The sequence below is a fragment of the Bacteroides propionicigenes genome, assembly GCF_018390535.1.
GTDB classification, from domain to species: Bacteria; Bacteroidota; Bacteroidia; order Bacteroidales; family Bacteroidaceae; genus Bacteroides; species Bacteroides propionicigenes.
This window is the reverse complement of record NZ_JAHBBW010000014.1, coordinates 1-57,671: the sequence shown is the minus strand read 5'-3', so window position 1 is coordinate 57,671 and position 57,671 is coordinate 1. Positions and strand designations below refer to the sequence as shown.

40 protein-coding genes and 1 tRNA gene (1 of these 41 running past the window's edge) are annotated in these 57,671 nt (G+C 45.3%); 15 read left to right on the top strand and 26 right to left on the bottom strand.

Annotation, left to right across the window (positions count from 1 at the left end; all coding sequences use genetic code 11):
- The 9 genes from KG118_RS14885 to KG118_RS14845 all read right to left on the bottom strand — a co-directional run.
- A protein-coding gene (locus tag KG118_RS14885; protein ID WP_117711674.1) for an FtsW/RodA/SpoVE family cell cycle protein crosses the window boundary here: on the bottom strand, positions 1 to 391 show its beginning. The gene continues 893 nt to the left of window position 1, outside the view; 391 of the gene's 1,284 nt are visible here — the first part of the coding sequence; it begins with the start codon at positions 389 to 391; its stop codon lies beyond the left edge, outside the window.
- Entirely contained in the window at positions 392 to 1,726 is a 1,335-nt protein-coding gene (gene murD / locus KG118_RS14880) for a UDP-N-acetylmuramoyl-L-alanine--D-glutamate ligase (protein WP_117711673.1), read from the bottom strand. It abuts the gene before it with no gap.
- A gap of 55 nt (positions 1,727 to 1,781) precedes the next feature.
- Positions 1,782 to 3,050: a phospho-N-acetylmuramoyl-pentapeptide-transferase gene (mraY, locus tag KG118_RS14875; RefSeq protein ID WP_117711672.1), complete on the bottom strand. Its 1,269-nt coding sequence runs from the start codon at positions 3,048 to 3,050 to the stop codon at positions 1,782 to 1,784.
- A 66-nt stretch (positions 3,051 to 3,116) separates the two neighbouring features.
- Positions 3,117 to 4,565, bottom strand: coding sequence for a UDP-N-acetylmuramoyl-L-alanyl-D-glutamate--2,6-diaminopimelate ligase (locus tag KG118_RS14870; protein WP_117711671.1), 1,449 nt, complete (start codon positions 4,563 to 4,565; stop codon positions 3,117 to 3,119).
- Between the two features lie 30 nt (positions 4,566 to 4,595).
- Positions 4,596 to 6,695 (bottom strand): penicillin-binding protein, encoded by a 2,100-nt coding sequence (locus tag KG118_RS14865; protein WP_117711710.1) that lies wholly within the window; start codon positions 6,693 to 6,695, stop codon positions 4,596 to 4,598.
- 159 nt (positions 6,696 to 6,854) lie between these two features.
- On the bottom strand, positions 6,855 to 7,214 hold the full coding sequence (locus tag KG118_RS14860) for an FtsL-like putative cell division protein (protein ID WP_117711670.1): 360 nt from the start codon (positions 7,212 to 7,214) through the stop codon (positions 6,855 to 6,857).
- Between the two features lie 31 nt (positions 7,215 to 7,245).
- Positions 7,246 to 8,172 carry a 16S rRNA (cytosine(1402)-N(4))-methyltransferase RsmH gene (gene rsmH / locus KG118_RS14855; protein ID WP_117711669.1) on the bottom strand — a complete coding sequence of 309 codons (927 nt, stop codon included), beginning with the start codon at positions 8,170 to 8,172 and terminating at the stop codon, positions 7,246 to 7,248.
- A 20-nt stretch (positions 8,173 to 8,192) separates the two neighbouring features.
- A complete protein-coding gene (gene mraZ, locus KG118_RS14850; RefSeq protein WP_117711709.1) occupies positions 8,193 to 8,684 on the bottom strand; it encodes a division/cell wall cluster transcriptional repressor MraZ in 492 nt (163 codons plus the stop codon).
- A gap of 240 nt (positions 8,685 to 8,924) precedes the next feature.
- Positions 8,925 to 9,428, bottom strand: a complete 504-nt coding sequence (locus KG118_RS14845) for an RNA polymerase sigma factor (protein ID WP_117711668.1) — start codon at positions 9,426 to 9,428, stop codon at positions 8,925 to 8,927.
- A 228-nt stretch (positions 9,429 to 9,656) separates the two neighbouring features.
- On the opposite strand from KG118_RS14845, the gene KG118_RS14840 reads away from it, so the two are divergent.
- Positions 9,657 to 10,475, top strand: coding sequence for a 1-acyl-sn-glycerol-3-phosphate acyltransferase (locus tag KG118_RS14840; RefSeq protein ID WP_117711667.1), 819 nt, complete (start codon positions 9,657 to 9,659; stop codon positions 10,473 to 10,475).
- A 37-nt stretch (positions 10,476 to 10,512) separates the two neighbouring features.
- The gene (locus KG118_RS14835) at positions 10,513 to 11,499 is read left to right on the top strand and encodes a GNAT family N-acetyltransferase (RefSeq protein ID WP_117711666.1); all 987 of its coding nucleotides are present in this window, start codon (positions 10,513 to 10,515) and stop codon (positions 11,497 to 11,499) included.
- Here the strand turns inward: KG118_RS14835 and KG118_RS14830 are convergent, their stop codons facing one another.
- On the bottom strand, positions 11,500 to 12,846 hold the full coding sequence (locus tag KG118_RS14830; RefSeq protein WP_117711665.1) for a deoxyguanosinetriphosphate triphosphohydrolase: 1,347 nt from the start codon (positions 12,844 to 12,846) through the stop codon (positions 11,500 to 11,502).
- A gap of 117 nt (positions 12,847 to 12,963) precedes the next feature.
- Here KG118_RS14830 and dut point away from each other — a divergent pair, with 117 nt between their 5' ends.
- The 4 genes from dut to KG118_RS14810 are packed head-to-tail and all read left to right on the top strand — an operon-like array spanning position 12,964 to position 17,080.
- Positions 12,964 to 13,395 (top strand): dUTP diphosphatase, encoded by a 432-nt coding sequence (gene dut / locus KG118_RS14825; RefSeq protein WP_117711664.1) that lies wholly within the window; start codon positions 12,964 to 12,966, stop codon positions 13,393 to 13,395.
- A gap of 12 nt (positions 13,396 to 13,407) precedes the next feature.
- Positions 13,408 to 15,162: a tetratricopeptide repeat protein gene (locus tag KG118_RS14820; RefSeq protein WP_117711663.1), complete on the top strand. Its 1,755-nt coding sequence runs from the start codon at positions 13,408 to 13,410 to the stop codon at positions 15,160 to 15,162.
- Between the two features lie 44 nt (positions 15,163 to 15,206).
- On the top strand, positions 15,207 to 15,785 hold the full coding sequence (locus KG118_RS14815) for a DUF4292 domain-containing protein (protein WP_117711708.1): 579 nt from the start codon (positions 15,207 to 15,209) through the stop codon (positions 15,783 to 15,785).
- A complete protein-coding gene (locus KG118_RS14810) occupies positions 15,782 to 17,080 on the top strand; it encodes a murein hydrolase activator EnvC family protein (protein ID WP_117711662.1) in 1,299 nt (432 codons plus the stop codon). Before KG118_RS14815 ends, KG118_RS14810 begins: the two co-directional genes overlap by 4 nt.
- A gap of 3 nt (positions 17,081 to 17,083) precedes the next feature.
- On the opposite strand, the gene KG118_RS14805 is transcribed toward KG118_RS14810, so the two are convergent.
- Positions 17,084 to 18,151, bottom strand: coding sequence for a M20 family metallo-hydrolase (locus KG118_RS14805; RefSeq protein ID WP_117711661.1), 1,068 nt, complete (start codon positions 18,149 to 18,151; stop codon positions 17,084 to 17,086).
- A gap of 121 nt (positions 18,152 to 18,272) precedes the next feature.
- Between KG118_RS14805 and KG118_RS14800 the strand changes: the two genes are divergently transcribed.
- The 6 genes from KG118_RS14800 (at position 18,273) to KG118_RS14780 (ending at position 26,070) form a co-directional block, all read left to right on the top strand.
- Positions 18,273 to 20,078 carry an AMP-dependent synthetase/ligase gene (locus KG118_RS14800; protein ID WP_117711659.1) on the top strand — a complete coding sequence of 602 codons (1,806 nt, stop codon included), beginning with the start codon at positions 18,273 to 18,275 and terminating at the stop codon, positions 20,076 to 20,078.
- A gap of 51 nt (positions 20,079 to 20,129) precedes the next feature.
- Entirely contained in the window at positions 20,130 to 21,248 is a 1,119-nt protein-coding gene (prfB, locus tag KG118_RS14795) for a peptide chain release factor 2 (protein ID WP_117711658.1), read from the top strand.
- A 198-nt stretch (positions 21,249 to 21,446) separates the two neighbouring features.
- Positions 21,447 to 21,578 carry a hypothetical protein gene (locus tag KG118_RS17580; RefSeq protein ID WP_255419894.1) on the top strand — a complete coding sequence of 44 codons (132 nt, stop codon included), beginning with the start codon at positions 21,447 to 21,449 and terminating at the stop codon, positions 21,576 to 21,578.
- A 14-nt stretch (positions 21,579 to 21,592) separates the two neighbouring features.
- Positions 21,593 to 22,063 carry a CYTH domain-containing protein gene (locus KG118_RS14790; protein WP_117711657.1) on the top strand — a complete coding sequence of 157 codons (471 nt, stop codon included), beginning with the start codon at positions 21,593 to 21,595 and terminating at the stop codon, positions 22,061 to 22,063.
- 32 nt (positions 22,064 to 22,095) lie between these two features.
- Positions 22,096 to 23,391, top strand: a complete 1,296-nt coding sequence (locus KG118_RS14785) for an MgtC/SapB family protein (RefSeq protein ID WP_117711656.1) — start codon at positions 22,096 to 22,098, stop codon at positions 23,389 to 23,391.
- Positions 23,392 to 23,541: 150 nt separating this feature from the next.
- Positions 23,542 to 26,070, top strand: coding sequence for a TonB-dependent receptor domain-containing protein (locus KG118_RS14780; protein WP_117711655.1), 2,529 nt, complete (start codon positions 23,542 to 23,544; stop codon positions 26,068 to 26,070).
- Between the two features lie 9 nt (positions 26,071 to 26,079).
- Here KG118_RS14780 and KG118_RS14775 read toward each other — a convergent pair whose 3' ends face one another.
- The 12 genes from KG118_RS14775 to KG118_RS14720 all read right to left on the bottom strand — a co-directional run bounded on the left by KG118_RS14775 (position 26,080) and on the right by KG118_RS14720 (position 44,572).
- A complete protein-coding gene (locus KG118_RS14775) occupies positions 26,080 to 27,435 on the bottom strand; it encodes a glucoamylase family protein (RefSeq protein WP_117711654.1) in 1,356 nt (451 codons plus the stop codon).
- 199 nt (positions 27,436 to 27,634) lie between these two features.
- Positions 27,635 to 29,968, bottom strand: coding sequence for a beta-glucosidase BglX (bglX, locus tag KG118_RS14770; RefSeq protein ID WP_117711653.1), 2,334 nt, complete (start codon positions 29,966 to 29,968; stop codon positions 27,635 to 27,637).
- 319 nt (positions 29,969 to 30,287) lie between these two features.
- Positions 30,288 to 31,811, bottom strand: coding sequence for a RagB/SusD family nutrient uptake outer membrane protein (locus tag KG118_RS14765; RefSeq protein WP_117711652.1), 1,524 nt, complete (start codon positions 31,809 to 31,811; stop codon positions 30,288 to 30,290).
- A 69-nt stretch (positions 31,812 to 31,880) separates the two neighbouring features.
- Positions 31,881 to 34,919, bottom strand: a complete 3,039-nt coding sequence (locus tag KG118_RS14760) for a SusC/RagA family TonB-linked outer membrane protein (RefSeq protein ID WP_117711651.1) — start codon at positions 34,917 to 34,919, stop codon at positions 31,881 to 31,883.
- A 179-nt stretch (positions 34,920 to 35,098) separates the two neighbouring features.
- A tRNA-Leu gene (locus KG118_RS14755) sits at positions 35,099 to 35,180 on the bottom strand.
- 81 nt (positions 35,181 to 35,261) lie between these two features.
- The gene (locus tag KG118_RS14750; RefSeq protein ID WP_117711707.1) at positions 35,262 to 36,293 is read right to left on the bottom strand and encodes a S41 family peptidase; all 1,032 of its coding nucleotides are present in this window, start codon (positions 36,291 to 36,293) and stop codon (positions 35,262 to 35,264) included.
- A gap of 26 nt (positions 36,294 to 36,319) precedes the next feature.
- A complete protein-coding gene (locus tag KG118_RS14745) occupies positions 36,320 to 37,165 on the bottom strand; it encodes a DUF3316 domain-containing protein (protein ID WP_117711650.1) in 846 nt (281 codons plus the stop codon).
- Positions 37,152 to 39,866, bottom strand: a complete 2,715-nt coding sequence (locus tag KG118_RS14740; RefSeq protein ID WP_117711649.1) for a DNA gyrase/topoisomerase IV subunit A — start codon at positions 39,864 to 39,866, stop codon at positions 37,152 to 37,154. Before KG118_RS14740 ends, KG118_RS14745 begins: the two co-directional genes overlap by 14 nt.
- 260 nt (positions 39,867 to 40,126) lie before the next feature.
- The gene (locus KG118_RS14735; RefSeq protein ID WP_117711648.1) at positions 40,127 to 41,578 is read right to left on the bottom strand and encodes a family 43 glycosylhydrolase; all 1,452 of its coding nucleotides are present in this window, start codon (positions 41,576 to 41,578) and stop codon (positions 40,127 to 40,129) included.
- 2 nt (positions 41,579 to 41,580) lie between these two features.
- Complete coding sequence (locus KG118_RS14730; protein WP_117711647.1) at positions 41,581 to 42,279, bottom strand: acetylxylan esterase; 699 nt, start codon at positions 42,277 to 42,279, stop codon at positions 41,581 to 41,583.
- A gap of 27 nt (positions 42,280 to 42,306) precedes the next feature.
- Positions 42,307 to 43,467, bottom strand: coding sequence for an alpha/beta hydrolase-fold protein (locus KG118_RS14725; protein ID WP_117711646.1), 1,161 nt, complete (start codon positions 43,465 to 43,467; stop codon positions 42,307 to 42,309).
- Positions 43,468 to 43,516: 49 nt separating this feature from the next.
- Positions 43,517 to 44,572: an alpha/beta hydrolase-fold protein gene (locus KG118_RS14720; protein WP_233514890.1), complete on the bottom strand. Its 1,056-nt coding sequence runs from the start codon at positions 44,570 to 44,572 to the stop codon at positions 43,517 to 43,519.
- A 301-nt stretch (positions 44,573 to 44,873) separates the two neighbouring features.
- Between KG118_RS14720 and KG118_RS14715 the strand changes: the two genes are divergently transcribed.
- From KG118_RS14715 to KG118_RS14705, 3 genes are all read left to right on the top strand, one after another.
- Positions 44,874 to 46,007, top strand: coding sequence for an esterase (locus tag KG118_RS14715; protein WP_117711644.1), 1,134 nt, complete (start codon positions 44,874 to 44,876; stop codon positions 46,005 to 46,007).
- Between the two features lie 20 nt (positions 46,008 to 46,027).
- A complete protein-coding gene (locus KG118_RS14710) occupies positions 46,028 to 47,182 on the top strand; it encodes an esterase (RefSeq protein ID WP_117711643.1) in 1,155 nt (384 codons plus the stop codon).
- Positions 47,183 to 47,372: 190 nt separating this feature from the next.
- The gene (locus tag KG118_RS14705; protein WP_233514889.1) at positions 47,373 to 51,197 is read left to right on the top strand and encodes a hybrid sensor histidine kinase/response regulator transcription factor; all 3,825 of its coding nucleotides are present in this window, start codon (positions 47,373 to 47,375) and stop codon (positions 51,195 to 51,197) included.
- Between the two features lie 114 nt (positions 51,198 to 51,311).
- On the opposite strand, the gene KG118_RS14700 is transcribed toward KG118_RS14705, so the two are convergent.
- The 3 genes from KG118_RS14700 to KG118_RS14690 form a co-directional block, all read right to left on the bottom strand.
- Positions 51,312 to 52,820, bottom strand: coding sequence for a RagB/SusD family nutrient uptake outer membrane protein (locus KG118_RS14700; RefSeq protein ID WP_249671498.1), 1,509 nt, complete (start codon positions 52,818 to 52,820; stop codon positions 51,312 to 51,314).
- A gap of 208 nt (positions 52,821 to 53,028) precedes the next feature.
- Positions 53,029 to 56,163 (bottom strand): SusC/RagA family TonB-linked outer membrane protein, encoded by a 3,135-nt coding sequence (locus tag KG118_RS14695; RefSeq protein ID WP_233514888.1) that lies wholly within the window; start codon positions 56,161 to 56,163, stop codon positions 53,029 to 53,031.
- A gap of 223 nt (positions 56,164 to 56,386) precedes the next feature.
- Complete coding sequence (locus tag KG118_RS14690) at positions 56,387 to 57,391, bottom strand: glycoside hydrolase family 43 protein (protein WP_117711641.1); 1,005 nt, start codon at positions 57,389 to 57,391, stop codon at positions 56,387 to 56,389.
- Positions 57,392 to 57,671: the final 280 nt, after the last annotated feature.

Here is a 57,671-nt window from a genome sequence, read left to right as displayed (position 1 = left end):
CTTTGGATAGTATAAAAGCCGTGACGATGATAACCGCCATTTTTGCAATCTCCGAGGGCTGGAACTGTATACCCATGAATGTCATCCAGCGTGCCGCGCCATTGATGCGCTCCATCATCATAACCAGCACCAGCAATATTGCGGAAGCCGGCAACAGGAAGACGGGAAACACTTGGAACCATTTATAGGGGATGTTGTGCATAAGAACCACAATCACAGCACCCACCATTAGAATAATGCTGTGCTGGGTGATAGGGCCCCAATGGTCGCCACTCTTGTAAGTAAGCGTACTGGCAGCACTGAACACCTCTGTGATGGAGATGAGACAGAGGAAGAGGAAGATAATCCAGATTACCTTATCTCCTTTGAATATGCTTTTTAATAAATCCATTTATAGCTCTCTTACGTATTTCTTAAATTGGTCACCTCTGTCTTCGTAGCTCTTGAAGAGGTCGAATGAGGCGCAACAGGGGCTCAATAATACCGTTTCACCTTTCTGTGCCAGCTTGAAAGCTGCATCTACCGCATCTTTCATACCGGTTTGCACATCGGCTACAGGCAGACCGAAACGGTCAAAAAACTCATGCAGCTTTTCATTGTGCAGCCCCAAGTAAACTAAGGCTGAGCATTTGGTGCGTACCAAGTCCTCTATTTCGGTATAATCATTCCCTTTGTCTTTGCCGCCAAGAATAAGTACGGTCTTGGTTGTCATGCTTTGTAAGGCATACCAGCAAGAATTGACGTTGGTTGCTTTGGAGTCATTGATGAACCGGATGCCGCGTACGGTCGCCACTTTTTCCAATCGGTGCTCCACACCCTTGAAGTCGGACAGGGCTTTGCGTATATCTTCTTTCCTGATACCTGCAAGGTTGGCAGAGATACCGGCAGCCAGTGAATTATAGAGATTGTGGGTTCCGTGCAGGGCAAGCTCCTCTTGTTCCATATTGAAAGCGATAGGCTCGTTGATTTCCACTTCGCCGTCTTCCACATAAGCGATGGCTCCATCCTCTTTCACGGCGGCAAAAGGATAGGGATGCGCTTTCAGACCATGCTTCTCCAACTCCTTGCGGATAATAGGGTCGTCGTTCCAGTAGATGAAGGCATCTTCCGGCGTCTGGTTTTGCGTGATGCGGAATTTGGCATCTACGTATTTCTGCATACAATGATCGTATCGGTCCAGATGGTCGGGAGTGATATTCATCAGGACAGCGATATTGGCACGGAACTTATACATATTATCCAGTTGGAAGGAACTGAGCTCGATAATATAATAATCGTGCTTTTCCATTGCTACTTGCAAGGCAAGGCTGTTGCCGATGTTTCCGGCCAGCCCCACGTTCAGTCCCGCACTCTTAAAGATGTGGTAAATGAGCGAAGTAGTGGTAGTCTTACCGTTAGAACCTGTAATACAAATCATCTTGGCGTTTGTATAACGTCCGGCAAATTCTATCTCGGAGATGATAGAAATACCTTTTTCTTTTAACTTCAGAATCAGCGGAGCATCATTAGGGATACCGGGGCTTTTTACCACTTCATCGGCATTGAGTATCAGTTCTTCCGTATGCTGTCCCTCCTCCCAAGCAATGTCATACTTGTTCAACAGTTCCTTGTACTTGTCTTTAATGGCGGACATATCGGATACGAACGTGTCGAAACCCTTGACTTTGGCAAGTACGGCAGCTCCCGCGCCGCTTTCGCCTGCTCCTAAAACTACAATTCTACTCATACTTTATTATAATTAAGAATGAAGAATGATGAATGAAGAATTCCTCATTTAATTGTTATCTTATCTTTAACGTTATAATTGTTATTGCCGCCAGTACAATGGTTACAATCCAGAAACGGACGGTAATCTTTGATTCATGGAACAATTGCGTCGGTTGGGTAAATACCACTTTGCAACCGGGTTCTATCAGGTTCATGCCGGTGCGGAAGTGGTCGTGTATCGGCGTTCGCTTAAAGAGACGCTGCTTGACTCCTTTTCGTTTACCGGCCTTGTAATATACCCGTTGCAGAATCACCGACAGGTTCTCTACGAGGAATATGCCGCAGAGAATCGGTATCAATAGTTCTTTGTGAATAATGATGGCGTATACGGCAATGATGCCGCCGATGGTCAGACTACCCGTATCACCCATGAATACTTGTGCCGGATAAGCATTGTACCAGAGGAAGCCTATCATTGCACCGATAAAGGCGCAGATGAAGATTACCAGTTCTTCCGACCCAGGGATATACATGATGTTCAGATAACCGGCATATTCGATGTGGCTGGATACGTATGCCAGTATACCCAAAGTCAGACCGATGATGGCGGAGTTGCCCGCTGCCATGCCGTCCATGCCGTCATTCAGGTTAGCGCCGTTGGAAACGGCTGTCACAACGAAGATTGTGACGAATACGAACAGTATCCAGCCGGCTGTTTGGGCATGCTCTCCCAGAAAGGATACGAGGTCGGCATAGTCAAGGTTATTGCTTTTGAAAAAAGGAATGGTAGTCTGTGTAGCCTTGATTTCTTTGGCGGCATGTACTACTTCAATGCCTTGTCCGGGCTTTTCCACTTCGATGTTTTCACGAATAACGACCTGCGGGCTGAGATACAGCGTAAGTCCTACGATGAGCCCGAGACCTACCTGACCGATAATCTTGAACTTACCGTGCAGGCCTTCCTTGTCTTTCTTGAATATCTTGATATAGTCGTCGGCAAATCCCAATGAGCCCAACCAAACGGTTGTGACAAGCATTAGAATCATATAGATATTACCTAACTTGCCCAGCAACAGGCAGGGAATCAAAATGGCAAAGATTATGATTACCCCGCCCATACTTGGTACGCCCACCTTGTTTACGCCAAACGGGTCGATACTGGCATCCCGCTGTGTTTCGGTGATTTGCTTGCGTTTTAATAAATTAATGAACTTGTCACCCCATATACTCGAAATGAGCAATGCCAGGATGATAGCCATTAACGCCCTGAAAGATGTATAACCGAACATACCCGCACCGGGGAAGTCGTATTTATCTAACCATTGGAATAAGTAGTATAACATAGTCTCTCTCTTTTATAATAATAAGTGATAAGGGGTAGTGTGATGTCACATTACCGCCTTATGACTCTAAAACATAATCGCCTTTAACTCTTCTTTGTCATCAAAATGGTGTTTCACTCCTTTTATCTCCTGATAATTTTCGTGTCCTTTGCCGGCAACGAGGATTACGTCTCCCGGTTGTGCCAGCATACAGGCGGTTTTTATGGCTTCTTTTCTATCGGTGATGCTGATCGTTTTCTGCAAATCGTCTTTGTCCAAGCCTGCCAGCATATCGTTGATGATGTCTTGCGGCTCTTCAAAGCGGGGGTTGTCGGAAGTGATGATAACCCGGTCGCTCAAACGGGCTGACTCTTTCGCCATGATAGGGCGTTTCCCTTTGTCGCGGTTGCCGCCTGCGCCAACTACGGTAATAACCTTTCCCTTACCTTCCAATACGCCGTGGATGGCATTCAGCACATTCACCAAAGCATCCGGAGTATGGGCGTAGTCTACAATGGCGGTAATCCCCTTCGGGGAACGGATTGAGTCGAATCTGCCGGCTACCGGATGCAGAGTGCTGAGGGCAACGAGGACATCTTCTTCTTTTTTGCCTAATAACACGGCTGCGCCGAACACGGCAAGAAGGTTGGACGCGTTGAACCTGCCGATGAAGCGTACGGCCAGCTCGCGGTTATTGAAATCGAGCAACATCCCTTCAAAATGAGATTCCAATACTTTCCCTTTAAAGTCGCTGAGGCTTCTTAATGAATAGGTATATACGTGCGAACGTGTATTCTGAGTCATAACCAGTCCGTTCTTATCATCCAGATTGGTCAGGCTGAACGCATTCTTCGGCATATCGTCGAAGAACTTCTTTTTCGCCTTGAGGTAGTTCTCCACTGTCTTATGATAGTCCAAGTGGTCACGCGTAAGGTTGGTGAAGATACCTCCGGTAAACTTCAGGCCGCTAATGCGTTGCTGTGCGATGGAGTGGGAACTGACTTCCATAAATGCGTATTTGCATCCGGAGTCTGCCATCTCGCCCAACAGGCGGTTGAGGGTAATCGGGTCCGGAGTGGTATGCTCGGTCGGAACGGGCTGGTCGTCGATGTAGTTGCATACGGTAGAAATCAGTCCTACTTTATACCCGAAATAGCGGAATGTATTATATAATAAGGTGGCGATGGTTGTTTTGCCATTGGTGCCGGTTACGCCTACCAACTCCATTTTGGAGGTAGGGTCGCCGTAGAAGGTGGTGGCAATCTTGCCTACCGCATTTTCGCTGTCCTTTACTTGGATATATGTAATGTCGGGGTTAAGCTCTTCCGGCATATCTTCGCACAGCACAGCTATAGCGCCTTTGTCAATGGCTGTCGGGATATATGTGTGCCCGTCGGTCTGCGTGCCGCGCATTGCCATAAACAAATGTCCGGCCGCCACTAAACGGGAGTCTATATTTACTCCGGTTATATCAATCTCCGTACTGCCGATAATCTGTATCGGTTGTATCGCTTTTAATAGTTCGCTTAATTTCATACCTTATTATATATAATGTATATTCTATTGTTAACGTAAAGTCAAGGCTATTGTCTGACCTCTTACCAGCCGGCTTCCACCCGCAATGGACTGGCTTCTTACTTTGCCGATTCCGTTGAGGCGTACTTTGAGCCCTTTGCTTTCCAGCAAATAAACGGCATCTTTGGCCCCCATGCCCACTACGCTGGGTACTATGCCGGCGGAAACCTTCTGATTTTGCAGGATAACGGCAGACGGGGCAGCCTGGCTGTGTCCCCATAATTCTCTCCCTTTTTGTGTTTCAAACTGTTTCTGTACCGGAACATCCAATGTGTTGAGCACACGCAACGCTTCGTTCATCTCTCCGGCCTTTACTGCAGGAATCACATTTGTGGTGCTGTCTATCGCACTGCGTATGTCAAATCGCAGATTCTTGGCATATACCCTCTCTGCAATCTTGCTGAATACGCTACCCGCCATTAAACCGCCCGATGCCGGAAGTCCCGGCTTCTGTATGGAGACGATGCAACTGTATTTGGGAGCCTCTGCCGGGAAGTATCCGCAGAAGCTGACGAGATAATTCACCCGTCCTGCCTTATACCCGGCGGCGCCTTGTGAAATCTGTGCCGTACCCGTTTTGCCGGCTACGGCAAATTGCTTGCTTCCCGCAGGCTTTGCCAAACCTTCGGAGACTACTTTGTACAGAATCTCCCGTATCTGCGTCAGCGTATTGTCCGAGCAAATCTTGGGATTGATAACCTCCGTAGGGAATTCATGCACAACCTCACCGTCTTTCACCGCCGCTTTCACGAATTTCGGGCGTACCATCGTACCGTTGTTGGCAATGGCGTTATAGAAAGTCAGGATGTTCAGTGGCGGTACTTGCGTTTCGTAGCCTATACTCATCCAAGGCAAAGTAGTCTTGGCAAAGTAACGTTCTTTCGGACCGCGGATGTTAGGCTTACCTTCTCCGGCTATTTGCAGATGAAGCGGGCGGTCTATGCCGATACGCTTCAATCCGTCTACAAACTTTTGCGGATTGTCGCTATAGTGCTTGTCGATAAGGTAAGAAACGCCGATGTTGGATGATACTTCCAGAATACGTGTCACATTGATTTTGCCATATCCGCCCCGGTGCCAGTTATGGTCTTTCATCGGGCGGCCGTGCATCATCATGATGCCGTTGCCCGTATCAACCTCGGTGTCGGGGGTGATTTTTCCGTCTTCGAGGGCTACCATGATGGAGGCTGTCTTGAATGTGGAGCCCGGCTCCAGCATATCACTGATGGCATTGTTGCGCATTTCGTAATAGTTGCCGTCACCCGCTTTCATCATGTTGACAATGGCTTTTACTTCTCCCGTTTGTACTTCCATCAATACGGCGACACCTACATTGGCATTGATTTCTTTCAGCTTGTCTATCAATGCTTTCTCGCAAATATCCTGCATACCTACGTCGATGGTGGAGATAATGTCGCAGCCGTCTACGGGAGCAATGTCCACTATGTTCAGGTATTTGTTCATCACCTTTTGGCGATGGGTGATGCCGTTGCGTCCTTTCAACAGCGTATCAAATGCCAGCTCGATACCGTTCTTTGCCCCTTGTGCCGTGTCGGCGTAGAGGTCGCCCAACGTACGGGCTGCCAAAGAGCCGAAAGGCTTTTTGCGCTGATTGTAAATCTGTTCGTGGAAGCCGCCTTTGTATTTGTTCAGGTTGAACACCGGTAACCTCTTGGCTTCTTTGTACTGGATGTAAGAGATGCGTTTGGGGTAAATCAGGTAATTACGGCTTCCCTTTTTGCGCCCTTTTAACAAGTGTCTTTTAAATTCGGCGGCGCTTTTATCGGGGAATATTTGGTGCAGTCCTTCGCATATTTCACCCAGATGATTCATAAGCATGGTGTCTTTCTTCTCACCACCGGCTTTGAAGTCCATATAGATGCGGTACTCCGGCAGGGAACTCGCCATTAGCTTACCGTCGGATGAAAGGATGTTTCCGCGGTTGGGTTTCACCGTAACATTCTCCTTCACAAAGCGGTCGGCGACATCTTGCCAGTACTGCCGTTCGGCAAACATGATGACAGTGCCTTTTACGATAATAGCTACTCCTATCAGTCCCATGACGAGGACTACGAAGAAGTAACGGGTCATTATATTTTTCTTGTTTACTGCCAAGGCTTTTTTTAGTTTACTATTTCACTATTTACAATTTACTAATTCATGGTCTACGATTTACTAAATCGTTGCTTGCAATTTACTAAATCGTCGTGTACGATTTACTAAATCTTATTTGCTCCTCGTACCTTGCGCCTATTTGATTAAATATGGCGGATTGGTTGAAGTCTGCAAATCGCTTTCTTTCGTTGCAATATATTCTTCGATGCGCGATTGGCGGCTTCGTTCCATCAATTCGGAGCTGCGCGTCAGAGCATCGTATTTTATATCTATCAACTCTTTTTTGAGTTTGTCTATCTCTATCATCTGTTGCTGGCAAGCGTAACGGTTGTGGATGTAGAACAGAATAAGAACCATGATAAGGACAAGTAGTTTTGTCTGACGACGGAAAAAGTCCGTAGCCAGAATATCGCCGCCTATAATATTCTTTAGCGAAGTGTGTCTTTTTACTTTTTCGCTTTTTTGTTCTTCTTGTTTGGTACCTGTCTCGTTCATCACCTTGTTATTTTACCACATTACCGTCTTGTCACTTCTTTCCTTCCGCCACTTTTTCCGCAATCCTCAGCTTGGCGCTTCGTGAACGCGGATTACGCTCAATCTCGGCTTCGTCCGGAACAATCACTTTGTTGTTTACCAAACGGAAAGGCGTTTGCACGTTTCCGAAGAAGTCTTTTTCCGCCTTGCCTTCTATGTTGCCGGTCTTCATTATGTTTTTCACCATGCGGTCTTCCAGCGAATGGTAGGTGATTACTACCAACCGGCCGCCGGGCTTTAATGCTTCCGTAGCCGCATAGAGCATTTCTTTCAGCGCTTCCATCTCTTGATTGACTTCGATGCGCAACGCTTGAAATACTTTTGCAAGTTCTTTCTTTTCTCTTTCGCGTCCGAATAGGGGCTTGATAATGTCCAGGAATTCTCCGATGGTGCTAATCTTTTGGGTAGCGCGTGCCTTGGCTATGACAGACGCTAATTTGCGGCTGTTCTTTAATTCTCCGTACAAATAGAATATATCGGCAAGACGCTCTTCGTCGTATGTATTCACAATATCGGCAGCGGTGAGCCCGGCACGCTTGTTCATACGCATATCGAGCGCTCCGTCGAAACGGAAAGAAAATCCCCGCTCGCTGTCATCGAAGTGGTGTGATGACACACCGAGGTCGGCAAGTACGGCATCCACTTGCTCGATACCGTGATAGCGCAGGAAATTATGCAGATAGCGGAAGTTGCTGCGTACAAATGTAAAGTGCGGGTCGTTTACGATGTTTTGTTCCGCATCCTCATCTTGGTCAAATCCCAGTAATCTTCCTCCTTTGCCTAAGCGGGACAGTATTTCCCGGGAATGACCGCCTCCGCCGAATGTTACGTCCACGTACGTTCCGTCCGGACGGATGTCCATTCCGTCAACACTTGGCATTAGTAATACCGGAATATGATATGTCGTTTCTTCCTTCATTTTTCTTTCGTTAGAATCGTTTATTGCTCTATTGTCTCACCACTTCTCTCTGTCGCTTCCCAATTATCATCTCCCAGAATATCTTGTAACGCTTCGCTGAACTCTTCCGGGTTCATGAAAGGTTGTTCAGCCTTCTCTTTCGCCCAGATTTCAATGGTGTTGTCCACGCCGATAAAGCGTACATCGCTTTGTATGCCTGCCATTTGCAAGTAACGCTTAGGCAGCAGGATACGTCCGTTCCCGTCGGGAATCATGATTTCCGCATCACTGACGAATTGCCGGAAGATTTGTTGGTGTTTGGCATTCCACTTGTTCAGCCTCTGCCGAAGTTGGGTTTGCGTTTTGAACCAGACGCTTTCGGGATAGAGTATCAAGCAGTCTTGGAATACGTCTTTGCGCAATACAAGTCTTTCTTCGGAAACGGCTTGTAGCTGTTTCCGGAAGCTGGCGGGGATAAATACGCGTCCCTTTGTATCTGTCTTTGCTTCAATATTGCCTAAAAAGCGTATCATTTTCACCTTATTATAATAAGCGACGGTAAAAATACACATTTCCCCACAATTCCCCACAATGTTTTAACTAAAATCTTGCTTAGAAGTTTTCAACAAGTTGTTGATTACTTATACTGTTGAAAATGAATATGGTGCTGTATCACTTTATTGGTGGGGGATTGATGCGGGTATTGGATAAAAAAAATCATCCCATGAGATGAATGTGCTTATCTCATGGGATGACTTTATATCGGGTGTTAGTTAAACAAAATCTTTCAAATCTTGTTGTAGTTTTTGGCGGGTAAAGAAGATGCGGCTTTTTACGGTTCCTAATGGAAGACCCAGCTTCTCAGCTATTTCGCGGTATTTAAAACCGGAAACATGCATGGAGAATGGAACTTTATATTCACGCGGCAGTGCGTTGACAATGCGGTGCATTTCTTTCAGGTCGTATGTGCTTTCCGTACTCTCAAAGGCGGAGTCACGCGGCAGGTTCAGATGATAAAGATTGTCTGTCTGGTCTACAAATGTCTGGTCGCGCACAACTTTACGGTAGTTGTTGATAAAGATGTTGCGCATGATAGTATATATCCACCCCTTGAAATTAGTATCGGGCATGTATTTATCTTCATTATCCAAAGCCTTGAGAGAGGTTTCCTGAAGAAGGTCGTTTGCTTCTTCGCGGTCGGAGGTGAGCTTATATGCGAAGCGTAATAAGTCGTTTTGTACTCCAACCAGATCTTTTTTAAATGTAATACTGTTCATAATGTGCTTTGTTAAATGATTACTTGTTCGTTTAGCTTTTCAGCAATGCAAGTTTACGGAAATTTTAGCTTTGTGACGGGTGGTTTTTAGGCAATCTTTGGGGTAAAATCTATCAATTGATAGATTTTAGGTGCTGTTTGATAGATTTTGGGTGCAGTTTTCTATCAAATATTTGCATTTAATTAAAAAGATGCGTTAATTTTGCGCAATCATTTCATCATAAAAAGAATGGCTGACGACTCTTTATTTTTGATTGACATTGATAAGATTCTTCGGGAGAAAGCTCCGAAGCATGTAAAATATATCCCTAAGTTTGTCGTGTCTTATTTGAAGCGCATCGTTCATCAAGATGAATTGAATGTCTTTCTGAAAGAGTCGAAAGATAAAGTTGGGGTGGAGTTTCTGCAGGCTTGTTTGGACTTCCTTGATGCCAAATTGATTGTAAAAGGCGAGGAGAATCTGTCTAAGGACGGTCTTTATACGTTTGTTTCCAATCATCCTTTGGGCGGACAGGATGGAGTGGCGCTGGGTTACGTGCTTGGAACTTATTACGATGGAAAGGTGAAATATATGGTAAACGACTTGCTCATGAACCTGCACGGATTGGCTCCCCTTTGCATTCCTATCAATAAGACCGGCAAGCAGGCTAAGGACTTTCCGAAAATGGTGGAAGCCGGATTTGCGTCGGATGACCAACTTATTATGTTTCCTGCCGGACTTTGCTCGCGTCGTCAGAATGGGGTTATCCGTGATTTGGACTGGAAGAAGACATTTATAGTAAAGAGTGTTGAAGCACATCGTGATGTAGTTCCCATTCATTTTGAGGGACGTAATTCCGACTTCTTTTATAATCTGGCCAATCTTTGTAAAACGTTGGGCATCAAGTTCAATATTGCCATGCTTTACTTGGCGGACGAAATGCTGAAAAACCGTCATAAAACATTTACTATTACAATAGGCAAGCCTATTCCCTGGCAAACATTCGATAAAACGAAAACACCTGCACAATGGGCGCAGTATGTGAAGGATATCGTGTATAAATTATAAGTTGAAAATTGAATATTAAAAAATAGAAAATCGGAAGATGGAAGATATTATTGCACCGATAAGCAAAGAATTGCTGAAAGCGGAGTTGACTGAAGACAAACGCTTGCGCATGACGAACAAGAGTAATAATCAGATATACATTATTACCGCTCAGGACTCACCTAATACGATGAAAGAAATCGGGCGTCTGCGTGAGATTGCATTTCGTGCTGCCGGTGGCGGAACAGGGTTGTCCATGGACCTTGACGAATACGATTTGATGGATAATCCCTATAAGCAGTTGATTGTCTGGAATCCGGAAGCGGAGGAGATATTGGGCGGTTATCGCTATATTCTCGGTACGGATGTACGCTTTGACGAGCATGGGGCGCCGATTTTGGCTACTGCGCATATGTTTAATTTTTCCGAGAAGTTCCTGAATGAGTATCTTCCTACCACCATCGAACTCGGACGTTCATTCGTGACGCTCGAATATCAGTCTACCCGTCGTGATAGCAAGGGATTGTTTGCGCTGGATAATTTATGGGACGGTTTGGGCGCATTAACGGTGGTTATGCCTAATGTGAAATATTTCTTCGGAAAGGTTACCATGTATCCCAGTTATATCCGTAAGGGACGCGACATGATTCTTTATTTCTTGAAGAAGCATTTTGCGGATAAGGATAGCTTGATTACTCCGATGAAACCGTTACAACTGGAAGCTGACGAAAATGAATTGGCAGCTTTATTCTGTAAAGATACATTTAAGGAGGATTATAAGATTCTGAATGGTGAAATCCGTAAATTGGGATACAATATTCCGCCGTTGGTGAATGCGTACATGAGTCTTAGCCCGACAATGCGTATGTTCGGTACAGCTATTAATTACGGTTTCGGTGATGTGGAAGAAACGGGAATCTTAATCGCTGTCGATGAAATTCTGGCAGAGAAACGTATCCGGCATATCCAGTCATTCATCGAGAGCGAACCGGAATCATGCAATCTGACTTCCGGAGCGAATAAGATATTTTTTCCAAGCAGGTAATTACACGGCCGGCAGACTGTTTCCGTTGATTTTCCGGTATAGGTCGAGGGCAAATACGTCCGTCATTCCGGATATGTAGTCTAATACGGCTTGCACTCTTTCATATAACGCAGTTGCTTTCATGTTGTATTGATCGGACACCCGGTTGATGAGCAACTGCGAATATGTTTTTTCCGGTGAACATACCGCATCAATCATCAGTTCGAGCAGAGTGCTGATGATGCGAAATCCGGCAAGTTCTATATCCAATACGTCACGCGAACGGTATATCTTTTTGAAAGATACCTTCTCGCAATTTTTATAGGCTGTGGCAGGCCGTTCTGCAATATGCTTGATGAGACTTCCCTCAAATTCTCCTTCCAAAATTTGCGTTTCATTGTCAAGGAATGCTTGGGTGCATTCGCCGATAAGCAACCCGATGACAGAAGAACGCAGGTAAGCAATCTGTTCATTGGTGTCGCTCACAATCTTGAACGTATCGAGTATGTGCGCTTTGCGCTCATCAGGGAAATAAGACAGTAATAAGTCCTGTGTTTCCTGAGTTGTCAGAATCTTCAGTTTGTGGGCATCTTCAATATCCATCATCTGATAGCAAATATCGTCTGCGGCTTCTACCAGATAAACGAGCGGGTGGCGTGCGTATTTTAGGGGCGAGTCATTAAGCTTCTTCATGCCTAATTCTTCAGCTATCCGCCGAAAGCTTTCTTCTTCGGTCGTGAAGAATCCGAATTTGGATTTTTGTCCCGCTAAACTCGATGAAAAGGGATATTTTACGATGCTGGCAAGTGTGGAGTAGGTTAGAACGAAGCCGCCTTTGCGGCGTCCTTCAAATTGGTGGGTAAGCAGGCGGAAGGCATTTGCGTTTCCTTCAAAGTGTGTCAGGTCTTCCCATTGCGCCGGGGTGAGTTGTTCTCCGTTAGGTTGCTGTTCTTTTAAAGCCAATCCTTTCCCTTCCGAAAAGAAAGTGGAAATGGCACGCTCGCCGGAATGGCCGAATGGCGGATTGCCCAAATCGTGTGCCAAGCATGCGGCGGAAACAATAGAACCGATTTCCGGCAGATAAGAACTTTGCAATTCGGGACGTCGGGCAAGGATGGCTTTGGCTACATCATTACCCAATGAACGGCCTACACAAGAGACTTCCAAACTATGTGTCAACCGGTTGTGTACGAATATGCTTCCGGGCAGGGGGAATACTTGCGTCTTGTTCTGTAGTCTCCGGAAAGGTGCGGAGAAGACGAGGCGGTCGTAATCCCGCTGAAATTCGGAACGGTTCTCGCGGCGTTCTTTATGAAACTCTTCCAAGCCGAATCGCTTGGCAGATATGAGGGTATTCCAGTCCATCATGTTGTTACTTTCTTATTATTTAACTGCAAATGTATGACTATTTGCTTCAAAATCCGTAATTTTGCCCGTTAAATAGTGAATTTAAAGTAATCTCAATCGTAAATAGCAAATTGTAGTATGACTGTCCAAATTATAAATAAGTCGAAACATCCGTTACCCGCATATGCCACTGAATTATCTGCCGGAATGGATATCCGCGCCAACCTTTCCGAACCGATAGCTTTGGAACCCTTGCAGCGTTGTTTGGTTCCTACAGGTTTGTACATTGCTTTGCCGGCAGGTTTTGAAGCGCAAATCCGTCCGCGTAGCGGTTTGGCTATCAAGAAAGGCATTTCGGTATTGAATTCTCCGGGAACCATCGATGCCGACTATCGCGGTGAAATCTGTATTATCCTCGTAAACCTTTCTTCGGAAACATTTGTAATTGAGGATGGCGAACGAATAGCCCAAATGGTAATAGCCCGCCATGAGCAGGCTGTATGGCAGGAGGTGGACGTGTTGGACGAAACAGAACGCGGCGCCGGTGGCTTTGGACATACGGGCGTATAACAAGAAGCTTGCATGAGAAATAAGAATATTTACATAATCGGATGCTTATTGGCCTGTGTGCTGTTTGTTTCCTGCGGCACTTCCCGCCAGAAGATGAAAGTGCAATCGGTGGAGACTGCCGTGCTCGCTCCGGAACAGCAGCGTAAGTATGATTACTTTTTTCTGGAAGCAGCCCGCTTGAAGATTCAGAAAGATTATGATGCAGCTTTTGATTTGTTGCAGCACTGTCTGACTATCAATCCGAATGCTTCGTCGGCTCTATATGAACTGGCTCAATATTATCTGTTCTTGAAACAAGTGCCTCAGGGACAAGCTGCATTGGAGAAAGCTGTGGAGAATGATCCCGGCAATTATTGGTACAGTCAGGGACTGGCAAATCTCTATCAGCAGCAGGATGAGACGGAAAAAGCGACGAAGCTGTTGGAAAGTATGTCCGTACGTTTCACTGATAAGCTTGATCCGCTTTATGCCTTGTTGGATATCTACAATCGGCAGGAACAGTACGATAAGGTAATTGCCACCTTGAACCGTATTGAGGGAAAGATGGGCAAAAGCGAGCAGCTGAGTATGGAGAAGTTCCGTATCTACCTGCAAATGAAGGATAATAAGAATGCTTTCCATGAGATAGAGAGTTTGGTTGCGGAGTACCCGATGGATTCCCGTTATCAAGTTGTGCTGGGTGATGTGTATATGCAGAACGGGAAGAAGGAAGAAGCATATAATATGTATCGTAAGGTGTTGGATGCAGAGCCGGACAACGCTATGGCGATGTATTCGCTGGCATCTTATTATGAGGCGACCGGTCAGAAGGAACTCTATCAGCAGCAGATGGACACATTATTGCTCAACAAGAAAGTGCCGTCGGAAACAAAGCTGAATGTAATGCGGCAGTTCGTGGTGCAGAATGAGCAGGACGGTAAGGATAGTACGCGGGTCATCAACCTTTTCAACCGTATTCTGGAACAGGAACCGGATGATGCGGGCATACCGATGCTTTATTCCCAATACCTTTTGTCTAAAGGCATGAACAAAGAAGCATTTCCCGTGCTGCGCCAAGTATTGGCAATAGACCCTACCAATACGGCTGCACGTATGATGTTGCTGGGTGAGGCGGTACGCAAGGAAGATTACAATGATGTTATCAATTTGTGTGAAGCGGGTGTTGAAACCAACCCTGAAATGTTGGAGTTCTATTTCTATCTGGCCATTGCTTATAATCAGGCGGAACGGACTGATGATGTGATTTCCGTCTGCCGGAAAGCATTGACGCAAATCACGGCCGACAGTAAGAAAGAGGTTGTTTCGGATTTCTATTCCATCTTGGGAGATGCTTACCATACGAAAGACCTGAATACGGAAGCTTATGCCGCTTATGATTCGGCATTGGTGTATAATCCTTCCAATATCGGAGCATTGAACAATTATGCTTATTACTTGTCCGTTGAGCGCCGCAATCTGGACAAAGCAGAGGAGATGAGTTATAAGACGGTAAAGGCAGAACCCAATAATGCTACTTATCTGGATACTTATGCTTGGATTCTGTTTGAGAAAGGCAATTATGCCGAAGCCCGTTTGTATATAGACGATGCCATGAAAAATGATGGCGGCAAGAGTGATGTTATCGTGGAACATTGCGGTGACATCTATTATATGACAGGTGATGCGGATAAGGCTTTGGAATACTGGAAGCAGGCATTGGAGATAGGAAGTAAGTCCAAAACGCTGAAACAGAAGATTCAGAAGAAGAAATATATTGATGAAAAGTAAGGCGATAGGGGGATAAAGTGATAAATGATAAAAGTGATAAGGTGATGGTACAGACAAAATTCAATAGTAAGACACTGGTCTTTATGCTTTTTCTTCTCTGTTGTTTGGCAGGTTGTAAGACTTCCCGTAAGGCGGAGACATCCAAATTGCCTGAAAGCGCCCGTTACTTATCTTCTAAGGTACGATTGACAGTTCCTACCAAAGATGCCGTTTTCACCGTCAACGGAACGATGAAATTGATAAGCGGTGAACGGATGCAGCTCTCTTTCCTTATGCCTATTATACGTACAGAGGTGGCGCGCATGGAAGTGACGCCCGAAGAAATATTACTGGTAGACCGCATGGGTAAGCGTTATGTGCGGGCTACTCGCAAAGAATTGAAGGATGTATTGCCGAAGAAAGCCGATTTTGTCCATTTGGAAAAGATACTGTTCGATGCTTCCAAGCCCAATGGGAAGAAGGAATTGTCCGGAAAGGAACTGGGTATCCCTTCATTGGAGAAGGGTAGAATTGAGTTGTCCGGCTTCTCCAGTACTTCGTTTTCCCTGACGCCTACCGAACTGTCTTCAAAGTATACACAAGTCGAGTTACATGAAATATTAGAAATGCTGATGAGCTTATGAAACGTTTGCTTTGTATTTTTATAAGTTGTTTCTGTCTGGCCCTTCCGCTTCTTGCACAGTCTAACAAGCTGATAAAAGAATTGGAAAGTAAGCGCGGCGCTTTGCAAAAGCAGATTACGGAATCGGAAACACTTCTGAAAACTACAAAGAAAACCGTAAGCAGCCAGCTGAACGGACTTGCCGCCCTGACCGGGCAGATAGAGGAGCGCAAGCGCTATATTCTTACCATAAATAATGATGTGGAGTCGATAGACCGTGAGTTGGCGTCACTGGAACGTCAGTTGGGGAAATTACAGCGAGACTTGAAGGACAAGAAGAAGAAATACGACTCGTCCGTGCAATATCTTTATAAGAATCGCTCCATTGAAGAGAAGCTGATGTTTATTTTCTCCGCCCAAAGTTTGGCGCAGACCTATCGCCGCTTGCGTTATGTACGAGAGTATGCCACTTACCAACGTCTGCAGGGCGAGGAAGTGCTGAAGAAGCAAGAGCAGGTCAATAAGAAGAAAGCGGAACTACGGCAGGTACGGACTGCCAAAGCCAATTTGCTGAAAGAGCGTGAAGCCGAAAAGGTAAAGCTTGAAGCGCAGGAGAAGGAAAAGCGTACTCTTGTAACCAGTCTGCAGAAGAAGCAGCGCGGATTGCAGAATGAGATTGCCAAGAAGCGTCGTGAAGCCAATCAGCTTAATGCACGCATCGACCGCTTGATTGCTGAAGAAATAGAGAAAGCCCGCAAACGCGCCGCAGAAGAAGCGCGTCGTGAAGCGGCTGCCCGCAAGAAAGAAGGGGCAAAGACGGATAAGCCGGCAACATCCGCCTCCAAAACAAAAGCGGCTCCTCTGGAGACCTATACTATGAGCAAAGCCGATCGCGAGTTGTCCGGTGACTTTGCCAATAATCGTGGTAAGTTGCCTATGCCTATCAGCGGGGCTTACATCATAACCAGCCATTACGGGCAATATGCGGTGGAAGGATTGCGCAATGTCAAACTTGATAATAAGGGTATCGACATTCAAGGAAAACCGGGAGCGCAAGCTCGTGCCATCTTCAACGGCAAGGTAGCGGCAGTATTCAAGTTGAACGGGTTGTTTAATATCCTTATCCGTCATGGAGCTTATATTTCCGTATATTGTAACCTGTCTTCTGCCTCGGTGAAACAAGGTGATATGGTTACTACCAAGCAGGCTATCGGCCAGGTATTCTCGGACGGGGCTGATGGCGGGCGCACGGTACTTCATTTCCAGCTACGCCGCGAGAAGGAGAAACTGAATCCCGAACCTTGGCTGAACAGGTAGGTCTTATATCTTTGCTCCGTCCAATAATTCCAGATAGAGCGTAATCGCCTCTTCAATCTCCCTGATGAAAATAAATTCATCGGCTGTATGGGAACGGCTGCTCTTGCCCGGTCCTATTTTCATGGATGGGAATGACATCAACGCTTGGTCTGAAAGTGTAGGAGAGCCGAACGGCACTCTGCCCAGCTCGACAGCTTTTCTTACCAGCGGATGGTCGGGTGAGGCGTGCGAAGAACTCAAACGGAAAGAGCGGGCTTTGGCTTCACAACCGATATGTTTCTGTATTTCGTCGAAAAGCTCCTGATTGCTATAACATTCATTACTGCGGATGTCGACAACGAATGTGCAACGATCCGGTATCACATTGTGCTGTGTCCCTGCATTTACCATGGTTACACTCATCTTCACCGGCCCCAGTAAGGGCGATTCTTTCGTGAAACGGTAGTCGCGGAACCAGGCAATATCGTTTAGTACCTTATATATGGCGTTGTCGCCTTCATTTCGGGCGGCATGGCCCGATTTACCGTAAGCGATAACATCCAGTACCATTAGTCCTTTTTCGGCAATGGCGGGTTGCATCTCCGTGGGCTCACCCACAACGGCGAATTGTATGGGCGGCAGTTCCGGCAGTACGGATTCTATTCCGTTCTTGCCCGACACTTCTTCTTCGCAGGAAGCCAAATAAATGAGATTGTATGCCTGTGTAGTCCGGCAGAGTTGCAGGAACACTTGCAACAGACTAACGACACTTGCTCCGGCATCGTTACTCCCTAAGCCATAAATCTTGCCGTTCTCTTCCGATGGGGTGAACGGAACTTTCCGCCACCCGTTTACAGGTTTCACCGTATCAATATGTGAGTTTAACAGCAACGTCGGCTTGCTCAAGTCGAACATCGGGCTGAGACACCATACGTTGTTGCCTTTTCTTCCGGTTGACATTCCCTGCATTTCGATGTAATTCTGTAGAAAGTCCGCAGCTTGTTCTTCTTCGCGGCTTAATGAGGGAATGGCTATCAATGATTTAAGCAATCCGGTAGCTTCGGAAACCAAAGTCTGTATGTCGGTTATCATCGTCAAGATTAGTTATATATTTGTTATTACTTTGCAAACTTACGGATAAATCCCGAAAAAGGGAGATAGTTTCAAATAAAACTAATACCTTTGTGCCCATATTTACCAATTTATTAAAGATATGACTTATCATCATTTGTCTGTCATGGTACACCGTCAGGCAGAGAAGTATGGAGACAAAGTAGCCCTTAAATACAGGGACTATGAAACATCACAATGGATACCTATCACTTGGAATAAATTCTCCCAAACAGTACGTCAGGCAGCCAATGCGCTGGTGGCTTTGGGAGTGGAGGAACAGAGGAATATCGGTATCTTCTCACAAAATAAACCAGAATGTTTGTTTACTGATTTTGCAGCTTTTGCCAATCGCTTGGTGACCATACCGCTGTATGCCACCAGTTCCTCGGCTCAGGCGCAGTATATTATTAATGACGCTCAGATACGCTTCCTTTTTGTAGGCGAACAGTTTCAATACGATGCGGCCTTCAGCGCATTCGGTTTTTGCCATTCTTTGCAGAAGTTGATTGTTTTTGACCGTAGTGTCGTGCTCGACCCTCGCGATAAAACATCTATTTACTACGATGATTTCCTTGCGTTGGGCGAGGGACTTCCTCATAACGATGTTGTAGAAGAGCGTACCGCCCGTGCGTCGGACGACGATCTTGCCAATATTCTTTATACATCCGGTACTACCGGTGAGCCGAAGGGAGTTATGCTGCATCACTTCAACTACAGAGAAGCTATACGCATTCATGACATTCGCCTGACCGCCATGACGGATAAGGACGTGTCCATGAACTTCCTTCCGCTGACACATGTATTTGAGAAAGCCTGGACTTATCTCTGCATTCACAGAGGAGTACAAGTCTGCATTAATCTTCGCCCGGCAGATATTCAGACCACTATCAGGGAAATACGTCCTACGTTGATGTGCAGTGTTCCCCGCTTCTGGGAAAAGGTATATGCAGGTGTGCAAGAGAAGATTGCGCAGGAAACCGGTTTGCGGAAGGCGATGATGCTGGATGCCATCAAAGTAGGCAAGATACATAACATAGATTACCTGCGTGCAGGCAAAACACCGCCGTTGATGCTTCATTTGAAGTATAAGTTTTATGAAAAGACTATTTATGCTTTGCTGAAAAAGACAATCGGTATTGAGAATGGTAACTTCTTCCCTACGGCAGGTGCGGCTGTGTCCGATGAAATATGTGAATTTGTACACTCCGTAGGCATCAATATGGTAGTGGGCTATGGACTGACGGAGTCTACGGCTACCGTTTCCTGTTTCCTCGACAAGGGATATGAAATAGGTTCGGTAGGAACTGTGATGCCCGATGTTGAAGTGAAAATAGGAGAGAACAATGAGATTCTGCTCCGAGGCAAGACTATTACTGTCGGCTATTACAAGAAGCCGGAAGCTACTGCTGCGGCTATCGACAAAGACGGTTGGTTTCATACAGGTGATGCCGGTTATATGAAGGGTGACCACTTGTATCTGACTGAGCGCATTAAAGACTTGTTCAAGACTTCCAATGGCAAGTATATTTCCCCGCAGGCTTTGGAAACCAAGCTGGCAATAGACCGTTATATCGACCAGATTGCTGTTATTGCCGATCAGCGTAAGTTTGTGTCCGCCCTGATAGTTCCCGTGTACGGCTTGGTGAAGAATTATGCCAAAGAGAAGGGACTTGAATATAAGGATATGGAGGACTTGTTGCAACATCCTAAGGTACAGGGCTTGTTCCGTGCCCGCATTGATACGTTGCAGCAACAGTTTGCTCACTATGAACAAGTGAAACGTTTCACTTTATTGCCCGAACCGTTTAATATGGAACGGGGCGAGTTGACAAATACATTGAAGCTGAAGCGCTCTGTGGTATCAAAGAACTACAAAGAGTTGATTGATAAGATGTACGAAGAATGAAACTTTTGCACTATCTTTGCATCCGAAAAAGATAGAATTTGAAGAAAGTATATGATTACCATTGAACAACTGAAAGATATCAAGGAACGTACCGAAGCGTTAAACCGCTATCTGGACATTGAAGGAAAGAAAATACAAGTAGAAGAGGAACAGTTGCGTACGCAAGCTCCGGGCTTTTGGGATGACCAGAAAGCCGCCGAAGCACAGATGAAGAAAGTAAAAGGCTTGCAGCAATGGATTTCCGGCTACAATGAAGTCAAGGTTATGGCAGATGAGTTGCAACTTGCATTCGATTTCTATAAAGATGAACTGGTGACGGAAGAAGAGGTGGATGAGGCCTATGCAAAAGCATCTGTTGCTGTAGAAGCCCTTGAACTCAAGAATATGCTTCGTGAAGAAGCCGACCAGATGGACTGCGTACTGAAAATCAATTCCGGTGCCGGCGGTACGGAAAGCCAGGATTGGGCAAGTATGTTGATGCGTATGTACTTGCGATATGCCGAAACTCATGGATATAAGGCAACTATCGCCAACTTGCAGGAAGGTGATGAAGCCGGAATCAAGGCTTGTACCATTGAGATAGCGGGTGATTATGCTTACGGTTATCTGAAAGGCGAGAACGGCGTACACCGTTTGGTGCGCGTATCTCCCTACAATGCCCAGGGTAAGCGTATGACATCTTTCGCATCTGTTTTCGTCACTCCGCTGGTAGATGATACGATTGAGGTGAATATTGAACAAGCGCGTATCTCTTGGGATACTTTCCGTTCCAGTGGTGCGGGCGGGCAGAACGTAAATAAGGTTGAGTCCGGTGTGCGTCTGCGTTATCAGTTCAAAGACCCTTATACAGGCGAGGAAGAAGAAATTCTGATTGAGAATACCGAAACGCGCGACCAGCCCAAGAACCGCGAAAACGCGATGCGTCAGTTGCGTTCTATCCTGTACGATAAGGAACTACAACACCGTATGGCGGAACAGGCAAAGGTGGAGGCCGGTAAGAAGAAGATTGAGTGGGGATCGCAAATTCGCAGTTACGTGTTCGATGACCGGCGTGTGAAAGACCACCGTACCAACTTCCAGACGTCGGACGTGAATGGAGTAATGGACGGAAAGATAGACGGTTTCGTCAAGGCCTACCTGATGGAGTTTGCAGGCGGAGATACTATTTAGCCCTTTTTAAAAGTTAACATCATTGCCCGGAACAAGTTAACTGAGTTGCGGGCAAAAAGTTAATATCGTATATGCGGGAAGTTAACATCATATAATCAATGATGTTAACTTCCCGCTTTTTTCTTTTATAAATGTTTGCAAACTTCCCGAATTTCCTTTTACTTTGTTTATCGTTGAACTTTAAACTATAGAAACACCATGGGAAAGAGTAAAAAGAAAGTAATGCACAGCCGGAAAGAGGAACAACAAGCCAAGAAAGTATTGCTGATTATCGGAGTGACCGCTTTGGTATTGGTAGTTGGTATGCTGATATTGTACTCTTTCTGGTAATAAAATAGCAGAATATGCCGCAAGAGATAGAACGGAAGTTTCTCATAAAAGGAGAGTATAAGTCGCAAGCATACGCACAGAACCGCATCATTCAAGGATATATCAGTAGTGCGCGCGGACGGACGGTAAGGGTTCGCATACGCGGCGGGCAGGGCTACCTTACCATTAAGGGGGCATCTGATGTGTCCGGCATCAGCCGTTACGAGTGGGAGAAAGAGATTCCCTTGAATGAAGCCGAGGACTTAATGAAGTTGTGCGAACCGGGTATTATTGATAAAACCCGTTATCTGATACGCAGTGGAAACCATGTTTTTGAGGTAGACGAGTTCTATGGGGAAAATGAAGGACTGGTAGTGGCGGAAGTAGAGCTTACCTCGGAGAGCGAGCCTTTCGAGAAGCCGGATTTTATCGGGCAGGAAGTAACGGGAGACATCCGTTATTATAATTCGCAGTTGATGAAGCATCCGTTTAAAGAATGGAAGTAAACTAATCATGTCCCGTAATTGTTGATTCGTATATGGAGAAACTATACCAATACCTGCCGGAAGAACTTGTCACTTTTATTTTGGTGACAGTGTTTTCTTTGCTTATAGGCCTTTCCTTGCGGCGTATCAGCTTGAAGCGCGAAGGGGAGACTACCCTTTTCGGTACGGACCGTACTTTTACCTTTATCGGTATTCTGGGTTATCTCCTTTATATTCTTGATCCGGTAGACTATCGCCTTTTTATGGGGGGAGGGGCTATCTTAGGCCTATTGCTTGCTTTGAACTACTACGTTAAGCAAGCCCAGTTTCACGTATTCGGGGTTACTACTATTGTCATTGCACTCATTACGTATTGCATTGCGCCTATTGTTGCTACACAGCCGTCTTGGTTTTATGTAATGGTGATTGTGACGGTATTGCTCTTTACGGAGTTGAAACATACATTCACCGAACTGGCGCAGCGGATGAAGAATGACGAAATGATTACGCTTGCCAAGTTCCTTGCCATTAGCGGTATCATACTTCCGATGCTGCCTAACGAGAATCTGATACCGGGCGTCAATCTCACGCCTTATAGCATTTGGCTGGCTACGGTAGTGGTTTCAGGTATTTCCTATCTTTCTTATTTGCTGAAGAGATATGTATTTCGTGAATCGGGCATTCTGGTTTCCGGTATTGTAGGAGGGTTGTACAGCAGCACTGCCACTATATCCGTACTGGCGCGTAAAAGCCGTAAGGCATCACCTCAGGAAGCTCCCGAATATGTGGCCGCCATGCTGCTGGCAGTCAGTATGATGTTCCTGCGATTCTTGATACTGATTGGTATATTCAGCGTAGATACTTTAACGGCTATCTATCCCTATCTGTTGATTATGTCCGCTGTCTCTGCGGGAACGGCTTGGTTTCTGCATTCCAAATGGAAACGTCCTGCCGTATCGGGAGCGGCCGATGAAGATGAGGACAGCAGTAACCCGTTGGAATTTAAGGTAGCGCTTATTTTTGCCGTACTTTTTGTGGTATTTACAATAGCTACCCATTACACGTTGATATATGCCGGCAAGAGCGGGTTGACTTTACTCTCCTTTGTGTCCGGTTTCAGTGACATCACTCCGTTTATTTTGAATCTTCTACAAGGTACGGGCAGTGTGCCCGTTTCGTTGATAACGGCTTGCAGTATGCAGGCGATAGTAAGTAATATTGCCGTAAATATGTGCTATGCACTCTTTTTTTCCGGTAAGAAAAGCTCGCTGCGTTCGTGGATTTTGGGCGGTTTCGGTTGTGTCATAATCGCCAATGTATTCTTGTTATTATTCTTCTACTTTCTGTAAATCAACGGACTTTTCGCTTTTTTAACTCCGGTGTTCCGCTAAATGCCGAAGAATGCTCTATTTTTGCCCAGTCCATAACAACACAATATGGATAGAACACTTATAATACAAAACAATAAACCAAAATACTGATTTAAACAGGGGAATACCATGAAAATTAGATGGGTTATGTTGCTGACGGTATTATTACTATCTGCCGGGGCAACTGCACAGAATACGACAAATTCTTCATTTCAGATTAAAGGGGTTCTGCTCGACTCGCTTACTCAGGAAGGAGAGCCTTATGCAACAATCAAGATTGTAAAGAAAGAAGCACCGGCACAAGCTGTCAAGATGCTGGTAACGGATATGAAAGGACAGTTTCAGGAGAAAGTGCCCGGTAATAAAGGTAACTTTATTATGACAATTTCTTCGGTAGGGCGAAACAGCATTGTGAAGAATTTTTCCGTAAAACCGGGAGAAAAGTTGGTAGATTTCGGTACTATTTACATTACGGATGCCTCCAACGAGCTGGGGCAGGTGGAAATCGTGGCACAAAAACCGCTGGTAAAGGCTGATATTGATAAGATAGAATATAATGTGCAGGACGATCCGGACTCCAAGTCAAACTCGGTTCTTGAGATGTTGCGCAAGGTTCCCCTTGTAACGGTGGACGGTGAAGATAATATTAAAGTAAACGGCAGTAGCAGCTTTAAGGTATACGTCAACGGCAGGCCTAATAACATGATGAGCAATAACCCGACTGAAGTCCTGAAAAGTATGCCTGCCAACTCCATCAAGCATATAGAAGTAATAACCAATCCCGGTGCGAAATACGATGCGGAAGGTGTCGGGGGTATCTTGAATATTGTTACCGTAGGTGGTGGTTTGGAAGGTTATACGGCCACATTCAGCGGTAATGTGAGCAATAGGGGGGCAGGTGCAGGCTTGTTTGGTACGGTAAAGAGCGGCAAACTGACGTTCAGCGCCCGATACAATTACAATTATAATAACCAACCCCGCAGTTATTCCGGCGGCAACCGACGTACGGTTGGCGAAACAAACAGTAGTTCGTCCGATTTGGATTATAGCGGAACAAGCAAGGGAAATGGCAACTTCCAGTCCGGCAGTATGGAAGCCAGCTACGAGATTGATACTTTACGCTTGGTAACCATGTCCTTCGGGCTTTGGGGCGGCAGGAATAAAAGTGACGGCGTAACTGATGTACTGGCTACATTTCCGGGTACAGCTGACGAGTTATATAATTATACGTCCGGCAGTCACAACAAAAGTTCGTGGTATTCCATTGACGGCGGCATCGACTATCAACGTCTGTTTCACGTGAAAGAACGTATGCTTACCTTCTCCTATAAGATTAATACCCGTCCGCAGAGTTCGGATGCTTATTCCGGTTACGAGTACGATATGGATAATGTGGCTCCGGATTGGCAAGACTTTATGAGACGTATGCTCGACCAGCACAATGACGGGTCGCAGAATACTACGGAACATACTTTCCAGGCGGATTATACTACTCCTATCGGCAAGATGCATACTGTGGAGGCCGGGGCCAAATATATCCTTCGCAACAACAGCTCCGAGGATGACCGTTTCCAGCGCACTGCCGGGCAACAGTCCGATTACGAATTCGATGAAGACCATAGCTCGCATTATAAACATCAGAATGATATTCTGGCCGCTTATGCCGGTTACTCATTGAAGGTAAAGAAACTGTCCGGCAGACTGGGTGTACGCTATGAGCATACCATACAGAATGTGAAGTATCTTTTAGGTAGGGGTGATAATTTCAAGAAAGACTTTGACGATGTAGTCCCCTCCGCCAGCATCGGTTGGAAGCTGACGGATATGGCTAACTTACGTTTCGGCTATAATATGCGTATTTTCCGTCCCGGTATCTGGTACCTGAATCCTTATCTGAACGATAGCAACCCCACTAATATTACACAGGGAAATCCTAATTTGGATAGTGAGAAAAGCCACGCATTCAATTTGAGTTACAGTAACTTTACGCAGAAGTTCAATATCAATCTTTCGCTCCGTTACTCCTTTACCAATAACAGTATCGAACGAGTCTCCGAGATGATACCCGATACCGAGATTGATGGTTTGCAAGAGACTACCGGTAAGGAAGTGCTTTACTCTACCTATCAGAATATAGGAAAGAGTAGAAATGCCAATTTAAGCGGTTATATCAATTGGAATGCCACATCCAGTACTCGTATTTATGCTAATATCTATGGTAGCTACTCGTATATGGAAGGGGCCAATGGTCTCAAGAACGACGGATGGAATCTTTTTGCCTACGGAGGTGCACAGCAGACGTTGCCCCACGACTGGCGCATTAGTCTGAATGTATTCGGTCAGACCCCGTGGGTGATGTTGCAGGGTAAAGGAAGTAGTTACTTCGATTACGGGCTGAGCGTCAACAAGTCTTTCTTCGATAAGCGCTTGTCTCTTTCTGTCTTTGCCAGCAACTTCTTTAAGAAGTACATGAACAATACCGATATGCTGGAGGGTACAGGCTTTATGCAGGAGAACTGGAGCAAGTATAGCCGCCAACGCTTTGGTATCAGCATCAGCTACCGTATCGGCGAACTGAAAGCCAGTGTAAAGAAAGCCGCCCGTTCTATCAGCAATGATGATGTGAAGAGTGCTGAAGGAACAGGCGGGAATAATTAGCGGGAAAGCTTATTTTGTGGTTTCTGCCTGTCGGGTAGTGAACCCTAATTTCTGCAATCCCTGTTGCACGTCGGGATGGCTCATAAAGAGTTTCCAGAGTAATCCGCTACGGTAATTCTCAATCATTACCGCTATCGGACCTTGGTCGATGGCAAGATAACGTTGCGGATACCAGTTGTCCGTTTCGCTGAAAGCGTCGTAAAAACCGTAAGGCCCGAACACTTTATCGCCCATGCCGTAAAGGTGGCGCATCACTTGCAGTGAATACTCCGGTGTATATACGATAGAAGACAGAGCGGCTGTGGGGGAGATTACTCCCCGGTCGTCGTGCTCGTTTGGTGCGTGGGCGGCATATCCGTTTACGGAGTAGCTGGCGGTCAGTCCCCAGCAATCAGGACCGAAACCTTTGTAGTGCTTGGGATTGCGGATGCAGTAGGCGCGGTTTACAAGTGTCAGGTTACGCATCTCACCGAAGTAGCCGGGGCAATACTCGTCTTCCAGCCCGTTGGGGTCGAGTCCGAGGAAAGAATACTGTGCCCAAAACAGGGGGCCGGCCTTTGTGCCTTGATACCGCAGATGCAGTTCGATGTTTTCCACCTTGTGAGGGCTGACGATAGCGCCGTTTTGTGCCCAACCTTCATGGTACACAGCCGCAGGTACGCCGTGGGTAGGCGAGGCGGCGGCGAGGATATACATGATGAGGCATTCGTTGTAACCGTGTACGGGAAAGTCCATTTCCCAGCCATATTCGGGGCTCCAATGCCAGTAGAGCACGTTTTGGTCACCCTGCCGGTAGAAGTTCCAGTCTACTTCGCGCCATAGCTTGTCGATGCGGGCGGCAAGTGCTTTTTCTTGCGGATTACCGTTTGCGTAGTACTGGTGTACGGCAAGGAGAGCTTGCATGACGAAAGCGGTTTCTACTAAGTCGCCACCATTGTCTTTCTGTCCGAAAGGCTTTACCCGCCCTGTGTCACCATACCACCAATGGGGGTAAGCACCGTGAAAGCGGTCGGCGGTTTCGAGGAAGGAAACGATGCGTTCCATGCGTGCCAGTCCTTCGTCGCGGGTGACGTAGCCGCGGTCGATACCTGCCAATACGGCCATGATGCCGAAACCGCTGCCGCCGGATGTTACTATATTTTGATCGTTTTCGGGGTATATACCGTCCATATGGATACGTTCGCGGGCAAGCCCGCTGTTAGGTTCGGCTCCGTCCCAAAAGTAATTGAAGGTTCGGCGCTGCACCGTATCCAGCAGGGCATCGTCACTCAGCGTTTCGGATGTGCTGTCGGTTTTCTTTGTACCGCAAGCTCCTGTAAGGAATAAGAGCAAGAGAAGCGGGATATGTATGTTCATTAATTTCATCTTATTTAGGTGTAAGAATTAATACTTTGTTGAAAGAACTTTGTTCGCAAGGGAGAAACCAAAAGTTTCAAAGGGGGAAACTTTTAGTTTCAACCGTATGGTACTTAGAGTTTCAATGCTTGAAACTCTGAGTTTCCCCCTTTGAAACTTTTGGTTTTCCTGTATGAAACTGTCGGTTCCCTCCATTGAAACTAATTTATCACTTCAAAGTGAAGCGTGCCGTTCGGGTAGCTTGGCTGTTTCCACCGATGAATATATCGAATTCTCCCGGTTCGGCTACGTGGTTCAAGTCATAATTATAGAACTGTAAGAGTTCGGGAGTAATCTTGAAGGAAACAGTCTTGCTTTCGCCTGCGCGAAGGAAAACCTTTTCGAAGCCTTTCAACTCGCGTACCGGGCGGGTGATGCTTCCTACAAGGTCGCGGATATATAACTGTACGACCTCTGCGCCGTCGCGTTTTCCGGTGTTGGTTACGGTGACTACGGCGGTTATGGAACCGTTCTGTCCCATTGACGGGGTGCTCAGGGCAATATCGCTATATTGGAAGGTGGTGTAAGACAAACCATATCCAAAGGGATAAAGCGGATTGTTGTCCACATCCAGATAGTTGCTGCGGAACTTCTCGAACCATTTGCCGTCCGGTAACGGACGCCCGGTATTCTTGTGGTTGTAGAATAGCGGTATCTGTCCTACATTCTTGGGGAAAGTCATTGTCAGCTTGCCACTGGGGTTGACATCTCCGAACAATACATCGCCTATGGCATAGGCGGCTTCGCTTCCGCCGAACCATACATTCAGTATGGCAGGTACGTTTGCCTGTTCCCATGTCAGTGTCAACGGGCGTCCGGTGAAGAGGGTCAGTACCACGGGCTTGCCCGTTTTCAGCAATGCTTCCAGTAGTGAGCGTTGCACGTCGGGCAGGTCGAGGTTGGTGCGGCTGGAGCTTTCACCGCTCATCTCGGAGGATTCACCGAGGGCGGCTACGATAACGTCCGCACCGGCGGCTGTTTTCAGGGCTTCATCCAGTAGCTCCTTGTCCGTGCGGTTGTCCCGGTTCAGGGAGCGTCCGAACATGGTGGCGCGCTCTTCGTAGGCGGCATCACCGATGAGATTACTGCCTTTGGCATATGTGATGTTCACTTTGCCGGACATCATCTCTTTCAGTCCCTCGTATAGGGAAGGATAGTCGTTGAGGCGTGCGGCCACACTCCATGTACCGGGCATATTGCTGCGCGTGTTGCCCAACGGACCTATAACGGCCACGGTTCCTTCCTTTTTCAGCGGGAGCAGCGGTTCGGGCAGAGAACCCGGATGTTGCTTGATGCTGTCGTTCTTCAACAACACGAAGCTCTCGGCGGCAATGCGGCGTGCGGCTACGCGGTGTTCTTTGGTAAAGATGTCACGAGCGGGACGGTTGAGGTCGCAGTATTTATAGGGATTGTCGAACAGCCCGAGTTTGTACTTTGCCTCAAGGATGCGGCGACAGGCAGCGTCGAGAGTCTTCATGCTTACCTTACCCGACATGACAGACTTTTTGAGCGTACCGACAAATCCTTCACTCACCATATCCATATCTATGCCGGCATTGAGAGCACGTGCGGAGACGGTTTGCAGGTCGCCGATACCATGTTCTATCATTTCGGATATACCGGTAAAGTCGGTCACAACGAAGCCGTTGAAGCCCCATTGCTTGCGGAGCACATCGGTCATCAGCCATTTGTTGGCTGTGGCGGGTACGCCGTCTATCTCGTTGAAAGATGCCATCACACTTCCCACACCTGCCTCTACGGCAGCTTCATAGGGGTACATATATTCGTTGAACATACGATTGCGGCTCATGTCTACTGTATTGTAGTCGCGACCTGCTTCGCCTGCCCCGTAGAGGGCGAAGTGCTTGACACAAGCAAGGATTTCGTCGTTACGCTTCAGCTGGTCGGAGAGGTTGGCTCCCTGATAGCCGTATACCATTGCTTTGGCAATCGCTCCACCGAGGAAGGGATCTTCGCCGCTGCCTTCGCTGACACGTCCCCAGCGCGGGTCGCGGCTGATGTCTACCATCGGACTGAATGTCCAAGAGATACCGTCGGCACTGGCTTCAACGGCAGCAATTCGCGCAGATTCTTGGATGGCTGCCATATCCCAAGTACAGGAAAGTCCCAAAGGGATAGGGAAGATTGTTTCGTAACCGTGTATTACGTCCATACCGAAGAGCAGGGGGATGCCCAAGCGTGAGTTTTCTACTGCCAGCTTCTGCACGTCGCGTATCTTGGCTACTCCTTTCAGATTGAAAAGACCTCCGACGAGTCCTTGTTCAATCTTCTTGGCTACATCACTGTTTTTAGCTTGTCCGGTAGTGATTTCACCGGTAACGGGTAGGTTCAACTGCCCGATTTTCTCTTCTACGGTCATTCGCTTTAGCAGTGCATCGATAAAGCGGTCCATGTCTTGAGGAGATTTCTGTGCCTGCATCGTGGCGGCGCCCATAAAGGCGGCCGCCAGTAACAGACTTGTTTTTTTGAAAAACTTCTTCATAATATGTTTCTTTGTAATATGTTTTTAATGTTATGTTTCTTAATGCTATGCTTCTTAATAAGTAAGTGTTGATTTTTAATTTATATCAAGAGTATCTGTCATTCAGAGCGTAGCGAAGAATCTCTTCTCTGTGTATACATCAAGAGAGTAGATTCTTCGCTACGCTCTGAATGACAGATAGTATAAACTAATTATGCACATTTACTTACTATGTATTCTTAACACTATATTCTTTTCAATTAACACTTCCTCAATAAAAGACTTTCAGCCTTAGGTTGTGTTATCATGCCGCATGGTACGAATCGTTACTCGCTACCGGCTAATAATCAGGATTCTGTACCAGTACCCCATTCGATTTGTCAATCTCGTCTTGCGGCAATGGCAGTAGGGCATTCTTGTCCTGATAGTTTTTTCCGGCAGCTTGCAGTACCTCTTTGGCAATTCCCCAGCGTACAAGGTCGTAGAAGCGGTCGGGCTCCAATGCCAACTCTACACGGCGTTCGTGGCGGATGGCATCACGCAGTGTGCTTTGGTCGATAGACGTAACTTTGGGAAGTATGCTGCTGTCCGTACCGCGTGCATGGGCGCGAACTTGTTCCAGATAGTCGATAGCTTCACCCGAAATACCTTTTTCGTTGGCGGCTTCGGCGGCCATGAGCAATACGTCCGGGTAGCGGATGATGCGGATGTTTACCCAAAAGCCGTCTTTGGTATATTTCTTACGCAGCTCGGGCTCGGTGTATGCCTTTTTGTTGAAGTAAGCTCCCATAGCGGTAGATACGGGAGACTCACCGTAAGGCTTATTAGTGTTTTCCGGGGTGATAGGGTCGCTGATGCTTCGGCGGAAATAGAGCAGGGATGCGTCTTTGCGAGGGTCGCCGGGCTCGAAGGCCTGTCCTAAAAGCGTAGTACCCATATGCCAACCCCAACCGAGGTCCCAGTCTCCTGCACCGCGCACACCTTGTACTTGGCAGAATTGGCTGCCGATGACATCACTGTTTTTCAGTGCGTCGGTCGATTCGCATTGCAACTCGAATACGCTTTCACCGCAGTTCTCACCTTCAACGGTAAATACTTTGTCCACCGGAGTGTTCAGATTGTAGATGCCTGACTTGACTACTTCGGTAGAGGCGTCGTACATATTGCCCCAATCGTTGCGCATCATGTAGGTACGGGCGTGCAGCGAACGGGCGGCTCCCCATGTGATGCGTCCGGTATATTCGGAAGTCCATGTCCGCGGCAGGCATTTCTCGGCTTCGGTCAGATCCTTGTCTATTTGCTCGTATATCTTGTCCGCGGCGGTTTTGGGTACATTGGCATCGGATGCTTCTTTTATTTTGAACGTTACTAACGGCACTTCTCCCCATGCGCGTACAAGGTTGAAGTAACAATAGGCGCGGAAAAACAGGGCTTCGCCTTTGGTGCGGACGTTCTCCAAATCATCTTTGTTTCCACTGTTCTCCAAATCATCGAGTATTTCGTTGCACTGGTAGATGATTTTATAATTCTGTCCCCAATAGGCACTGAGCGTACCATTGGAAGCTGTGTACTGGAAGTCGTCCCACATGGCTGCTTGGTCAGCACCATCGCCGGCATCGCTTCCTTTCTCGGAATCTTCGCTGCGCACCATGTGTATCATGAAGGCGGGTATGCCTGCAGTGATATTATAGCTGCGCATCAGGTAGTATACGTTGTACATCTTTCCGCCGATAAGGGCGTTGGGGGCATCGTCTTCGGTGAACTGTCCCAGAGGGTCACGGTCGAGGAAGTCATTACAGGATGTCAGGGCAAAGGTGGTGAGTGTGCCTGCTATCAGGGTTAATATCTTATTCTTTAGTTTCATAATTTTCCTATTATAGATTTAATAAAATACTGTTATTCTGCAAGGGAACTTTGCTCCGGGCTATGCAGGTCAGAATGTCAGATTGAAGCCGAACGTGTAAATGGCAGGCATCGGATAGCTGCCGTCGTCTACACCGAAAGCAATGGCTGTGCCGCCCAGTTCGGGAGTGTAACCGGTATTGTGTTTCCACGTTTTCAGGTTCTGGATGTTGACATAGAGTTTCAAGGCCTGCATACCGATTCCGGATATCAGGGTCTTGTCGAAGTTATACGCTAACTGTACGTTGCGGATGCGGAAGAAGCTGCCGTCTTCGATATAGTACTCGGAATTCATATTGTTGATGGTATGCTTCGTATTCAGCAAAGGTTGGGTATTGCTTGTGCCCGGTCCGTGCCAACGATCCATACGTTGCTCCATGAAGTTGAACTGGCTCCAGTTGTAGTTGTCCCATGTACGGAATATCTGGTTGCCGCCTTGCCCCATCATGTCGATGCCGAGTTCCCAGTTTTTGTAGTTTACACCGAGGGTGATGCCGTAAGTGACATCCGGAGTGGGGTCGCCTATCATGGTACGGTCGGCAGTGGTGATTTCACCGTCACCGTTCACATCTTTGAATTTCAAGTCACCCGGTGTAACGGTTGCCAAGGTATTTTTGGGAGATTGCGCTATTTCTTCATTTGTCTGGTATACGCCTTCCACCTTGTAGCCGTAGAAGTAACCGATAGGATAACCGGCCATTGTGTAGCTTTGGCTCTTGTCTCCGGCAATGATTGAGTAACCGTCTTGTACAAGATTCAATACTTTGTTCTTGATTGTTGTGAAGTTGGCGCCTACGTTATATCCCCAGTCGCCAATCTGGTCACGCCAGTTGATAGCGAGTTCCACACCTTTGTTCTCTATGGAACCGAGATTGCCGATGCCCGGAACCGTACCGGAGATGCCCGGCACTTCTGCCAGCAGGTCTTTGGTGGTTTTCTTGTAATATACACCCTCAAAGTGCAGGCGGTTGCGGAAGAAGTTGGCCTCTGCGCCTACTTCCCAAGCTTCCACTTTCTCCCAACGGAGATTGGGATTAGGCAGGTAGGACAGCTGGTAGCCCGGATAGATGGCGGATGGTTTGCCGAATACGGCAGAGTAGGCATTGGTGAGCAACGGCTCGGCAGGATAGGCTTTATCCAGATTCTGATTGCCGAGCGTACCCCATGAACCTTTCAGCTTCAACATATCCAACCAAGTAATATCTTTCATGAATTCCTCTTCAGACATCAGCCAGCCTGCACCGACGGAATAGAAGTTCTGCCACTGGTTTCCGGTATAAGAGAATGCGGAAGAACCGTCACGACGGAACGAACCGTTGAACAGATATCTTCCTTTGTAATTATAGAGCACACGTCCCAGCATGGATACGGTGCTGCGCTCCCATTGCTTGCTTTCGTTGGTGGCGGTTGCCGCATCGCCAATACTGACGTACCACTTATCGGGATTGTCGGGAATAACCAGACCTACTCCTTGCGTACGTTCTCCGCCCAGCATCTCCAATTTATTATAATAGGTTGTGAAGCCGGCGGTGGCGGTCAGACTATGGTTGCCCCAAGTATTGGTGTAGGTCAGGAGGTAGTCGCTCTGTACTTTGGCTTCGGTTTCTTTGGATTGTTTCACTCCGGTCTTTCCGTTGCCGAGGGTTACGATGTTGCCTTCCACACTGCTGTCGAATACGGTGATGATAGGGGTGTAAGTGCGGTTGCTGTTGGAAGCATAATCCATGGAATACATCACTTTGAACTGGAAGTTCTTCAGGAAATCCCATTGACCGTATACATTGCCCGACGCACGATAGTTTTCCGCACGGGTGGTGTTGGCTTTCAAGTCCACATCGACCATAGGGTTATTCATCTGTGCTTTCTGAAAGCCGGGTAGGGTGGTGTACAGGTCGTATTCCGCATTGTATACGGGAGCTACCGGTGCGGCGCGGAGAGCTGTTGCCACACTCTTGGTATCGGCAGGCAGTATGCGTGCACCGTTAAACTGGAAGCCGACTTTGAAGTTATCCGTAACTTTATAGTCGTTGCTTACATTCAGTGTGACTTTGCTGTATTTCTCGTGCTTGATATTACCTTGCTCGTAGGCATAACCGGCACCGAGGTAGAAGCTGTGTTTGGCAGAAGCGCCCGTGATGCTGACGCTGTTGTTGGTGATGAATCCGGTTTGGAAAATTTCATTCTGCCAGTTGGTATTGCCCGTCCAGGGAGTGAAGTCGAATTCGGGATTACCTTCATTCCTCAACTGTTCGTTGTAAAGCTCTTTGAAACCGGCTGCGTCGACCATTGCAATCTTGTTCGTTACGGTCTTGAAACCGAACGAGCCGTTGATGTTGACACGCGTCTGCCCTTCTTTGGCCTTCTTGGTGGTAATGATGATGACACCGTTGGCGCCGCGCACACCGAAAATGGCGAGTGATGACGGGTCTTTCAGGATTTCCATGGACTCGATGTCCTGCGGATTGAGGAAGTTGATGTTGTCATTGAACAGGCCATCTACTACATACAGCGGTTTGTAGCCGTTGATGGAGTTTGTACCGCGCACGCGTATTTCGGGGTCGGCACCGGCTTTACCGGAGTTGATGACCTGTACGCCGGCTATCTTGCCCTGCAGGGCAGCTACCGGGTTGACTACGGGTTTGTTGGCAATCTCATCACCTTTGATGTTGGTGATGGAACCGGTGAGGTCGCGTTTTTTGGCGCTACCGTAACCGATGACGACTGTCTCGGCAAGCATCTGCGAATCATCGTGCATTTGTACATCGATAACGCTCCGGTTGCCCACCTTGATAGATTGTTTCACCATGCCTACATAGGAAAACTCCAAGATGGCTTCGGGCGGTACTTGGATGGAATACTCTCCGTCAATGTTCGTAATGACACCGTTGGAAGTACCTTGTTGCAGTACGGACGCTCCGATAAGCGGTTCGCCTGTTGCATCGGTCACCGTGCCGGTCACTGTTTTGTTTTGAGAGAAACTGGGAGTTGCCGCAAGGAGCAAGCATGCCGTCAGAAATAGATTTTTCAGCCAAAAGGCTCTCTTCATAGGAAGTTTAGGTTTTTTCTTCATTGCATAAAGTTTTAGTGGATAACTAACTTTGATAATTTCCTCTGAAACAATCAGGATGCAAAAAAGATTTCAGACCTTTATATATCTCAGGTTTTTAACACAATCCGTGGGAAAAGAAAAAAGAAGATGTATTTATGTACATCTTCTTTCCCTGTTGTTTGTCTTTTATAAAATATGTGTGCGGGTGATAGGACTCGAACCTACACGCCTCACGGCACCAGATCCTAAGTCTGGCGCGGCTGCCAATTACGCCACACCCGCAGGGGGATTTTCCGTTAAGCGGTGCAAAGATAAGAAGTTTTCCCGGTTCTACAAGCAAAAGGGTAAAGAAAGTTATTCATTTCATTCCGGATTCCATTCTCCTTTAAGGAAAGCCCGGGCTTTTTCGATGATAGTGTCTATATGCTTTGCTTCATCAGCCTCGTCCATATCAATTTTGATGTCAGGCTCTATTCCCCATTCTATCTGTTCCATGTTGACATTGAAATGCGGGCTGGCAGAGAAGCGGACTGTCCACCCGTTAGGCAGTTCGGAGGTAAAAGGCATACCGGAGCCGCCACCGGTTTTGTCACCCATGATGGTGACATTAGGCAGGCAACTCATTTGGTTGACAAAATCGTTGGTTGCACTGTATGAGCGGCGGTTGGTCAGTACTACCACTTTCTTTTGCCAGCGTATGCTGTTGCTGGGTTCTAACTCTATGGGGTAGGGTTCGGAAAAGTCATTGTGTCCCTTGCCTGTTTTATGGCAGATATATCCGGTCTGCACTTTTTCGTTGGTGAAACGGGCGGCAATGCGTGTGGAGTTGGTTACATTGCCGCCGCCATTACTGCGCACATCTATGATAAGTCCGTTGCATACGGCAAGGTAGGAGAGAATCTCGTCCAGATTGCCATTGCCTATTCCCGAAGAGAAACTTTCGTAACGCATATAGCCGATATTATCTTCAAATATCTTATATTTGACACCTGCGGCGGTACGGTAGTCGGTACTGGCCTTACCCAGATAGACATCTTCTACGATGTCTTCACGGAAATTGCGTGGATAATCTTGATACCATGCGTCATAGTAAGATACATTATGGGCGGAGGCTAAGTTAACGTGCCCATCCTGCAGTTCATTCAGCATATTTCCCAGTACTTCAAAAAGCCCTTCACTACTCATTGTATTGGTAATGAGCTTACTGTATTTTGTATGGATGGCATCCCAGTCTATTTGCTTGTATTCCAAGAAACAATACTGCTCATCGATAATTTTCCATAGCGCCTCAAAGTTCCCTTTCGGAGAATTGGTAGTTTCTTCTTCGCGGATACAACTGCTTAGCAAAGAAAGCACGACAACCAGAACCATTATCTTTTTTAGAAATCCTATCATCTTATCATTTACCATTTATTATCCTATCACCTTTTCCTCTTATTTTTTAATAAATAGAGCTCCTTTATAAAGCCCACCATGAATACGTGTGAATAGGCATGTGTCTTTATATCGTTCACTTTAGATTGTTGAGCATCCCATATATAGGCGAGACGCATTTTGGCTCGCCCTATCGGAAAGTCTGCCGTGAGCATTTGTCGCAATGAAGGTTGGTTGTGTAATGAGGTGAATTTCACTACTCCGCTACTGTTTCCTAATGAGAAAATTTCATAGTAGGATTGACCATAGTGCGGTGAAAACATGATACCCATTAACGGCAGGTTGATTTGGTAACGTAATGTCAGTGGGTAGTTTCTTACACGTAAGTTCCAGATAGCCATACCCGATGCATCCAAATTGATATAGGCACGTGCCGATGCCGGATTGTTGGTATTGCGCAGGTTATAGACGAAACCGCCATTTAAGTCGGCAAGACCGCCGGCAAGTAACTTGAAGTTACTCGTTATCGGAAAGTTGTAGTGCAGACCATAGTTCCAGTTTGCCAATGCGGAGAATGTATTGTTATTATCCACTTTGTTGTGGGTATAACCGATGTCGGCTTGAAAGAAGCTTTGCAAAGACAATCTGCCGTTCATCCATTTGGTCATACGCATACTTTCGCGTGAGACACGAAAGTCGATTCCGGTATATTCTTGTGGGGACAGATAGGTGTCGAATATGTTTGTAAAACCTATACCGTACATGGTGGCACGAGTTACTAGACGGCTTTGCTCCAAGCCTTCCCTTTCTGCGGGAAGCTGGGCCTGTATGGTACTGCTGTGTAGTAACAGAACAAGGCAGATAATGGCTATCACCGGCTTAGGTAGTTTCATGTTCCTCGCTATCATCATTGTTAGAGAACAATTTCATTTGCCCTGTCAGTTCATCTAATATGTCGCTTTCACTCTTTCCATGATCCGGGTCCAGGATCTCTGTTTCTTCCTCATCAAAGCTTTCGGTAGTTTGCGGAGCTTCCGGCTGGCGGGTGGGCTCTAATTCGTTGATAGTGTCCAGTGTGTAAGTAGTCAACCGTTTTCCTTTGGCTTTGAAACCTTTCACTGCGATAAACTCATCCGCATCAATAATTAACGGTTCACGGAAATTATCATGACCACCGAATATGACTTCCAGCCGCGGATAATATTCGTCAGTTAACAGAATGAGACGATTGTCCTTATTTTCACCCAAATAGTTCTGCTTGCGGTTGCTTGCATCAAAACAGAAACGCTTGATATACGGATAACCTTGCTGGTCGGCATCATAAAGAACAGCTGTCCAAACCTTGTTCGGATCATATTTCTCCAGTACCCGTATGCTGTCTTCGTAATGATTGTTTACATCGAAATTGCTGGTGTAAAACTCACCGTTATTCAATACCACCAAGATTTGTTCGTCACTTTGGAATTCACCAAGATACTCTCCGCGACCGTCATAGTTGAGGCGCAGCACATCTTGGTCAAACCATACTTTTCGTCCGCCCAATGTAGAACCGCCGCGTTGTTTCAAGGCTATCTTATGAACCGGGTTACGGGTGAGTATATTACCCATAGCCTGGCGTCCTTTGATGTTGATTTGGCTGAAATCCTCTTCGAAGATAATGCGACGTATACGCGGGTTAGGCTTAAGCGTTACCTTGATGACCTCGGCCTCACCGTTGGGATTGGCAGTGAAATATACGATACGTGAGTCGGGTGCACCTTGTGTCACGTCATATTCGCGGTCACGTACTACGGAAGTTACGGCAAAACGTTTGATATAATGTGTACCTTCTTTTCCGTCACGGTAGACGACGTTGTAGATGGTGCGTTTGTCGTTCTTCTTAAATACGTTGGCATAGAGTATATTCTTGCCTACGAATTTTTTGTCTGCTACCGGAGTAATGATGTAACGTCCGTCGCGGAAGAAAATGATTACGTCGTCGAGGTCAGAACAGTTGGCTATGAATTCGTCTTTCTTCAAGCTTGTGCCGATGAATCCCTCTTCGCGGTTGATGTACAGTTTCTCATTGGCTTCCACCACTTTGGTAGAGTCGATGGTATCGAAGTTACGCAACTCGGTACGGCGCGGGAAGCCTTTGCCGTATTTCTCCTTCAGCATACGGAACCAGTCTACCGTATATTCCACGATGTTTGCCAGATGGCGGTCTATCTCCTCGATGTCCGCTTTCATGCGGGCAATCAGTTCTTCTGCCTTGTCGGAGTTGAACTTGAGGATGCGCGCCATTTTTATTTCCATCAGTTTGAGGATATCTTCTTTAGTCACTTCGCGGATGAATGTGGGATAGTAAGGAGTTAAACGCTCGTCGATGTGCTCGCAGGCGGCATCCATGTTTTTGGCTTGCTCAAACTCCTTATCCTTATAGATACGCTCTTCAATGAATATCTTCTCCAATGAGGAGAAGTGCAGGCTTTCCAGTATTTCGTTTTTGCGTATTTCCAGTTCTTGGCGCAATAAAGCCAATGTATTGTCCACTGACTTTCTCAGTACATCGCTCACGGTGAGGAAGTGTGGTTTCTGTTCGTCAATGACGCAACAGTTGGGTGAAATGCTGACTTCACAATCCGTAAAGGCATAAAGTGCATCAATCGTTTTGTCTGATGATACACCTGGAGCAAGGTGCACCAGTATCTCTACGTTTCCGGAAGTTAGGTCTTCTACTTTTTTTATCTTGATTTTCCCTTTTTCGCTTGCTTTGACAATAGAATCGCAAACACTGGCTACTGTTTTCCCGTAAGGAATTTCTCTAATGACAAGTGTTTTGTTATCTACTTTTTCAATCTTGGCACGTACACGTACAGCTCCTCCGCGCTCACCGTCGTTATATTTTGATACGTCAATATTTCCGCCTGTTTGGAAGTCGGGATAGAGTTTGAATTCCTCGTTGTGAAGGTATTTTACAGATGCATCACACAGCTCGTTGAAATTGTGCGGCAATATTTTGGAAGACAGACCTACAGCGATACCTTCCACTCCTTGTGCTAATAACAGGGGGAATTTGACGGGGAGCGTCACCGGTTCTTTATTTCGTCCGTCGTATGACAGCTTCCATTCTGTTGTTTTGGGATTGAACACTACATCGAGCGCAAATTTGGAGAGGCGTGCTTCAATGTAACGGGGGGCGGCTGCGCTGTCTCCCGTAAGAATGTTACCCCAGTTTCCCTGGCAGTCAATAAGCAAATCCTTCTGGCCGAGCTGTACCAGTGCGTCACCGATGCTGGCGTCACCGTGAGGGTGAAACTGCATGGTATGTCCCACGATGTTGGCTACCTTGTTGTAACGCCCGTCTTCCATACGCCGCATAGAATGTAGAATACGTCGTTGGACAGGTTTTAATCCGTCCATGATGTGAGGTACGGCACGTTCCAGAATTACGTAAGAGGCATAATCCAAAAACCAGTTCTGATACATACCGCTCAGCTGGTGCTTGATGCTTACATCATTGGTATCTGCAGGTTTATAGTCCGAATGCCCTTCACCCCTTTCAGGGAGTTCTTTATCCAAATCGTCTTTTGGTCCTTCAAAGTCTTCGCTCATATTTATTCGGGAATTGTCTATTCATGAATTGCTGCTGGTTTGGCAGTTGCAGGCAAAAATACAAATTATATTCCATTAAAGAAAAACTGTATAGGAGTTTTTTAAAGCAGGTTGTTCTCTATACTAAAATAAGGAAAACGTGAATCGTACAGGGTTGAGTATGAAACAAAGTGTTTCTTGACAAGCCTGCGTGATTCACGCCTGATATTTATGTTTTTGTCTTTGTGTCTTTTATCTCTGTAATGCTAATGTATCCACTTTTAATGATTGCGGAAATTCCATTTGGAATTATCACTGTTCATATCAAACTTACCCAATGAGGGGGTGCTGTCACCTACAGATACCAATACCAGTTCTTCATCAGTACCGGGTACTTTCTTAGGCATAATGCGGTAGGTGCCGTCTGTGAGTTGCTCTATCCGCCAAAGTTGTTCGGGAGTACCGGTGAACTCAGGTACAGTTGAAACTTCAGCATCCGCTGTGGCAGTCAATGCACGGTTGGTGCCTTCGATTACTATCTTGTAGTAGGGAGCTCCCAAATATCCGCCGGCATCAGGTACGGCAGTTATAGTCCATCTTTGGTGAGGGCGGAACATATAGTCGCCTATTCTTACATCAATATTACCTTGTGGCCATGTGCCTATTACATCCTCCAAAGTCTGTGATTTCAGCGGTAGAAGAGGTTTATCGCTTTTTTCCCAGAAACGATGTCTTTCTGCCTGCATACGTATGAAGTCAACGCAAAGTTCAAGGGCATAACCTCTACGTTCGGATTCTATTTCATATGTGCCTTCCTTAAACACTTCGCCTGCTACCGGCCAATCATTCTTCCACAAAAGCGGACGTATGGCGAGTACGCTGCGACCGCCGCGGTCGAAATCGGCTTCGAAGTGGCATGACATTTTCTCTACTCCGTCGGCCTCAATGAAACGTCCGAAGTGTCCGGCTCCCGTTTGGCGGTTTCCTGCAGCAAGCACCATTTTACCACCGCCTTCCAGCATATCTCTGCCCATATTGTCGATATATGGTCCTGTGACTTTACGTGAACGGCCTACTACAATATTGTAGGTAGAATTAGGACCGTCACAGCAAGTACCATGTGTTCCGAGCAAGTAGTACCAGCCGTTGCGATATATTAAGTCAGTGGCTTCACAGTCAATGGCGATATTGATAGGTTCGTTGCCTTCTACTCGTTTACCGGTGGTAGGATCAAGTTCTACCAATCGGATAAAACCGAAATAGGTTCCGTAAGATAGCCACAGGCGGCCATCGGTAGGATCTAATAGAAGTCCGGCATCGATGGCGTCGCAATCTTCATTGTCTTCGGATGAGGCAACTGCTATTGCTTCTGTATATTTGAAGTCGGGTGAATTGGGATCTAACGTTTTATTCCACATAGTCAGTACTGTACCGCGATGACTACCTCCAAGACCGCCACCGGTAGCACTATAGGCAATCAGGTAACGATCGCCTATTTTTACGGCATCGGGAGCGGCACCTCTTCCGGGTCTTACCCCACCGCCATTCCATGTCCAGCCATCTTCGGAAATTAGTCCGCCTCCACCTGTGCCGAAAGTGTAATATTTACCCTCACATTCCATAATGGTGGAAGGGTCGTGTATGTAGGGTTCTCCGATTTGTGCGATTGCTTTTTCTGATATCAGCAAAGATAGTAGGGTTGCAGTACCCCAAAATATAGCTTTTGTTTTCATGATTATTTATAACTGATGGTAATGTTTTTAATAGGTGCTCCCTTTTCATCCAGAAAGCGAATACAGAAATCACTCATTCCGGGACCGTTAATGACAGCTCCACGTATAATGTTTTTCCCTTTCTTCAAGGTCAGGCGCTTTGACAGGCAATCGTCTTTAACCATGCGGCGGTCTCCAGACAGAATAACAGCTTCTTCACCATTCAACCACCACATAGAAGCGGAGTTCGAGCCTACCGACATCCTGACGTTGGACATATCTTCCGGACAATTGATAACAGTAACAGCCCAGAACAGAACGCCGTATATTTGCTTTTGAAGGTTGGATGCAAAACGGAACAGTTTTACATTGAATAGATTGCTGTCAAGGGCGTGCCATCTAAGTTTTTGCTTGCCTACCTTTACTTTATCGCCATCTTTGGGTAATATAGTGAACTGTTTTGGGAAATATTCGGTAGTAAAGGCCTCACGGATATAGCTGTCTGTAAATACTGTATTGCTACGGTTAGGCTTGTCTATGGGTTCAAGTAATAGCCAACGACGTATAAAGCCTTCTTTGTCAGGATACATGACATCAGTGCTACCCGGTGAGAAATAAGGTGCTAAAGGATAGTCGCTCTCTTTGTTCTGTGCATATGTATGCACATTCATTATAGTGGCGAAACAAATCGCCAACAATGCTTTGCAATAAGGAATTTTCATTATTGTAGTGTGTTTCTCAATGATACATTAATTATTGGTTTTGAATAGAAGCGGGATAAATTCCTTCAGACATCTGCGCCAAGTAAGGAACTCATGGGCAGTACCCGGAGACTCGTAATAGATGTTATTGATGCCGACTGCCTTTAAGCCATCACTGAGTTTCTTGGTTCTTTCGGGATTCTCTTCCGAACCGATTCCTAAGAAGAATGTATGTACTTTATCATTAAAAGCTTGGCGGTCTTTAAAAACTCCGTTGTAGGTGGTGTCAATGTTTTTCAGGTCAATACTGCCTGCTCCGCTGAAACCGCCTATGTAAGCAAATTTATCCAAGTTATTCAGTGTTGTGTTGAATGTAAGAAGTCCTCCCCATGAAAGTCCGGCCATAGCGCGATTCTCCCGATCGGTCAGTGTCCGGAAATTGGATTCGATATGCGGGATGATTTCCTTTACCAAGATATTGGGGAATTGAGCTCCGAATCTTGCTCTGGCTTCAGCGGGACTTTCACCCGGATTATTTTTGAATACTTCGATGTTACCGTTGTCCATCACTACAATCATGGGTTTGGCTTTACCCTCGGCTATAAGGTTATCCATGATGAAGTTCATCTTGCCTTGGTTGGCCCAGCTTGTTTCATTTTCTCCCATTCCGTGTTGCAGGTATAATACCGGATACTTTTTAGAGGGATTCTTGTCATATTCAGCCGGTGTGTATACAATGCATCTGCGCCATTCTTGGCGGATCTTGGAATAATACCAGCTTTGGCTTATTAATCCATGCGGTACATCTTTGATGGCATAATAGTCAACGCCTTGTTCAGGAATCTCGATTCCGCTGACCCATTTGCCCATTCCGAAGAACGGTTTGCCGTTAGGATCGGCTGTGCTTACGCCATCAACTATAATCTGGTAATAGTGAAAGCCTACAACTTCAGGTTCTTTTGATACTAACGACCAATATCCGTCTGCTTCTTTAGTCATTTCACCACGGAAACTGATTTCGACTTTTTGTGCATTGGGAGCAAATATTCTGAAATGTACTCGGCGGTCTTTTCCTATACGAGGATATTCCGCTCCGTTAATGTTGTGTTCGTTGGGAACCGTTCCTTCCGGAAAACTTTGCTGTTGGGCACACACAGCTAAAGGAAGTGCTAATAAAGATGAAAAAATAAACTTCAATGCGTTTTTCATAATTTGAATATTTAAAATAATTATAGTTTTTGATAATTCGTTGTTACTGCTATTTAAAAAGGAGTGGCGCAAACTGATACAAGCTTTCACGCCATACTGGCCAAGTATGACCGCCTGGAGTTTCATAATAAGTGTATTTGATACCTATTTGGTCAAAGCGCTTCATCATTATTTGACAATTGTTGTAGGCTATGTCTTCTTTACCACCCATGGAAATCCAGAACTGCTTTAACTTCGTGTTGTAGTCCTCCTTTTTGTCTTGTAGCATTTTGTAATATCTTTCGGTATCATTGTCTCCTCCGAAAGGAGTGGGATTAGCCCACCATCCGGAACTGAATACACCTAAATAGGCAAAGTAGTTAAGGTTGGGAATACCTACATTTAAGGTATGGATGCCGCCCATGGAAAGCCCTGCTAATGCGCGGTTGTTGCGGTCGGTCTTTACGCGGAAATTCTTTTCTACAAACGGGATGCATTCTTTGAGAAGTTCGCTTTCAAAATCGTGTGTATTACCGTCTGCCATGACAATAATCATTGGCTTTGCTTTTCCTTGGGCTATCAGGTTGTCCATGATGATGTCAGTGCGTCCCTGATTAGACCAGCCACGTTCATCTTCGCCACCGCCATGTTGCAGATAGAGTACCGGGTAGGACTGTTTGGATGTGTCATAACCGGGTGGACAGTATACAAACATTCGTCTCCAATCATTGGCTGTTTTCGAAAAATATTTTTTTATACGAATATCTCCATGAGGTACATCTGCCATATAGAATCTCACGTCATCATCGGGATACGGAATTTCGACACCGCTTGTCATCATGCTGCAGCCGTAAAAAGATTCGCTGGCCGGGTCGGCAACGGATACTCCGTCTATGATGAGAAAATAGTAGTGAAATCCTTGTGTAAGCGGATCTGTAATGCCGGTCCATTCGCCATTGGCATTACGGGTAAGGTCGTATATGCGGCCTAAATTGATTTGCACCTTTTGGGCATCAGGCGCTTTTATTTTGAATTCTATACGATTACCGGGTAAAAGACGCGGGTATGCGGAACTACGTACATTTAGTTCGTTGCGTTTGCCGGGTAAAGCGGATTCATCCTTCACTGGTCGGCCAGGTTGTGCCAGAAGAATACTTGAACATATTACTTGAAGTAATAGGAAAAAGAGGAATCTGTTCATAAAGCAATTAGTATTTTTAGTTGTTAACCACACAAAGATAGCCGTGTTTTGGCTTTTCTTCTTTGTACTTTTGAACACTTTCCTTACACTTTTAAATAACATGGGAAGGTGTATTCTCTTTTTTCTTTAATTTATCTGAAACTGTAAAGACTTTATCTGAAACTGCATACTTTTATAATTTTGTATCGTGTATTTTTGTTAAACTATTAATTTTACCTTTTGTGATATGAAGAAAAACATTTTATCATTAATTTTATTGTCGTTTATTGTCGCATATAGTGCAGCTCAGCCACGTGGCAATAACGGTTGGCGGCAACCAAATACTACTTCACCGGAAGTACATGCCGATAATAGGGTTACTTTCCGGTATTTGGCTCCGGATGCTAAGAATGTGAAGCTAAGCGGGCAGTTTGCTACTCAACCATTTGATATGGTGAAAAACGGAGAGGGAGTATGGACTGTTACAGTCGGCCCTATTGAGCCGGATATGTATCCGTATGAATTTGTGGTGGATGGCGTACGTGTGATGGACCCGGGTAATGCCGATTATTTCCCCAATGAGAATTTCAAAGGCAGTTTGCTTGAAGTTCCTGGAGATGAGTCTTTAGTACACTCCATTCAGAATGTACCTCATGGTAATGTGGAGTACGTGATATATGATGCTCCCTCTATCGGGGCTACAGGTAGAATGCTGGTTTATACTCCCCCCGGCTATGATCCGAAAGAGAATAAGAGGTATCCGGTATTTTATTGCATCAGTGGTACTACCGATACTGAAGAAGTTTACTTTAAAGTAGGGCGTGCTAATTTTATTCTTGATAATCTGATTGCCAAAGGTAAAGCAGAACCGATGATTGTGGTAATGCCTTATGGAAATCCGGCTGCTTATTTTTCAACAGTTGATGAGATGCCGAAAACAGATCTGTTCAGCACAGAACTGATGTCAGACATTATACCTTTCGTTGATAAAAACTATCGTACTATCACGGCTCGTGAAGGACGTGGTATCGGTGGCTTTTCGCGTGGCGGTGGACAAGCTTTACGAAATGGGTTGGCGCATACAGATAAGTTTGCGTGGGTATGTTCGTATAGCTCAGGTCTTGGAGTTGACGACTTTGAGAAGAACTTCAGTTCGTTCTATGCCGATCCGGATAAAACCAATCGTGAGATGAAACTTATTTGGTTAGGGGTAGGCAATAACGATTTCCTTTATAAAATGGCTTGTGATTTTGGTGATGTACTTTCCAAGCATCGCATTAACCATACGTTTTTTGTCAGTAGTGGCGGGCATACATGGATGAATGCCAAACTCTACTTGCACGAAACTTTCCAGCGTTTATTTCAAACTGCAAAATATTAACTTTTATCATCTGTAATATAATGAAGAATAGATTTACAATTATAGTATTGGCAGCATTTTCGCTTGCTCCTGTTTTGCTTACAGCGCAAGCACAGTCGGCTCGGCCTCAATCGGTATCACGTTCGAATGCTCGTTTTATCCGCATTGTATCGCCTGAAGTGCATGCCGATCAAACGGTTACTTTTCGTTATTTAGCTCCCAATGCCACAAAGGTTGAATTGAGCGGGCAGTTCCTAAAGAAAAACTTGCCGCTTATCAAAGATGACAAAGGGGTTTGGAGTGTTGTGACAGGTAAGGTAAAGCCTGATATTTATCCTTATAATTTCATAGTCGACGGCGTTGCTGTGGCTGATCCCAATAATGTGGATCTCTTTCCCAACGAACGTTTTAAGGGGAGCTTATTGGATGTAAAAGGCAAATCCCAATCAGTACAGGATCTTCAGAATGTACCTCATGGTAAGGTAACTTATGCTTTTTATCATTCTCAAAGTCTCGATTTGGAGCGTCCATTACTAATTTATACACCACCCAGCTATTCCGAGAATAAACGTTATCCTGTACTTTACCTAATTCATGGCATGACGGATACACACGAAACATGGTATAAAGTGGGTCGTATGAATAATATTCTCGACAATCTTATTGCTCAGGGTAAAGCTGAACCTATGATTGTAGTAATGCCTTACGCTAATGCTTATCCTGCTTTGATGAAGAAAGACCCAAACACACAAATGAATCTGATGAGTACGGATTTGTTTACGAACGAATTGTTGAAAGAGATTATTCCCTATGTGGAAACGAACTATTATGCTAAAACAGACCGTGATAATCGTGCCATTGCCGGATTCTCGCTTGGTGGACGGCAAACATTAGGTGCAGGTTTAGGACATCCGGATATGTTTGCTTATGTATGTCCGATGGCTCCGGCTGTCTTTCCGCAGGGAGTGGCTGAGAGTTTCCAAAAGGATTATGCTGCACCCGGACAGTTGCGTACATTGAAACTCCTTTGGATTGGTTGTGGTAAGGATGACAGCTTGTATGCCGGCGCTAAAGCCATGGCTGCGGAGTTGAAGAAGAATAAGGTTCCCTGTGAGACATTTTATACCTCGGGTGGACATACATGGATGAACTGCAGAATATATTTAACAACAATCGCACAAAAATTATTTAGATAATTATAAATATATAATTGGATGACGAGAATAGGTTCTTCCAATACTCTCTGATAGCTGATATAAAGAATACTACCTTATCCCAATTTCAATGGTAATTCGAAATTTGTCGACATACTGTTGAGGTTGGGATATGTTAGTATTGGTAATATTATTATCTTTGTCGTGTTTTGGATGAAGAAATATAAGGTATATGAAAAACTTACTATTACTAATATTTGCCTTTCTATTGTTAGGACCTCATAATGTAGTGTCTCAGGATTTTACTTTCAATAATATCAATGAATTATCCGGTATTTCTATGCGGGAGATAACAGCTGTGGTACGTGATGATGATGGCTTTATTTGGGCTGCTTCGCGTACAGGGATTTTACGTGTTACGGCCGATGATTACCGGCTTTATGAACTTCCCTATGCAACAACGGATGTGATGCAGGTAAAAATGGCTTGTCGTGGCAACCTGTTGGTTGCTGCTACCCAAAACGGGCAGATCTTTCGTTATAATCCTATTTTAAATAAGTTTGAACAGTGGTTTACAATCTCATCATTATTGGGCAATGAAGATTGGGTGACTAATTTATTGATAGATACCGACGGGAAAGTGTGGGTAAGTACTAGTGTCGGTATCTTTTTTTGGACAGGTGAAGAAGTAGTGCGATTTTTTAATGATATAGAGGGCTTTTCCAGCATCGCCTTGCTGGAGGATTGTCAGGCATTGGCTTTTATACAATCATCCATTTACCACATAAATACCCGTGACTGTACACAGCACAAATTACATGGGCATTTTCCCTATCTTATCTCGTCTGTCCGTTATGATGAGCGTACACACCGTGTTTGGATAGGTACTTATAATGCGGGATTGTGGAAGTATGAGCTTATGGACCAAACTGTTCGGAAAGCAACGGTTACTCAGTTACCAAGGTTTATCGTGCGGGATATTCTGATACCTGATACCACTTCAATCTGGCTTGGTATTGATGGTGGTGGCATATGGATACTTGACTCGGAAGCTAGCCGGGTAGAACAAGTATTACATGAAAATCTTGACAATCCTATTTCTCTACGCGGCAACGGGGTTTATTCCTTATTGATGGATGATCATCAGCGGATATGGACAGCTACTAATAGCGGAGGCTTGCAATATACAGAAACGGCGCGTTCTGAGGTGGAACATCTGGTACATGGGATTAATAATCCTCAATCGTTGCATAATAATGAGGTAAACCATATTTTAACGGATACTAGGGGAAATCTTTGGATTGCGACAAATGATGGCATCAGCCTGCGCGATGCTCATACTCGTAAATGGAGACAGCTATATAATGGTTCTCAATTAGTATTCTTATCATTGGCAGCTGATAAAAAAGGACGTATTTATGCAGGTACTTACGGTGGAGGAGTTTATGTGCTGGATGAAGCTACAGGTCGTGAGTTGTATCATTATACAGGCAACGAGGCTGGTTTATTTGGTGCAGGCGGGTTTGTGTTTGCTACTTATGTTGATAGTCAGGGTGATGTGTGGATGGGCGGTGTTAAAGGGAGTGTATATTGCCGTCATTCTGTTACCGGAAAACTCCGTGCTTATGATACGCAGCCTGTTTATTGCTTTGCGGAATTTTCACCCGGGCAGATTTTATTGGGATGTGCGTATGGCTTGTTATTGTTGGATAAAGAAACGGGAAAGTTTGATGTGCTTTTGTCCGGTTATACAGTACATGATATTGCTGTGTTGGGGCATACTGTATGGATTTGTACCTCAGGTGATGGTGTGATAGGTTTGGACTTGCGTAATGCCGAGCAAACACATATTACTACACAGCAAGGGTTACCCAGTAACTATACTAAGAGTGTGCTGTTGGCTGATAATAACCTATGGATAGGTACGGACAACGGACTATGTTGTTATTATCTTCCGTACAGGCAAATTCAAAAATTTGGTACTCAGCAACAATTGGCGAATACGTCGTTTAGCGTCAGTGCAGCTTGTCAACTGCCTGATGGAAGATTGGCTTTCGGTAGTAACAATGGAGTGGTGCTGTTTGATCCTGATAAAGTTAATTCTATTAGCGCCTCGGGACGCATCTATTTCTCGGATATACGCGTATCGGGGCGTTCTATTCGGGAAATAGCTGACTTTGATTTGTCTGTTCCGATTGACAGCCTCTCCACGTTGCATTTAAGTTATCCGCAGACGTCTTTTACACTGTCGGTACTCCCACTGGGATATGTCAGTAAATCCGTTTCCTTTTCTTGGAAACTGATGGGGCAGGATGATGAATGGACTGCCTATACCACTAACCGATATATCAATTATACTAATTTACGGGCAGGAAATTATATGCTGTGTATCCGGATGTATGATGGCAGTCTCTTGTCAGAACGTCAAATTTCTATTGTTATAGATCCTCCTTTCTGGCAGACGATTTGGTTCCGGTTACTGATGTTTGCCGTTGTTGCTGGTTTATTGTTTCTTGTTGTCCGTTATTATATACAACATTTGCATCGCCGCTATTCTGATGAGAAAATACGCTTTTTTACGCGGATGGCGCATGATATACGCACCTCACTGATGCTTATTAAAGCACCGATGGAAGAATTGAATAAGGAGCAGGCTCTCTCAACATGGGGAGTCAAATGTCTGGCATTAGCTTTAGAACAAACTACACGATTATCTGATACGGCTACGCAGTTGCTTGATTTTGAGAAACTCGACATCGGATGTGAGCAGCCGGTGTTTACGGATCTTAATTTGACTGATTTAATTAGACGGCGTATAGGAATATATACGGCATATGCAGCCGGAAAACAGATAGATGTGATAACTGACATTACACCGGAAAATTATTGGGTACAGGCTGATGTACGTATGTTGGAAAGGGTGGTTGATAATTTGCTTTCCAATGCAGTTAAATATTCCACTTCAGGTGGACGTATTGAAGTAACCTTTACAGGAAAGGCAGCTGAATGGACATTGCGTGTCAGGGATCATGGTATGGGAATCAGTAAAGCGGCACAGCGTAAACTGTTTCGTGAATTTTACCGGAGTGACAATGCTGTAAACGCTCAAATTGTAGGGTCGGGAATCGGCTTGCTGATGACTAAAGAATACATTTCTATTCATAATGGGAAGATTACCGTAACCAGCGAACTTGGTATGGGGACTACTTTTGATGTGACTATACCACTACGGGTAGCTTCCAAGACTCAGACAGCTGATAATCCGGTGGAAACTAAAGCCGGCGTATTGATAAGTGATGATGTGGAAGTGCATGATATGCATATTCTTATCGTGGAAGATAATCAGACTTTACGCGAGTTTATGATGCATCCGTTGCGCGAGCATTTCCGTGTAACTACTGCTCAAGACGGACAAGAGGCTTGGGAAATGATGAATGAATTGCAACCGGATCTTGTAGTTTCGGATGTTGTTATGCCGCGTATGGACGGTTTTGAACTTTGCCGTCGAATTAAGTCTACTTATGAAACATCTCATATCCCTGTGATTCTGCTTACAGCCCTTTCCGACAAAACTAACCAACTGCATGGATTGGGGCTGGGTGCTGATAACTATCTGGTCAAACCATTTGATATGGCATTGCTGGCAAGCCGTATAACTTCTATCATTCGTAATAGACGTACTGTACTCCAAAAAGCCATTGAAGCGAAACATGACGATGCGCGCTCTATTGTGGCAAATCGTATGAATGATGAATTTATCAAGAAAGCTATTGAATGTGTGCGTACCAATATTGCTAACGAGAACTTTGGTAAAGAGGAGTTTGCTGCCGCGCTTGCTTTGAGCCAGTCATTGCTGTATAAAAAGATAAAGGCGCTTACTAACTTATCAGTGGTGGAATTTATTCGTTCAATCCGATTAAATTATGCGATGGAGAAACTTCGTTCAGGAGAATATAATGTGACTGAGGTGAGCGAGATGTGCGGGTTTAATACACCTGCCTATTTCAGTAAAGTTTTTAAGGAATATTTTGGAAAGACACCGACAGAGGTTATGTAGGGATATTCAGTAAATTTCCTGAAATAAGGTCTTGTGAGAAATATGTATTGCAGTGAATAAGGCATAAAAAATGAAAGCTGAACCTTTTAAAGTTCAGCTTTCATTTTTTATGCCTTATTCACCACTTGGGTTTTGTTTCAAGTTTGGATTAACGGAAATTGCATCAAATGGGAATGCGAAATATTCATGCTTGCCTTTTATGAAACCTGTCGTACCCTTGTTGGGATTTGAATATTCTACGTAGATACGATGCTCAGGTTCGCCTTTTGTGAAGAAAGCATCGTAAGCGGAAGGGATGTTCTTTCCATTATCTTTAACACCATCTGTGTCGCCCCAGCGTACCATGTCCGGAAAGCGAACTCCTTCAAGCCACATTTCGAAACTCTTCTCTTTTTTGACTTCGTCCAAAGTCAGTTGGGTAGAGATATGGTTTGAACCTGCACGTCGTTGGATGTCTTGAAGGCATTGAAGACCCAGTCCATCCGAGTCATCTGTTTGGGCACAAGCTTCGGCATACATCAAAAGAACTTCAGCATAACGGAAAATCGTCAAGTTTTTGAATCCCCAATTACCTTTTACGTTATCTTCTTTCCAAGCGATGAACTTATTGGCAAAATACTTCCCAAAACCATAAAGTCCTGTCTGGTCTTTAATACCAATCTGATCAGATTTTTTAAGTTGTTCAAGGGTTAATCCCTTATCCTTTGTTCCATTCCATTCCATTTCATAGAGAAACTCTTCATCGGTAAGGAATGTTGCTTTACGACGAGGAGAGTCACCGTCGTTGGCCAGCATGCGTTCAGCAAAGTCCGGACGAATGGAGTGACCGCCCCAACCATCAACACCTATGAATGAAGGCACAGAAGCTAATTTGTCAGTTCGCCAGTTCCAGAATTGGATAAACATCCAGCCTGTGCGCTGAATATTGTTGCTCCAGTCACCGATATTTGTATTTTGCACTACATTAGCTTGGAAAATCATCTCTTCACAAAGATCACCTGAGGTGTGGAAAAGATTTGCCCAGCGATCAGTAGGTACAAGTTCATATTTTCTGGATTGGATAACTTGCTTGAGGTTGTTTTTGGCACCTGCGTAGTCTCCCATAAAGAGACGAGCCTTACCTGCAAGGGTGAGAGCAAAGCCCTTAGTAACCTTTGATGCTCCAACTTGGTCTGTTGGACTTGTACGTTCATCAAGGTCATTAACAACAGCTTCTGCTTCTTTTGCACACCATTCAAGAAGTCCATTATGTCCGCCTTCATAGTTGGCAGGCTTTTCGTCTGCGGGGAGGATATGGTCAACCAATGGAGGACAATTCCAACCGATGGTAAGCATGAAATGTGCCCAGGCGCGGAGAACACGGGCTTCACCACATACACGTTTCTTGATGTCAGTAGTAGGTTCTATATTATCAAGGATAAGGTTGCTGTCGTAAATTACGCCATAAAGTCCCCAATAGGCATTCTTGATAACTTCGTTTTGTGAGTCATAACGAAATTCATTGAGCTGTGCACCGAAATCGTTGTCACCATAAAAGTTACCTGCTGCCAACATATCGTCACCGGGTTCATTGAAGAGTACGGGAAGAGCGACATAGATACCCTCATTACCAGCAATATTCAAACAAAATGACTGGTAGAGGTTGTTGAGCGCATTTTGTGCATCGTCATCGGTTTGGTAGAAGTTTTCAAACGGAATGACACCCTTCTGCCCAATGTTGAGGCGATCCTCACAAGCACTGAAGAGGAATGCAGCACCTAAAAGTGAATATATAATCTTTTTCATAATGAATATACTTTTTTTGAGTTTTTTCAAGTAAGACTTGTCTCGATTAGAATGAGAAACTAGCACCGAATGTACATTTCTTCATAGTGGGGTAAGAACCGATATCAAAACCTGCACCACCGTTTCTGCTTGTGGTTGCGGTTTCCGGATCCATACCCGGGTACTTGGAGAAAGTAAAGAAGTCATCCAAAGACACAAAGAAGCGGAGATTTTTGATTGCCACTTTCTGAGTAAGTCTCTTGGGTAAGGTGTAGCCGAGCTGGAGCTGCTTGATCTTGAAGTAGGAACCATTAAACATAGAAGCACTTGACCCCCAGAAATTAAGGTCTGTTGCTACTTGATCCGGTGCTGGCATGGAAGCCCCTTTGTTCTCCGGAGTCCAGGCGTTGTCCATATAGTATCTCAATGAGTTACGTAACGGGCTGTCTGCACGATAGAGGATATTGAAAATCTTATTGCCTGCTACACCGGTACCGAATGCTGTGAAGTCAATTCCTTTATATTCGAGGTTAATGGTGATACCGTAAGTGAATTTTGGAATGGCACTACCGATGTCTGTCATATCCTCATCAGTCAATTCTGAAGAGTTTACGATTTTACCTTCATGGTTGCGGAACTGAGGAGCACCTGTCTCTCTGTCGACACCGACATAGTCAAATGCTCGGAAATACCAAATGGAATGTCCTTCCTCAAATGCGGTATGTACCTTATTGTTTGTACCGTCTACACCGCCTTTGCTGGCTGTAATGCGTTGGAGGTCATCATAAAGGTATGTCACTTCGTTTTTCAATGTTGAGAAGTTAGCATTAACATTGTATGCAAGGTCTCCGATATGGTCTTTCCAGCTGGCTTCAAATTCAAAACCTTTGTTGTTCACTTCACCGGCGTTTACGGTAGTTTGGTTTGTATAAACTTCAGGAACCGGATTGATCTTTACAAGAAGGTCTTTTGTGTTCTTGTTGTAGTAGTCAAGGCTAACCGTCAAACGATCGTTCAAGAAACGCATATCAAGACCGAGGTCCAACTGTTCGGATGTTTCCCATTTGAGGTTCGGGTTGGCAAGACCGGAAGGATAAGAACCATAGTATTGATCGGGGTTATTTCCGTATTGATACCAAGCTGAATTATAGCTGATAGGTGCGGTATACGGATAATTGTTGAGAACGTTGACATTACCATTACGACCCCAAGAGGCGCGGATTTTCAAGAATGAGAGAATATCGCTACTGATATTTTCTTTAATGAATTTTTCATTACTGATGGTCCAACCTGCAGACATTGAAGGGAATTTTCCCCAACGTTTGTCAGCCGGAAGTTTGGAAGTGTCAAATGCGTCAGCACGATAGTTGAACTGTAAACTATAACGGTTGTCATATGTATAGAGTAAACGACCGAAGTATGAGAGACTGGTTGAGACGCCCGGAAGGTTTCCGATACTTTTTGTTGTAGTCGAAGCTGAATTGACATAGTCTAGATACTTAAAGTTGTCAGCATCGCCGGAGAGAATTTTATTACCGCCTGAACCGGTAGCTGAAGCCGATACATTGTCCGAACGGTATTCCGTATAGGACATACCAATCATGGCGCCTACATTGTGTTTGTCAAACAATGTCTTGTTGAAGTTCGCAAAGTTTTCCCATTGGTAGTAGTGGTTGTTGTTGGCATTGGCCGAAATAGAGTAATCATCAGCTTTTGCCTGACCATTCATGTAGTATGGTTCGGAATAGTTATGTGAATTGCTCTGCGCAATGCGGTAAGAGAAGCGGGATGTCATCACAAGACCATCGATAGGAGTAAGATCTACGAAGGCTGTTCCGCGAACAGTGAAACCGGAGTTTTTTTGATTACGGCGGTCACGCTGAAGGAGCGGATTACCATTGTCGTCATTTTGGAATTTTGAAGTAGCGTAGTATTTGCCGTTTGGAGCGACAAGTATCTTGTCTGGGTTTGTGTTATATACATCCTTCATGCTTGTTGGAAAGTCATCGACGCTGTCCCAATATACAGGGGTCAACGGGTCGAGTAAGAGGGTTGATGCAAGCATGGAACCATAAGCGCTTTGGTGGGTAATGTTGCGGGTTGCCCATTTCTCAATAGAGGTGTTGGTACCGACCTTTATCCACTTATAAAGTTGGTAGTCCGCATTGAGCTGAGCGGTAAGACGGGTATAGGTATCTTTCTTGCCACGTACAATACCATCATTGTCAATGTAATTTATAGAAGTAAAGAAATGACCCTTGTCGTTACCGCCCTGGAATGTAACAGAGTGTTGGGTAGCCCAGCTGTTATCGAATACTTCTTTTACCCAGTTTGTCTCTTGAGGATTGTTGTAGTCAACGCCATTAGCTTCACATCGGGCCTCCATGTCGGTAAAGCCTGACATTTCTTTGTATTTAATCCAGTCTTTTGCACCGAACAGTTCGGGTGTCTTGCCAAGACGCTGGTTGATGGCTTTGAAAGAGTACGTAATTTTAGGACGACCGTTTGCACTACTACCGGTCTTTGTAGTAATGAGGACGACACCATTACCGGCTTGGGCACCATAAATTGCAGCTGAAGCAGCATCTTTTAGGACTTCCATTGATTCAATCATGGAAGGGTCAAGATATTGGATATTGTCAACCTTCAAACCATCGACAATCAATAGCGGACCAAGTTGGTCTGAGTTAGAAGAATAACCACGGATACGAATCTGTGCACCTTCACCGGGTGCACCGGATGTGTTTAAAATCTGTACACCGGCAGCCTTACCTTGAAGAGCTGCACCAGCATCAACAGTCGAAAGGTTTTTAATGTCATCCGAATTGACAGAGGCAACAGCACCTGTAAGGTCGCTTTTGCGTTGCACACCGTAACCTACAACAACAACTTCATCGAGGACTTTTGTGTCTTCTTCCAAACGGATATTGATTACACTACGACCATTGACGTTGATTGTTTGCGTTTTGTAACCTACAAAAGAAACGGTAAGGGTAGCATTGCCATTTTGTACAAGGAGAGAGTAGTTACCATTGAGATCGGTAATACAACCGTTGGTAGTTCCATCTTCGAGAATAGCAACACCAATCATTGGCTCAGAATCATTAGCTGAGACAACAGTACCTTTGACTTGGGTTTGTGCCATTGCTGTAGTACAGCAGAAAACAACAAACGCCAGCAACAACAAAATTCTTGTTTTCATAAGCATAGATTGGTAATTTTTAATAAATAATATGGTTTAGTATTAGATTGATTATATAAAAAAGTTTGCAATATATATTGTAAACCTTACTGCAAATTGTGTTTTTCTCTTTAAATTTTTCTCATAGGCAAAATACTTGTTTAGTTTAACAAAGATGAATAACTATATTTAAATAATTTATTCCTATCCTATCTCATAATAAGATAGGATAGGACAGTGAAATTTATTTTGATACCCCTTGTTTAGTTTGTATCACCGGCTGCATAGTACCGTCCGGGTTGTAATGTAGTTCATCCACACATACGCTGCGCCGTCCTATTGCTCCGGCATGGCCATCGAGCGTTAGTGTAGCATTGTGATAGAATAGATACCATTTACCTTGGAACTCTATAATTCCCGGATGGATTGTGAAGCTGTTTTCTGCCATACCGGTCAACTCGCCTTGCGGTGTCCATGGACCTTCCATACTGGGTGCGGTAGCATAAGATATGGTTTCGCGTCCTTGTCCGAAGGATGCATATGTAAGGTAGTATAAATCTCCGTGTTTATGTAGCCAGGGACCTTCAACGTAGCGGGGTAAGTCTACTACTTGAATATCACCGTCAATTTCGATAAGATTGGGTTTCAGTTTGGCAAGGAAGCAAGTGCCGTTTCCCCAAGAAAGCCAGGCTTGCCCGTTCGCATCGATGAAAGCTGTAGGATCTATGTCGTTCCACCAGCCACGAGCACCGTTGGAAGTCATGTCGTCAGTAACGAGGGGTTTACCTATTGCATCGGTGAAAGGACCGGTGGGGGTATCACCGATTGCCACACCAATAGCTTTACTGTTGTAAGGTTCGCCGGCTTGCACGGTGGTATAGTAATAGAATTTTCCGTTGTGTTCTATCACCTGTGATGCCCATGCTTCACCTATTCCCCATTTAAAGTCAGTAGGTTTCAATACGACACCGTGGTCAGTCCATGTCTGCATATCTTGGGTGGAATAGCAGAGCCATTCGGTGATGTTGAATTCTTTGCCGCCGTGAGCGGTGTCTTGACCTTCGTAAAATTCGTCGTGTCCTACGTAAAGATAGAGAGTGCCATCGTGTACAAGCGGAGCCGGGTCTGCTGTAAATTTGTCTTTAATAAGCGGGTTGCCTGTGTTGCGGAAAGTGGGCAACTGTGGGCGTTGTGTACATCCTGTGAGAAGGACAATGGCACAAAAAACAAGGAGAAGATTCTTTTTCATATATCTTTATGTTATTAAATAGTATTAATTGTTAAGGTGCGATAAGGCATAAATCTTAATGCAAAAATAACCCTGCAATATGTTTATAGGCTTATATTTTTAGATATTCAGTTTGTAAAATTAGATATATCAGAAAAATATAAGCCGTTCTTTTACTTTAACCTTAATTCCGCAACACTATTATAAAATATTTTTTTTAAGTACCTGAGCAACAAAAAGTTGCTCAGGATTTTGCCATGTCAGAGGATTCACTTAACTTAGTGTTGCAAAAAAATAATCA

Bases quoted from the DNA above. Each gene is read 5' to 3' on its own strand.
- murD (WP_117711673.1), bottom strand. From the start codon at position 1,726: ATGAGTAGAATTGTAGTTTTAGGAGCAGGCGAAAGCGGCGCGGGAGCT.
- mraY (WP_117711672.1), bottom strand. From the start codon at position 3,050: ATGTTATACTACTTATTCCAATGGTTAGATAAATACGACTTCCCCGGT.
- KG118_RS14870 (WP_117711671.1), bottom strand. From the start codon at position 4,565: ATGAAATTAAGCGAACTATTAAAAGCGATACAACCGATACAGATTATC.
- KG118_RS14865 (WP_117711710.1), bottom strand. From the start codon at position 6,695: ATGACCCGTTACTTCTTCGTAGTCCTCGTCATGGGACTGATAGGAGTA.
- KG118_RS14860 (WP_117711670.1), bottom strand. From the start codon at position 7,214: ATGAACGAGACAGGTACCAAACAAGAAGAACAAAAAAGCGAAAAAGTA.
- rsmH (WP_117711669.1), bottom strand. From the start codon at position 8,172: ATGAAGGAAGAAACGACATATCATATTCCGGTATTACTAATGCCAAGT.
- mraZ (WP_117711709.1), bottom strand. From the start codon at position 8,684: ATGATACGCTTTTTAGGCAATATTGAAGCAAAGACAGATACAAAGGGA.
- KG118_RS14845 (WP_117711668.1), bottom strand. From the start codon at position 9,428: ATGAACAGTATTACATTTAAAAAAGATCTGGTTGGAGTACAAAACGAC.
- KG118_RS14840 (WP_117711667.1), top strand. From the start codon at position 9,657: ATGGCTGACGACTCTTTATTTTTGATTGACATTGATAAGATTCTTCGG.
- KG118_RS14835 (WP_117711666.1), top strand. From the start codon at position 10,513: ATGGAAGATATTATTGCACCGATAAGCAAAGAATTGCTGAAAGCGGAG.
- KG118_RS14830 (WP_117711665.1), bottom strand. From the start codon at position 12,846: ATGATGGACTGGAATACCCTCATATCTGCCAAGCGATTCGGCTTGGAA.
- dut (WP_117711664.1), top strand. From the start codon at position 12,964: ATGACTGTCCAAATTATAAATAAGTCGAAACATCCGTTACCCGCATAT.
- KG118_RS14820 (WP_117711663.1), top strand. From the start codon at position 13,408: ATGAGAAATAAGAATATTTACATAATCGGATGCTTATTGGCCTGTGTG.
- KG118_RS14815 (WP_117711708.1), top strand. From the start codon at position 15,207: ATGGTACAGACAAAATTCAATAGTAAGACACTGGTCTTTATGCTTTTT.
- KG118_RS14810 (WP_117711662.1), top strand. From the start codon at position 15,782: ATGAAACGTTTGCTTTGTATTTTTATAAGTTGTTTCTGTCTGGCCCTT.
- KG118_RS14805 (WP_117711661.1), bottom strand. From the start codon at position 18,151: ATGATAACCGACATACAGACTTTGGTTTCCGAAGCTACCGGATTGCTT.
- KG118_RS14800 (WP_117711659.1), top strand. From the start codon at position 18,273: ATGACTTATCATCATTTGTCTGTCATGGTACACCGTCAGGCAGAGAAG.
- prfB (WP_117711658.1), top strand. From the start codon at position 20,130: ATGATTACCATTGAACAACTGAAAGATATCAAGGAACGTACCGAAGCG.
- KG118_RS17580 (WP_255419894.1), top strand. From the start codon at position 21,447: ATGGGAAAGAGTAAAAAGAAAGTAATGCACAGCCGGAAAGAGGAACAA.
- KG118_RS14790 (WP_117711657.1), top strand. From the start codon at position 21,593: ATGCCGCAAGAGATAGAACGGAAGTTTCTCATAAAAGGAGAGTATAAG.
- KG118_RS14785 (WP_117711656.1), top strand. From the start codon at position 22,096: ATGGAGAAACTATACCAATACCTGCCGGAAGAACTTGTCACTTTTATT.
- KG118_RS14780 (WP_117711655.1), top strand. From the start codon at position 23,542: ATGAAAATTAGATGGGTTATGTTGCTGACGGTATTATTACTATCTGCC.
- KG118_RS14775 (WP_117711654.1), bottom strand. From the start codon at position 27,435: ATGAAATTAATGAACATACATATCCCGCTTCTCTTGCTCTTATTCCTT.
- bglX (WP_117711653.1), bottom strand. From the start codon at position 29,968: ATGAAGAAGTTTTTCAAAAAAACAAGTCTGTTACTGGCGGCCGCCTTT.
- KG118_RS14765 (WP_117711652.1), bottom strand. From the start codon at position 31,811: ATGAAACTAAAGAATAAGATATTAACCCTGATAGCAGGCACACTCACC.
- KG118_RS14760 (WP_117711651.1), bottom strand. From the start codon at position 34,919: ATGAAGAAAAAACCTAAACTTCCTATGAAGAGAGCCTTTTGGCTGAAA.
- KG118_RS14750 (WP_117711707.1), bottom strand. From the start codon at position 36,293: ATGATAGGATTTCTAAAAAAGATAATGGTTCTGGTTGTCGTGCTTTCT.
- KG118_RS14745 (WP_117711650.1), bottom strand. From the start codon at position 37,165: ATGAAACTACCTAAGCCGGTGATAGCCATTATCTGCCTTGTTCTGTTA.
- KG118_RS14740 (WP_117711649.1), bottom strand. From the start codon at position 39,866: ATGAGCGAAGACTTTGAAGGACCAAAAGACGATTTGGATAAAGAACTC.
- KG118_RS14735 (WP_117711648.1), bottom strand. From the start codon at position 41,578: ATGAAAACAAAAGCTATATTTTGGGGTACTGCAACCCTACTATCTTTG.
- KG118_RS14730 (WP_117711647.1), bottom strand. From the start codon at position 42,279: ATGAAAATTCCTTATTGCAAAGCATTGTTGGCGATTTGTTTCGCCACT.
- KG118_RS14725 (WP_117711646.1), bottom strand. From the start codon at position 43,467: ATGAAAAACGCATTGAAGTTTATTTTTTCATCTTTATTAGCACTTCCT.
- KG118_RS14715 (WP_117711644.1), top strand. From the start codon at position 44,874: ATGAAGAAAAACATTTTATCATTAATTTTATTGTCGTTTATTGTCGCA.
- KG118_RS14710 (WP_117711643.1), top strand. From the start codon at position 46,028: ATGAAGAATAGATTTACAATTATAGTATTGGCAGCATTTTCGCTTGCT.
- KG118_RS14705 (WP_233514889.1), top strand. From the start codon at position 47,373: ATGAAAAACTTACTATTACTAATATTTGCCTTTCTATTGTTAGGACCT.
- KG118_RS14695 (WP_233514888.1), bottom strand. From the start codon at position 56,163: ATGAAAACAAGAATTTTGTTGTTGCTGGCGTTTGTTGTTTTCTGCTGT.
- KG118_RS14690 (WP_117711641.1), bottom strand. From the start codon at position 57,391: ATGAAAAAGAATCTTCTCCTTGTTTTTTGTGCCATTGTCCTTCTCACA.